Origin of the sequence: Lentibacillus sp. (assembly GCF_035301925.1) — a bacterium.
Classification (GTDB): domain Bacteria; phylum Bacillota; class Bacilli; order Bacillales; family Amphibacillaceae; genus Lentibacillus.
This window is the reverse complement of the sequence record NZ_DATGTI010000069.1, coordinates 1-57,671: the sequence shown is the minus strand read 5'-3', so window position 1 is coordinate 57,671 and position 57,671 is coordinate 1. Positions and strand designations below refer to the sequence as shown.

The 57,671-nt window shown below is 42.4% G+C and carries 62 protein-coding genes and 1 riboswitch (1 of these 63 running past the window's edge); of the genes, 11 read left to right on the top strand and 51 right to left on the bottom strand.

All coding sequences use genetic code 11. The annotated features are described in order from the left end of the window. Positions 1 to 138: the end of an asparaginase gene (locus tag VK080_RS06130; protein ID WP_324223886.1), read on the top strand. 834 nt of this gene lie to the left of the window's left edge; the window shows 138 of its 972 coding nt (coding positions 835-972); its start codon lies off the left edge, out of view; it ends in the stop codon at positions 136 to 138. A gap of 35 nt (positions 139 to 173) precedes the next feature. Here the strand turns inward: VK080_RS06130 and VK080_RS06125 are convergent, their stop codons facing one another. From VK080_RS06125 to VK080_RS06095, 7 genes are all read right to left on the bottom strand, one after another. After that, on the bottom strand, positions 174 to 1,154 hold the full coding sequence (locus tag VK080_RS06125) for a YpdA family putative bacillithiol disulfide reductase (RefSeq protein ID WP_324223885.1): 981 nt from the start codon (positions 1,152 to 1,154) through the stop codon (positions 174 to 176). A gap of 331 nt (positions 1,155 to 1,485) precedes the next feature. Beyond that, complete coding sequence (locus VK080_RS06120; protein ID WP_324223884.1) at positions 1,486 to 2,766, bottom strand: Glu/Leu/Phe/Val dehydrogenase; 1,281 nt, start codon at positions 2,764 to 2,766, stop codon at positions 1,486 to 1,488. Positions 2,767 to 2,928: 162 nt separating this feature from the next. Beyond that, the gene (locus tag VK080_RS06115; protein WP_324223883.1) at positions 2,929 to 3,510 is read right to left on the bottom strand and encodes a genetic competence negative regulator; all 582 of its coding nucleotides are present in this window, start codon (positions 3,508 to 3,510) and stop codon (positions 2,929 to 2,931) included. 240 nt (positions 3,511 to 3,750) lie between these two features. Beyond that, positions 3,751 to 4,068, bottom strand: a complete 318-nt coding sequence (locus VK080_RS06110; RefSeq protein ID WP_324223882.1) for a hypothetical protein — start codon at positions 4,066 to 4,068, stop codon at positions 3,751 to 3,753. Between the two features lie 12 nt (positions 4,069 to 4,080). After that, positions 4,081 to 4,647: a CPBP family intramembrane glutamic endopeptidase gene (locus VK080_RS06105; protein WP_324223881.1), complete on the bottom strand. Its 567-nt coding sequence runs from the start codon at positions 4,645 to 4,647 to the stop codon at positions 4,081 to 4,083. Continuing rightward, positions 4,634 to 6,181, bottom strand: coding sequence for an ATP-dependent DNA helicase RecQ (locus tag VK080_RS06100; RefSeq protein ID WP_324223880.1), 1,548 nt, complete (start codon positions 6,179 to 6,181; stop codon positions 4,634 to 4,636). Before VK080_RS06100 ends, VK080_RS06105 begins: the two co-directional genes overlap by 14 nt. After that, the gene (locus VK080_RS06095) at positions 6,165 to 7,238 is read right to left on the bottom strand and encodes a helix-turn-helix domain-containing protein (protein ID WP_324223879.1); all 1,074 of its coding nucleotides are present in this window, start codon (positions 7,236 to 7,238) and stop codon (positions 6,165 to 6,167) included. The genes VK080_RS06100 and VK080_RS06095 overlap by 17 nt, the downstream gene beginning before the upstream one ends. Positions 7,239 to 7,382: 144 nt before the next feature. On the opposite strand from VK080_RS06095, the gene VK080_RS06090 reads away from it, so the two are divergent. Then, positions 7,383 to 7,637, top strand: a complete 255-nt coding sequence (locus tag VK080_RS06090) for a ferredoxin (RefSeq protein WP_324223878.1) — start codon at positions 7,383 to 7,385, stop codon at positions 7,635 to 7,637. A 112-nt stretch (positions 7,638 to 7,749) separates the two neighbouring features. On the opposite strand, the gene VK080_RS06085 is transcribed toward VK080_RS06090, so the two are convergent. The 13 genes from VK080_RS06085 to VK080_RS06025 all read right to left on the bottom strand — a co-directional run bounded on the left by VK080_RS06085 (position 7,750) and on the right by VK080_RS06025 (position 19,860). Further along, positions 7,750 to 8,265: an ECF transporter S component gene (locus tag VK080_RS06085; protein ID WP_324223877.1), complete on the bottom strand. Its 516-nt coding sequence runs from the start codon at positions 8,263 to 8,265 to the stop codon at positions 7,750 to 7,752. Positions 8,266 to 8,268: 3 nt separating this feature from the next. Continuing rightward, on the bottom strand, positions 8,269 to 8,709 hold the full coding sequence (locus VK080_RS06080; RefSeq protein WP_324223876.1) for a DUF4430 domain-containing protein: 441 nt from the start codon (positions 8,707 to 8,709) through the stop codon (positions 8,269 to 8,271). A 189-nt stretch (positions 8,710 to 8,898) separates the two neighbouring features. Continuing rightward, a riboswitch (cobalamin riboswitch) is annotated at positions 8,899 to 9,080 on the bottom strand. 64 nt (positions 9,081 to 9,144) lie between these two features. Further along, positions 9,145 to 10,905: an ATP-binding protein gene (locus VK080_RS06075; protein ID WP_324223890.1), complete on the bottom strand. Its 1,761-nt coding sequence runs from the start codon at positions 10,903 to 10,905 to the stop codon at positions 9,145 to 9,147. After that, positions 10,905 to 11,621 carry a response regulator transcription factor gene (locus tag VK080_RS06070; protein WP_324223875.1) on the bottom strand — a complete coding sequence of 239 codons (717 nt, stop codon included), beginning with the start codon at positions 11,619 to 11,621 and terminating at the stop codon, positions 10,905 to 10,907. The genes VK080_RS06075 and VK080_RS06070 overlap by 1 nt, the downstream gene beginning before the upstream one ends. Before the next feature lie 60 nt (positions 11,622 to 11,681). Beyond that, a complete protein-coding gene (gene ccsB / locus VK080_RS06065; RefSeq protein WP_324223874.1) occupies positions 11,682 to 12,872 on the bottom strand; it encodes a c-type cytochrome biogenesis protein CcsB in 1,191 nt (396 codons plus the stop codon). A 30-nt stretch (positions 12,873 to 12,902) separates the two neighbouring features. Beyond that, entirely contained in the window at positions 12,903 to 14,537 is a 1,635-nt protein-coding gene (gene resB / locus VK080_RS06060; RefSeq protein ID WP_324223873.1) for a cytochrome c biogenesis protein ResB, read from the bottom strand. Positions 14,538 to 14,565: 28 nt separating this feature from the next. After that, positions 14,566 to 15,141, bottom strand: coding sequence for a thiol-disulfide oxidoreductase ResA (gene resA, locus VK080_RS06055; protein ID WP_324223872.1), 576 nt, complete (start codon positions 15,139 to 15,141; stop codon positions 14,566 to 14,568). Positions 15,142 to 15,217: 76 nt separating this feature from the next. Next, positions 15,218 to 15,949: a pseudouridine synthase gene (locus tag VK080_RS06050; RefSeq protein WP_324223871.1), complete on the bottom strand. Its 732-nt coding sequence runs from the start codon at positions 15,947 to 15,949 to the stop codon at positions 15,218 to 15,220. 69 nt (positions 15,950 to 16,018) lie between these two features. After that, the gene (locus VK080_RS06045) at positions 16,019 to 16,549 is read right to left on the bottom strand and encodes a spore maturation protein (protein ID WP_324223870.1); all 531 of its coding nucleotides are present in this window, start codon (positions 16,547 to 16,549) and stop codon (positions 16,019 to 16,021) included. A 1-nt stretch (position 16,550) separates the two neighbouring features. After that, positions 16,551 to 17,135: a nucleoside recognition domain-containing protein gene (locus tag VK080_RS06040; protein ID WP_324223889.1), complete on the bottom strand. Its 585-nt coding sequence runs from the start codon at positions 17,133 to 17,135 to the stop codon at positions 16,551 to 16,553. Continuing rightward, entirely contained in the window at positions 17,128 to 18,231 is a 1,104-nt protein-coding gene (locus tag VK080_RS06035) for a D-alanyl-D-alanine carboxypeptidase family protein (RefSeq protein WP_324223869.1), read from the bottom strand. Before VK080_RS06035 ends, VK080_RS06040 begins: the two co-directional genes overlap by 8 nt. A gap of 175 nt (positions 18,232 to 18,406) precedes the next feature. Then, positions 18,407 to 19,003 carry an SMC-Scp complex subunit ScpB gene (scpB, locus tag VK080_RS06030; protein ID WP_324223868.1) on the bottom strand — a complete coding sequence of 199 codons (597 nt, stop codon included), beginning with the start codon at positions 19,001 to 19,003 and terminating at the stop codon, positions 18,407 to 18,409. Positions 19,004 to 19,116: 113 nt separating this feature from the next. Continuing rightward, positions 19,117 to 19,860, bottom strand: a complete 744-nt coding sequence (locus tag VK080_RS06025; RefSeq protein WP_324223867.1) for a segregation/condensation protein A — start codon at positions 19,858 to 19,860, stop codon at positions 19,117 to 19,119. A gap of 312 nt (positions 19,861 to 20,172) precedes the next feature. Here VK080_RS06025 and VK080_RS06020 point away from each other — a divergent pair, with 312 nt between their 5' ends. Continuing rightward, entirely contained in the window at positions 20,173 to 20,256 is an 84-nt protein-coding gene (locus VK080_RS06020; protein WP_079529326.1) for a YjcZ family sporulation protein, read from the top strand. A gap of 78 nt (positions 20,257 to 20,334) precedes the next feature. Here VK080_RS06020 and VK080_RS06015 read toward each other — a convergent pair whose 3' ends face one another. From VK080_RS06015 to VK080_RS05985, 7 genes are all read right to left on the bottom strand, one after another. After that, complete coding sequence (locus VK080_RS06015; protein WP_324223866.1) at positions 20,335 to 20,709, bottom strand: GNAT family N-acetyltransferase; 375 nt, start codon at positions 20,707 to 20,709, stop codon at positions 20,335 to 20,337. A gap of 477 nt (positions 20,710 to 21,186) precedes the next feature. Next, positions 21,187 to 21,636: a site-2 protease family protein gene (locus tag VK080_RS06010; protein ID WP_324223865.1), complete on the bottom strand. Its 450-nt coding sequence runs from the start codon at positions 21,634 to 21,636 to the stop codon at positions 21,187 to 21,189. A 9-nt stretch (positions 21,637 to 21,645) separates the two neighbouring features. Next, positions 21,646 to 22,083: a peptidylprolyl isomerase gene (locus tag VK080_RS06005; protein ID WP_324223864.1), complete on the bottom strand. Its 438-nt coding sequence runs from the start codon at positions 22,081 to 22,083 to the stop codon at positions 21,646 to 21,648. 65 nt (positions 22,084 to 22,148) lie between these two features. Further along, positions 22,149 to 23,456: a diaminopimelate decarboxylase gene (lysA, locus tag VK080_RS06000; RefSeq protein ID WP_324223863.1), complete on the bottom strand. Its 1,308-nt coding sequence runs from the start codon at positions 23,454 to 23,456 to the stop codon at positions 22,149 to 22,151. 242 nt (positions 23,457 to 23,698) lie between these two features. Beyond that, positions 23,699 to 25,174, bottom strand: coding sequence for a spore germination protein (locus VK080_RS05995; RefSeq protein ID WP_324223862.1), 1,476 nt, complete (start codon positions 25,172 to 25,174; stop codon positions 23,699 to 23,701). A gap of 161 nt (positions 25,175 to 25,335) precedes the next feature. Next, positions 25,336 to 25,761: a stage V sporulation protein AB gene (locus tag VK080_RS05990; RefSeq protein ID WP_324223861.1), complete on the bottom strand. Its 426-nt coding sequence runs from the start codon at positions 25,759 to 25,761 to the stop codon at positions 25,336 to 25,338. Beyond that, positions 25,742 to 26,359 (bottom strand): stage V sporulation protein AA, encoded by a 618-nt coding sequence (locus VK080_RS05985; protein WP_324223860.1) that lies wholly within the window; start codon positions 26,357 to 26,359, stop codon positions 25,742 to 25,744. Before VK080_RS05985 ends, VK080_RS05990 begins: the two co-directional genes overlap by 20 nt. Positions 26,360 to 26,528: 169 nt before the next feature. On the opposite strand from VK080_RS05985, the gene spoIIP reads away from it, so the two are divergent. Continuing rightward, a complete protein-coding gene (gene spoIIP / locus VK080_RS05980; protein WP_324223859.1) occupies positions 26,529 to 27,662 on the top strand; it encodes a stage II sporulation protein P in 1,134 nt (377 codons plus the stop codon). A 45-nt stretch (positions 27,663 to 27,707) separates the two neighbouring features. On the opposite strand, the gene sigF is transcribed toward spoIIP, so the two are convergent. The 13 genes from sigF to VK080_RS05915 all read right to left on the bottom strand — a co-directional run bounded on the left by sigF (position 27,708) and on the right by VK080_RS05915 (position 38,486). After that, on the bottom strand, positions 27,708 to 28,463 hold the full coding sequence (gene sigF / locus VK080_RS05975) for an RNA polymerase sporulation sigma factor SigF (protein ID WP_324223858.1): 756 nt from the start codon (positions 28,461 to 28,463) through the stop codon (positions 27,708 to 27,710). An 8-nt stretch (positions 28,464 to 28,471) separates the two neighbouring features. Continuing rightward, on the bottom strand, positions 28,472 to 28,909 hold the full coding sequence (spoIIAB, locus tag VK080_RS05970) for an anti-sigma F factor (RefSeq protein ID WP_324223857.1): 438 nt from the start codon (positions 28,907 to 28,909) through the stop codon (positions 28,472 to 28,474). Then, positions 28,906 to 29,259 (bottom strand): anti-sigma F factor antagonist, encoded by a 354-nt coding sequence (gene spoIIAA, locus VK080_RS05965; RefSeq protein ID WP_324223856.1) that lies wholly within the window; start codon positions 29,257 to 29,259, stop codon positions 28,906 to 28,908. Before spoIIAA ends, spoIIAB begins: the two co-directional genes overlap by 4 nt. A gap of 101 nt (positions 29,260 to 29,360) precedes the next feature. Further along, positions 29,361 to 30,530 (bottom strand): D-alanyl-D-alanine carboxypeptidase family protein, encoded by a 1,170-nt coding sequence (locus VK080_RS05960; protein ID WP_324223855.1) that lies wholly within the window; start codon positions 30,528 to 30,530, stop codon positions 29,361 to 29,363. Between the two features lie 103 nt (positions 30,531 to 30,633). After that, positions 30,634 to 31,941, bottom strand: a complete 1,308-nt coding sequence (locus VK080_RS05955; protein ID WP_324223854.1) for a pyrimidine-nucleoside phosphorylase — start codon at positions 31,939 to 31,941, stop codon at positions 30,634 to 30,636. A gap of 17 nt (positions 31,942 to 31,958) precedes the next feature. Then, positions 31,959 to 32,780 (bottom strand): purine-nucleoside phosphorylase, encoded by an 822-nt coding sequence (locus VK080_RS05950; protein ID WP_324223853.1) that lies wholly within the window; start codon positions 32,778 to 32,780, stop codon positions 31,959 to 31,961. 12 nt (positions 32,781 to 32,792) lie between these two features. After that, a complete protein-coding gene (gene deoB, locus VK080_RS05945; protein ID WP_324223852.1) occupies positions 32,793 to 33,971 on the bottom strand; it encodes a phosphopentomutase in 1,179 nt (392 codons plus the stop codon). Positions 33,972 to 34,110: 139 nt separating this feature from the next. Beyond that, positions 34,111 to 35,004, bottom strand: coding sequence for a site-specific tyrosine recombinase XerD (xerD, locus tag VK080_RS05940; protein WP_324223851.1), 894 nt, complete (start codon positions 35,002 to 35,004; stop codon positions 34,111 to 34,113). 5 nt (positions 35,005 to 35,009) lie between these two features. Further along, complete coding sequence (locus tag VK080_RS05935; protein ID WP_324223850.1) at positions 35,010 to 35,219, bottom strand: YqzK family protein; 210 nt, start codon at positions 35,217 to 35,219, stop codon at positions 35,010 to 35,012. Between the two features lie 224 nt (positions 35,220 to 35,443). Further along, positions 35,444 to 35,902, bottom strand: coding sequence for a Fur family transcriptional regulator (locus VK080_RS05930; RefSeq protein ID WP_324223849.1), 459 nt, complete (start codon positions 35,900 to 35,902; stop codon positions 35,444 to 35,446). Between the two features lie 110 nt (positions 35,903 to 36,012). Next, positions 36,013 to 36,654: a stage II sporulation protein M gene (gene spoIIM, locus VK080_RS05925; protein WP_324223848.1), complete on the bottom strand. Its 642-nt coding sequence runs from the start codon at positions 36,652 to 36,654 to the stop codon at positions 36,013 to 36,015. 113 nt (positions 36,655 to 36,767) lie between these two features. Beyond that, a complete protein-coding gene (locus VK080_RS05920) occupies positions 36,768 to 37,937 on the bottom strand; it encodes an endonuclease Q family protein (protein WP_324223847.1) in 1,170 nt (389 codons plus the stop codon). Positions 37,938 to 37,940: 3 nt separating this feature from the next. After that, positions 37,941 to 38,486, bottom strand: a complete 546-nt coding sequence (locus VK080_RS05915) for an NUDIX hydrolase (protein ID WP_324223846.1) — start codon at positions 38,484 to 38,486, stop codon at positions 37,941 to 37,943. Positions 38,487 to 38,782: 296 nt separating this feature from the next. Here VK080_RS05915 and VK080_RS05910 point away from each other — a divergent pair, with 296 nt between their 5' ends. After that, a complete protein-coding gene (locus tag VK080_RS05910) occupies positions 38,783 to 39,697 on the top strand; it encodes an aldo/keto reductase (RefSeq protein WP_324223845.1) in 915 nt (304 codons plus the stop codon). Positions 39,698 to 39,923: 226 nt separating this feature from the next. Here VK080_RS05910 and VK080_RS05905 read toward each other — a convergent pair whose 3' ends face one another. After that, positions 39,924 to 40,373, bottom strand: coding sequence for a hypothetical protein (locus VK080_RS05905; RefSeq protein ID WP_324223844.1), 450 nt, complete (start codon positions 40,371 to 40,373; stop codon positions 39,924 to 39,926). Positions 40,374 to 40,718: 345 nt separating this feature from the next. Here VK080_RS05905 and VK080_RS05900 point away from each other — a divergent pair, with 345 nt between their 5' ends. Continuing rightward, positions 40,719 to 41,969: a DNA polymerase IV gene (locus tag VK080_RS05900; RefSeq protein WP_324223843.1), complete on the top strand. Its 1,251-nt coding sequence runs from the start codon at positions 40,719 to 40,721 to the stop codon at positions 41,967 to 41,969. 76 nt (positions 41,970 to 42,045) lie between these two features. On the opposite strand, the gene VK080_RS05895 is transcribed toward VK080_RS05900, so the two are convergent. Both VK080_RS05895 and VK080_RS05890 read right to left on the bottom strand, forming a co-directional pair. Next, positions 42,046 to 43,008, bottom strand: coding sequence for an MBL fold metallo-hydrolase (locus VK080_RS05895; protein WP_324223842.1), 963 nt, complete (start codon positions 43,006 to 43,008; stop codon positions 42,046 to 42,048). 59 nt (positions 43,009 to 43,067) lie between these two features. Next, positions 43,068 to 44,705: a M20/M25/M40 family metallo-hydrolase gene (locus VK080_RS05890; RefSeq protein ID WP_324223841.1), complete on the bottom strand. Its 1,638-nt coding sequence runs from the start codon at positions 44,703 to 44,705 to the stop codon at positions 43,068 to 43,070. A 222-nt stretch (positions 44,706 to 44,927) separates the two neighbouring features. Here VK080_RS05890 and VK080_RS05885 point away from each other — a divergent pair, with 222 nt between their 5' ends. Genes VK080_RS05885 through VK080_RS05870 form a run of 4 tightly spaced genes read left to right on the top strand, consistent with a single transcriptional unit; the run spans position 44,928 to position 49,012 of the window. Beyond that, complete coding sequence (locus VK080_RS05885) at positions 44,928 to 45,656, top strand: glycerophosphodiester phosphodiesterase (RefSeq protein ID WP_414672220.1); 729 nt, start codon at positions 44,928 to 44,930, stop codon at positions 45,654 to 45,656. Between the two features lie 27 nt (positions 45,657 to 45,683). After that, complete coding sequence (namA, locus tag VK080_RS05880; RefSeq protein WP_324223839.1) at positions 45,684 to 46,700, top strand: NADPH dehydrogenase NamA; 1,017 nt, start codon at positions 45,684 to 45,686, stop codon at positions 46,698 to 46,700. Beyond that, positions 46,700 to 47,623 carry a ribonuclease Z gene (gene rnz / locus VK080_RS05875; RefSeq protein ID WP_324223838.1) on the top strand — a complete coding sequence of 308 codons (924 nt, stop codon included), beginning with the start codon at positions 46,700 to 46,702 and terminating at the stop codon, positions 47,621 to 47,623. Before namA ends, rnz begins: the two co-directional genes overlap by 1 nt. Positions 47,624 to 47,635: 12 nt before the next feature. After that, on the top strand, positions 47,636 to 49,012 hold the full coding sequence (locus tag VK080_RS05870) for an aldehyde dehydrogenase (RefSeq protein ID WP_324223837.1): 1,377 nt from the start codon (positions 47,636 to 47,638) through the stop codon (positions 49,010 to 49,012). A 42-nt stretch (positions 49,013 to 49,054) separates the two neighbouring features. Here the strand turns inward: VK080_RS05870 and VK080_RS05865 are convergent, their stop codons facing one another. Both VK080_RS05865 and VK080_RS05860 read right to left on the bottom strand, forming a co-directional pair. Next, entirely contained in the window at positions 49,055 to 50,302 is a 1,248-nt protein-coding gene (locus VK080_RS05865) for a DNA polymerase IV (RefSeq protein ID WP_324223836.1), read from the bottom strand. 79 nt (positions 50,303 to 50,381) lie between these two features. Then, a complete protein-coding gene (locus VK080_RS05860; RefSeq protein WP_324223835.1) occupies positions 50,382 to 51,179 on the bottom strand; it encodes an RDD family protein in 798 nt (265 codons plus the stop codon). Between the two features lie 110 nt (positions 51,180 to 51,289). Between VK080_RS05860 and VK080_RS05855 the strand changes: the two genes are divergently transcribed. Further along, positions 51,290 to 52,270 carry a stage II sporulation protein M gene (locus VK080_RS05855; RefSeq protein WP_324223834.1) on the top strand — a complete coding sequence of 327 codons (981 nt, stop codon included), beginning with the start codon at positions 51,290 to 51,292 and terminating at the stop codon, positions 52,268 to 52,270. Here VK080_RS05855 and VK080_RS05850 read toward each other — a convergent pair. The 6 genes from VK080_RS05850 to VK080_RS05825 form a co-directional block, all read right to left on the bottom strand. Beyond that, positions 52,248 to 53,606: a DUF58 domain-containing protein gene (locus VK080_RS05850; RefSeq protein ID WP_324223833.1), complete on the bottom strand. Its 1,359-nt coding sequence runs from the start codon at positions 53,604 to 53,606 to the stop codon at positions 52,248 to 52,250. The genes VK080_RS05855 and VK080_RS05850 overlap by 23 nt on opposite strands. Next, positions 53,560 to 54,489, bottom strand: a complete 930-nt coding sequence (locus VK080_RS05845; RefSeq protein ID WP_324223832.1) for a MoxR family ATPase — start codon at positions 54,487 to 54,489, stop codon at positions 53,560 to 53,562. The genes VK080_RS05850 and VK080_RS05845 overlap by 47 nt, the downstream gene beginning before the upstream one ends. Then, complete coding sequence (locus VK080_RS05840) at positions 54,486 to 55,640, bottom strand: DUF4350 domain-containing protein (RefSeq protein ID WP_324223831.1); 1,155 nt, start codon at positions 55,638 to 55,640, stop codon at positions 54,486 to 54,488. Before VK080_RS05840 ends, VK080_RS05845 begins: the two co-directional genes overlap by 4 nt. Further along, complete coding sequence (locus VK080_RS05835; protein ID WP_324223830.1) at positions 55,630 to 56,283, bottom strand: DUF4129 domain-containing protein; 654 nt, start codon at positions 56,281 to 56,283, stop codon at positions 55,630 to 55,632. Before VK080_RS05835 ends, VK080_RS05840 begins: the two co-directional genes overlap by 11 nt. A gap of 30 nt (positions 56,284 to 56,313) precedes the next feature. Next, positions 56,314 to 57,228, bottom strand: a complete 915-nt coding sequence (locus tag VK080_RS05830; RefSeq protein WP_324223829.1) for a hypothetical protein — start codon at positions 57,226 to 57,228, stop codon at positions 56,314 to 56,316. 137 nt (positions 57,229 to 57,365) lie between these two features. Continuing rightward, the coding region (locus tag VK080_RS05825; protein WP_324223828.1) for a M20/M25/M40 family metallo-hydrolase at positions 57,366 to 57,671 on the bottom strand (306 nt) is incomplete at its 5' end.

Below are 57,671 nucleotides of genomic sequence, written 5' to 3'. Positions count from 1 at the left end.
GGTAAACAACTTAAAGAAATGGGAGTCATTTTTGCTGACGGCTTAACAGGGCCGAAAGCAAGACTTAAACTGTTGATTACACTGGAAACCACAACAGGTGCTGATCAATTAAAAGAAATGTTTGAGAAGATTTATTAGTCAGGCATAAAAGGGTAAGAGCCCGACTTGTGCTGTTACCCTTTTGACGTAATGGCTTTAGCGATTGTCCCACCATGGAACCGGCCATTCTCAATAAAAATTTCATTGTTATTATAACCTGCCGCGACAACGCCAGCTACATAAACCCCTGGGATATTTGTTTCCATTGTTTCCGGTTCAAAATATGGTCGGCCGTTTTTTTCATCAACGAATATTCCCGTATTCTTCAGGAGTTGGTGATCCGGTTTATAGCCGGTCATGGCAAATACAAAATCGTTGTCGATTTCTTTTGTTTCATTTCCAACCGTATAGATTACTTTATCTTGGGTAATTTCCGTTGTATGTGCATTAAATTCCATGTGAACAATTTCTTTGCGGATAAGTGAATCAAACTCCGGCAAAATCCATGGTTTAATACTCTTAGAATACTGATCCCCGCGATAGAGTACGGTAATATGGGCCCCCGCTTTATGAAGTTCAAGTGTTGTATCGACCGCAGAGTTTTTTCCGCCGATTACCACAACATTCTTATTGTAAAATGGGTGTGCTTCTTTGAAATAATGCATGACCTTTGGCAATTCTTCACCGGGAATATTCATCTTATTCGGCTGATCATAATAACCGGTTGCGATGATGACATTATCAGCTGAATATGTTTGTTTTTCTCCATCTTTTCTTTCGGTTTCAACGCCAATATTATTTCCGTCAGACGGCGTGATATTGCTAACTTTCTCAAACGCATTCACTCTTAAATTTTTCCGGATAGCAACTTCCCGGTAATAAGAAAGAGCTTGGTTGCGAACCGGCTTTTGCTTTTCAGTGATAAACGGCACGCCTCCAATTTCAAGTTTATCGCTTGAACTGAAAAACGTTTGATGAGTTGGAAAATGATAGATGGTATTGACCACATTTTCCTTTTCGATGATCAGCGGATCAATGCCATATTTCTGCAGTTCGATAGCACATGACATTCCGCAAGGTCCGCCCCCCACGATGATGGTATGTTCTTTTTGCATTCGTATTGCACTTCCTTACTTTTTAATTCCATAAAGTGAAACTTCATTCAGCGTGGCGCTTTTCCCCGCTGAAGAAGCGGAACAAAGGCTAAATTCGCAACGTCGTGTTGCAACGCCTTTGTGACCTGCGTCCTGCAGGCCCGAACAGAATTGGGCATTTACGGGCAGTTAGCTGCCGTTCTTTGGCAGATTACTGTCCGTTACATGCGGGACAAAAAAACTCTTATCCAACTATACATGATAAGAGTTTTTTCGTCATTTATTTCGCTTTTATGTCGTCCACAAATGCTTTACCTTACCGATTGTTTTTATCCGACTTCCGACCTCTGTTCTACACCCAGCCGCGGAACCTTGCTGCTTCGGCCATTTTCCGCACACCGGACATATATGCTGCCAGACGCATGTCAACACGTCTTGTTTCAGCAGTATTATAGATATTATTGAAGGCTCTAATCAAGATTTCATGAAGTTTCTTATCAATTTCTTCAGCTGTCCAATAGTAGCCTTGATTGTTCTGCACCCATTCGAAGTAAGAAACTGTTACTCCTCCAGAGGATGCAAGCACATCAGGAACGAGCAATATTCCGCGTTCGGTTAATATTCTGGTTGCCTCCAAAGTTGTCGGGCCGTTTGCCGCTTCAACAACAATGTCTGCTTTAATATTATGGGCATTCTCTTCAGTGATTTGATTTTGTACCGCAGCAGGTACAAGAATATCACAATCCAGTTCCAGCAGCTGTTTGTTGGATATTGTATTTTCAAATAAGTTGGTCACCGTTCCAAAGCTGTCTCTTCTGTCCAATAAATAATCAATATCAAGACCATCAGGTTCATGAAGTGCCCCATAAGCATCTGAAATACCCACGACTTTGGCACCTGCATCATATAGGAATTTCGCCAAAAAGCTTCCGGCATTTCCAAAGCCTTGAACAACGACTCTTGCGCCTTTAACATCAATCCCTTTTTTCTTGGCAGCTTCATTTATACATATTGTGACACCTTTAGCAGTTGCAGATTCTCTGCCATGTGAACCACCGAGAACGATTGGTTTGCCTGTAATAAACCCTGGATTGTTAAATTCATCAATACGGCTGTACTCATCCATCATCCATGCCATAATCTGTGAGTTTGTGAAGACATCAGGTGCAGGGATATCTTTGTTTGGACCAACGACTTGACTGATGGCTCGCACATATCCTCTGCTTAGGCCTTCTAATTCGCGGAATGACATTTCACGCGGATCGCAGATAATGCCGCCTTTTCCACCACCATATGGCAAATCGACAATACCAGCTTTTAAACTCATCCATATGGATAACGCTTTTACTTCTTTTTCCGTAACGTTAGGATGAAATCGGACCCCGCCTTTTGTTGGTCCGACAGCGTCGTTATGCTGGGCACGATAACCGGTGAAAATTTTTATTGAACCGTCATCCATTCTGACAGGGATTCTTACCGTCATCATTCGCATAGGGTCTTTCATTAATTCGAATACTTCATCAGGGTAACCCAATTTTTCCAATGCATTTTGGACAACAGTCCGTGTTGATGCTAATACATCTGTACTTTCATTCTTTTCTTTGGCAGAATCTGCTGCATTATCGGCTACCATGAATTTACCTCCTAGATCATCCAAAAATATTTTTATTATAGCTGTACTCAGAGATTAGTATACACCTTCCCACTAAATATGCAATATGATAAATCGATTTTCTTTCAGTAAAAAAACGGGATATGAAAGCGCTGTTATCCATTATTCGTAAAGCATGCCATTTTAACGGGAGAACGTATCAATGATTTGTCTGATAGCTGATGAGTCCATAATCACTTTTCCATATTCTTTCAATCGGTATGATGTGACAATGCTTGGGAAAGAGAATTCCGATAAGATTGCAATTATATTCTCTTTGTTATTCTGAGGCAGTTCAGCCTCCCGGAACAACATGTAATACCGTTCATCCATATGATATATTTGACCGCCTTTGATGCCTGATTTCACTAAATTGTATGCCACCCCAATAATATCCTCAAACCCTTCAAAGGAAAAAATCAGCTCTTTGCTCTCGTCCAATGTTACTTTCATCTCCACAAAATCGTCATCCCAGGCTGATTCATTTTGCTTTTGGGTTACAACCACGTGCATACCCTGTGCTTGCATCAAATGAACCTGAACCAGCAGCATCCCTTCAAGTTCAAATCCCAATTCCGTGCTTGCTTCATACATCATATCACTGAATAAATGACGTACATTTGCCGCATCATACCATAAATCTTCTTTAGTAAAACCGCGATCAATCAAGTCATCAAACGTCAGAAATATGGTGAATTGATTATTGGATACCCGCTCAATACGCATAAAGCATCCCCCTTCTTGCATACATTTACATTTTAAAACCTTCCCGCTATCGCAATCCAAAAAATCACCGTTTGCAGACAGCAACTAATCCTTTAGTATACTATATGCGTCTCTGGTATTTGTTGAACATGATAATTATTATTTGTTACTTTGCATTGCTTATAAGGTTTTTACACGCCATATCCAAACCATTATTATACAGACGCGCAACCCGTATTGAAAAGATGGGAGGAGATAGATCTAGATTTGATTGATTGTATCAATAAGTTCATCTCCCCATAAATAAAACGAAATACCAAGTATTAAAATTAAAACGAAAATAACAGCTATAAATCGTCCTGAGGCATGGCTGATTTTGAATTTTGTACGTTTGTTCCGGTTGCCATGCACGTCTTTTCTTGGCGGTAAATTTAAGATATCGACTTCGCGTTCAGTCTCTTTATCTGATTCATTCCTTTGTTTTTCTTCCTGATCATTTTGTTCTCTGCCGCCATCAACTTCATCCAGAAGTTTTTGCAGCTCTTCTCCCTGGTTATCACGATTCCCGGTTTCGTTCATATTTTCTGCACCTCATTTCTGAAAGCGGATGATTACCCCTAATACAAAGTCAACTGTAAAATGAGCCATCATCGTAACCAATAAATTTTCAGTAAGGATAAATATATAGCCAATGTAAAAACTGACAAATAATACAGAAATCAGCAATACAGGTTTTTTCAGATAACGGATATGTACAAGTGCAAATAATGTGCTTGCAGCCAAATAACCGAACACCGTCTGGATCACACCACGAAACAATAGTTCTTCGACAACGGCAACCATTAATGCAATACCAAAAATTGCTTTAATGGAACGATTTCGAAAGACTCTATCATTGATTCCCCCATCATCATAGTATTTTTTCGGAAAAATGTACATTAGCAATAAATCAATCGCGACTATGAGTAATCCCGCTGGTACACCTATATAGAGAATATCTTTTATTTCCAAACTGAAATAGCCGGTCCAGTCAGCCATACTGTCAAACAGAAATAAACTTAGAAATATACTTAACATTAATAATAACAGCTGCGAAAAAATGAGCTGCTGTGTCAGCTGTTTGTCAGTCAATTGTTTAACAATTTCACTTTGTTTCATTGCTATGGTCTCCAATAAAAAATAACGTTTTCAGCTTTGTTTCCCATGAAAAAGCGTCCTGTCCGGCTTGTGTCTGTTCCGGTTCCCAATCATTAAAGGAAAAACCGCAATTGCTGCAGCATGCATAAAGAGGTGGCTTATAATTGTCCTGAAACCCTTTGTAAAGGTGGTCGCGTAAACATTTTTCTTCATGTATCCAGCTGATGATGTCATCAAGCTTTCTTTCTTTTAATGTATATCTTGTTATGATGATTTGTTTGATGTCACGGATAATTGGACGCCAATCCTCCTGATGAAAAACAATCCGATTATCTTTAATCATACCATGCTTTTCCATTTGATAGTGCAAAAATCGCCACTGTATTTCATTTATTCCAAGCAATACCAATATTTCATCTGTCGGCGGCAGCTTCGGGTTATGTGAATATAAATGATACAGCACACTGAATATATGCCTTAAATCTTCCACGGGCGGCAGTTCATGGTGAATCATTGATCTGGGCAGTGCCTCGTCTCCAGGCGCATACATCAGCAAACTAATGCTTGATTTGCCATCACGTCCTGCCCTTCCGATTTCCTGAAGAAAAGATTCCATCTGCAAAGGAAAATGGTAATGCAAAACAAGACGGATATCCTGTTTATTGATTCCCATCCCAAAGGCACTTGTACAACAAATAATATCCAGTTGATCATTCATGAACTGCTGCTGGATTGCAATTCTGTCGAGCTGGTCCATCCCGCCATGATAAAAAGCAATGCGATGGGAAGGAAGATTTTCGGACAAAAATGCTGCAATGTCTTCCGTTTTTTGTTTACTGGAAAAATAAATCAATGTAGGCACTCGGTATCGTTTTAATAATTTAAGTAAGATATCCTGTTTTTGTCGGTCATCATCTACCTTTTTTACCGTAAACGTTATATTTTCCCTGTCCATTGGATAAATATGGCTGACAACATCAGATCTGTTCAATGATGTGATGATATCCCTCTGCACTTCCTGGGTGGCTGTTGCACTCAGCGCCATGACAGGCGGATCATTCAATTGCTTTAATACGTCACCCAGACGCAAATAGTCAGGTCTGAATTCGTGTCCCCACTGTGAAATGCAATGTGCCTCATCAATCACAAATAAATCGATGGCAATCCGCTTAAAACGCCGGATAATGTCGCTATGCTGCAAAATCTCCGGAGACAGATAGATCAGTTTGTATTGTTCCAGTTGCTGCAAGACATGTCTCTTTTCGCGAGGATTCATAAAACTGTTCAGGGCCACAGCTTTTTTAAATCCGATTGCTTTTAATTGTTTGACCTGGTCTTCCATCAATGAAATAAGCGGTGACACAACAAGTGTAACCCCTTTAAACAGGCTTGCAGGCAGCTGGTAACAGAGCGATTTTCCCGAACCGGTCGGGAGAATTGCCAGCACGTCATGACCAGCCATTACATCGTTAATGATTTCTTCCTGACCTGGACGGAATGAGGAAATGTGAAATTGGTCTCTTAACTGTTCCTTAAGTTTATATTCTATCAACATGATCACCTTGTTGCGATATTTTTTTCACAGCTAAAACGAGCCGGATCTGAAAATAGCTGATCGTTTCACTTACTTCCTGTTTGATGTCTTTTAATTTGTAAGATGATGTTTTTCTGGCAGCAGCCATAATCTCTGCCTGTTCGTCCGGCAAAACATATGTCTCCAGCGGGAAACAATCATCATAGAGTGCTATTTCAACCATATGATCATAGATTGTATTCAATTTTAAATGTCTTGCTTCGGCTATCTCTTCAGCAGAATATTGCTTCTCCAAAAGTTCTTTTGTTTTACTGGCCGAATTGGTGATTCTGGATTCGTGTGGCAGTTCTCGCAGAAAATTCGCTAATAGAGGGTATGTTGCCTCGTTCTGCCCGATGATGAAGAGCATGCGGTGAACCATGGCAGTTTTGGCCAATGGAACGTCAATCTGCTTCAATCTGTAATGATAAGCAATCTGAAAACTGCTCATGCCATAATGATGATACCCGGTCAGACTATCAACGAAAATGTTCGCTTCCATCCCCGAAAAACATTGCAGCAAATGATGAAGTTCTCCATAGAGTCTGTTCAGAAATACTGTCTGATGAGGCCGCAATTGATGGTATTGTTTTCTCACCCAACTCGTAATGATTGGCTTATCAATCACCGGAATAAAATGAAAATGATGTTTGATGCTGTTTGTCATCGTCTGTATCAGCAGCAATAGCCGTTCCCAAAAAACAGTTGCTTTCTGATAATAATCCATCCCATTGAAATATTGAACAGTAACATTTCCCCGATGTTTGTGAAGCCAATTTTGACCAAAGTCAGTCAGCACTGCTGTAAGATCATTGTTGAGCACTAACCGATTATCTTCAACAAGTTTATGTATTTGCTTATCGAAATGCTGTTTTTGCAGACCCGGATAAATGCCATAAAAATGCTTCAATTGATAGATATGAGCATCCTGGACCGTCTGGATCGAACGTCTTCCTTTAAGTAAATGATAGATGGCAGAGATGCTCCGCCCTTCCCTGAACCTTGAGCAGCATGATATGACGATATAATCAAACAACAATGTATTAACCCCTTTGCGATAAATTGCATATTTAGGTCATATTTCATTTCAATCATAACACGTTATATTCCAATTGAAATGTATAACACACTTTTTTACAATAGAATACGAGAGAAACAATTCTTTTAAGCAGGGAGAGATTGTATGGCAACATATACGATAGTTGATCAGGAAACGTGCATTGCCTGTGGAGCATGCGGTGCCACCGCGCCCGATATATATGGTTACAATGACGAAGCACTGGCTTATGTTGTTCTCGATGGCAATGAGGGAACCTCCGTGGTGCCTGAGGATTTCGAGGACGATGTGCTGGATGCTTATGAAGGATGTCCGACAGATTCCATTAAAGTCGCTGAAAAGCCTTTTTACGGTGATCCATTAACATATGAGGACGAATAACAGAAAATAATACCGTCAGATTTTTTCTTCAATTCCAGCATAATTGCGTTTGACAGATAAGTCAATAATTAAGCGCATTTCTCTATATTTAAACGAAAAATACCAACCCCATTCAGTTGGTATTTTGAATATGAAAACGGTTATTGGCATATGTTTTGAAGAAATGCCTGATAATCGGGTACAGCAACATAATAAAAACGGCATTGCCAATCGCATGATATGTGTCAAAAGGCAGGCCCATCAGATAATACGGCCAGAACTTGCCTCCGATTGAGTATGTAGTCAGCGATATGATAAATCCATACAAATAACCGCTGAATACGGAAAACATAACGATTACATATATCGGGAGGCGCCCCGGATATTTTCCAATACATCCGCTAATGAGGCCGATCAATGCCCAGGAAACAACCTGCCAAATCGTCCAAATACCCATTCCCAGCAGCATATTTGACAAAAAAGTGGTCAATAAAGCCAGTATGATGGCAGCGATTGGACCGAGGAGCAGTCCGCAAATAATGATCAATGATGTGACCGGCTGGACATTGGGAAGAAATGCGAACACACTTCTTCCCACAACCGCAAGTGAAGCGAGCAATGCCAGCAGCGTCAGTTTATACGTGTTCATCCATTATTCCCATGCCCGGTAATCAAATGTTACTACATCACCTGGGGACAGCTCATATTCGGCAGCACCTACATCGGCCATTTCTCCGTTCACCTCAAAAAGCCACGCCTTTTGCTCATTTTCTTCAGCGGGAACACGTTCGATGGATGTTATAAATTGTCCACCTTCTCCGGTCTCAACATAAAAATTATCCTGCAGGACGTCCATCAGAATGGCACCTTCTTCAATCTCAATTTCTTCTTCAGCAATATATTCAGTCCCATTATCCTTGCTTATCGTAATGCGGATTTCATCTTCACTGAGTTCGCCATCTGCGCTTTCATTTGTGGCCGTTTGTAAATTGCCGTTGTTTGATTCAGTCTGTTCTTCTTCCCCGGCACCACAGCCGGCGAGCAGTCCGATAACAACTAATAATGATGCAATACGTACAAACCATTTGTTCACTTCAAATTCCTCCTGTGAATTTCTTATTGAGGGAAAGAAGAGCGGGAAACCAAAAACCATAATGGAATGCCGGTAAAACTCATAATAAAAAAGCCAACCCCTTCAAAGGTCAGCTTTAAAAGACAATCGAAATAAACACATGAAACCATATCACGTTTTCGGTTGTCCCAATCGCTTTTCCCCGAAGCATTGAAACATAGGATATTGGCAGGTCTACTGACTTGTGGCTCATACCTACTTTAAGCCCTTCCCATATGGCATGCCATACAGTGGATGATGCTTATTTCGTTGGCCACTTACAGTTGCGAGGACAGTTTCAGCTTCCCACTGAATTCCCTTTTAAACAAAGGTACCAATACCTATCATTTCTATTAAAATGTCAGTAGTATATTATCATAAACTTTTTGTTTTTTCCAGCATTTCGTCACACCATTTCTAATCCTCATGTAACGGGATCTTAATTTCAAATGTTGTGCCTTCACCAGTCATGCTTTTAACATTAATTGTTCCTTCATGGGCTTCGACAATATTTTTGGCGATGGCAAGGCCAAGTCCGGTCCCTTTTTTCTTGCCGTTTCTTGTTCTTGATTTGTCAGCTTTATAAAACCGCTCAAACACAAAGGGCAAATCTTCTTCAGGTATGCCACTTCCATTATCCTCTATTGATATATGGAGATGCGTATCCGTATTTCCCGCAGTGACTTTTACATAACCATTTTCTTTCGTATGCCTGATTGCATTATCGATCAGGTTAGTGAAAACTTGTTCCATCCGATCCGCGTCAATCGATATGCCGGATATTGTAAGATCCTCTTCTGATATCAGCCGTACATTATTATCTCCAGCTATTCCCCTGAATTTTTTTAAAATGCGTTCCAGGAATTTGCCGGCATCAATATTTTCTTTGTTTAACGTTGTATGACCGGCTTCCATTCGGGCCAGATCCAGCAGCTCGTTGACAAGTCTTCCCATACGAAGTGACTCTTCACGGATAATTTGTGCCAGTTCATTTTTTTCCTCTTTTGATTCAGCCACATCATCAACAATCGCTTCGCTGTATCCCTGCAGCATTGATATAGGTGTGCGCAATTCATGGGAAACGTTGGCAATAAAATCTTGCCGCATTTGATCCAATCGTCTTTCCTCAGTCATATCACGGATAACTGCTACGGCCCCACGCACATAAGACTGATCATACAAAGGCGTCATGATCATAACCCATGTTCGGCCTTGCGTATCGATTTCCCGGATCACTTCATTTTCATCCTCGATAACGCTCTGTAAAATGTCACTTAACGGCTCAGGCGTTTTTCGATGATCATCACTTGGTTCAATACCTTTTTCATAATAGAGCTTTTCAATAAAATCTTCTGCTGGCGGATTGGTTACAAGCATATCCCCGTTTCGATTCAAGGTTATAACCCCATCAGCCATTGAACTGACGATACTTGAAAACTGCTCCTTTTCCTGTCTCAATGCATTGATATGAAATTTCAGCTGTCTTCCCATCCGGTTGAAGGCCATCGCCAGCTCACCAATCTCATCGCGCGTCAGGACTGGCACTTTTGTATTGAATTCACCTCTGGTCAAATCAAGTGCTGCTTCCCGCATTTTAATCAGGGGTGATGTAATACGTGTTGACAGGAAAAATGCAAAAAAGGTTGTTAAAATAATGGCAATGCCGGCAGCCAGAAAGATGATTTTAGTCGTTTCGGCTTTTGTCTGATTAACGATATCCAACGACTGGTAAATGAAAACAGCACCATCTGGCTTGACCGGTGTCCCGACGATCATGGCTTCAATATTGCTGTTCGGCAGCATTGTCTCTTTTTTGACGTCCTGGCCGTTGAAGACATCCATTAATTCTTCGTCATTCTGCAGCCACTCCGGTTTCATTTCATTTAAATCACTATCAGTGCTGTCAGATGTCCGTAATGCCCCATCACTATAAATAACGGTAATTCGGCTTGTCGGGCTTTTGACCAATTCCGCATTCTCAAAAGCCAACTCCTGATTATCATATTGCTCAATCATTTGTGATATTTTTGTTGCTGTCTGCATCATTTCATTTTCGGCTTCACTGACATGAAAAGTTTCAAAGAACTCCAGTAATAAAATCGTTAAAATGAATAATACAAAAGAAACTAGCAATAAAATAGTTATTGCTAGTTTGCCTACAACACTGCGCCAAAACATCATACATCATCTACCTCAAATTTATATCCAACACCCCAGACAGTCACGATCATATCCGCAGCCTGTTTGGATACATAATTTAACTTTTCCCGCAGTCGTTTCACATGTGTATCAACTGTACGCAAATCACCGAAGAATTCATATTCCCATACTTCCTTTAGCAATATTTCCCGACTGAATACCTTATCAGGTTCCTCAGCCAGAAAACACAACAGCTCATATTCTTTCGGTGTCAAACTGACTTCGATACCATCGGATGTTACGCGGTGCGCATCATAGTCAATTGTTAAATGAGGGAAAACAAGCAAATTTTTGGTTGGCTTCTCCGTTTCATTGTATTTGCTGGATGTAACCCTTCTTAAAACGGCTTTTACACGGAGGACAACTTCCCTTGGACTGAAAGGTTTGACAATGTAGTCATCAGCTCCAACCTCAAATCCCTGTACACGGTTGGACTCCTCACCCTTTGCTGTGAGCATGATAATAGGTGTTTCTTTCACCTTGCGCAATTCTTTTGTGACTTCAATACCATCCTTCTCCGGCATCATGATATCCAGCAAGATAACATTGTAGTCGGTATCCAGCGCCATCTCCAATGCTTCTTTGCCATTTGCCGCCTCCTCTACAACGAAATCTTCCTTTTCCAGATACATTTTCACGAGCCGGCGAATCCTGTCCTCGTCATCAACAACCAAAATTTTCGGATTTGTACTCATCTATACTCCCCCTCATTATCAATTATTAGGTTGATATTGGTCAGGTGAAACGTCTGAAGGCTACGCATAGGAATGAAGCCCTGCCAAGATCAGATTGACTGCAATCAAATTGAACAAAATAATCGCAAATCCACCTGCTGCAAGCCAGGCAGATTTTTCACCATGCCATCCTCTTGACAAGCGTAAGTGCAGGAATGCAGCATAAAAGAACCATGTTACCAATGCCCAGACTTCTTTGGGATCCCAGCCCCAGAACCGGTCCCAGGCAATTTGTGCCCAGATCGCCGCAAAAACAAGACCCCCTAGCGTAAATATCGGAAATCCAATGGCGACTGCACGGTATGATATTTCATCAAGCAGATCAGGCTTGGCCTTTTTCAGGAAGGGCTGAATAGCTGCCCCAATGCGTTTACGCAGAATTAACCGAGTTAAACCATATATCACCAGACCAGTCAGCACTGACCAGATCAGCGTATTAAATTTCCGCGCTGCATCCACACCTTGCATCCATCCTGGCGCATCAAACAGCGGTTCCATCCGGCCCCCCGTCAATAGTTCACCTTCATTCGGACCGGCAATCGGCGGTAAATGATAGTCGGTCGTAACCGTTTGTCCCTCAAACGAATACTCAAACTCCGCACTATATCCTGATAGATTGAAAGCAGTCGATATAACACTGAAACCAATAAAAACAAACAAGCCAAATATAATGAGTTCCAACCATGTTGTTCGCTTACTCCGAACCGTCTGATCAATTTGCCTGATCAGATAAATGAGTGCTGCAACAAAACTGACGGCTAAAATCGCCTGACCCAATGCAACAGTTGTTACATGGATGTATAACCAGTGACTTTGCAATGACGGAACCAATGGAGCAATTTCAGTCGGGAACATACTGGCATAAGCAATTAATATCATGGCAATGGGCAGGGCAAACAACCCCAGTATGTTTATCCTATAAATAAAGTACATGATAATAAACGCAAATACCAGACACATTCCGAAAAATGTTACAAACTCAAACATGTTACTGACAGGTGCATGTCCACTTGCTATCCACCTTGTAATAAAATAAACAATTTGTGCAAGGAATCCCACGATTGTCAATGTGATTCCAATTTTCCCGCTTATCCCTTTCCTGGCAGGCTTGTTTTTTTGTCTGATTGTAGCGCCAAAGAAAAAGGTAGCAATTAAGTAAATAACAAATGCAGTGTATAGCATTGTACTGCTTATTTCAATTAAAGAACCCATATATAATCCTCCTTTAGCTGGCCGGTTCAGCTATTCAATTTCCTGTTGATCGTCAACCATCTTCACGCTGGTATCCTCAATAATGTGTTCAATATCTTTCTTCAGACCAAACCAGTTTTTATTCGTATGCGCGGCCATCATGATACCTTCAGCCTTAGGATGCAGCCAAATTCTGCGGTGTTGCCAGTACATGCCCTGGATAACACCTAACAAGAAAATTGCGGCCCCGATTATGAAAAATGGCAGCGTATAATCTACCCTTACTGTCAGACCACTTGCAAAACGTGTTTCAAAGTCCTGAATACCCAGTTTATAATCATTTTCTCCGGTTGCATCAACATTTTTTCCAATACCGGCAAAACTCATTTCAGGTTCTTCATCACCAGGAGGATGGACTGTAAAAACGAAAGCCGGATTTCTTGGATAATTTGTTTTAGACCTGGGTTCGCCTTCGTTCAGCTCATAATCCGGGTAATATTGGCTGATAACAACCCGGAAACCATTATCCAAGCGATATTCATCTTTCGGATCAGTCAAGTCGATTGTAAATGATCCTAAAGCTTCCTCATCAGGATCGCCTGTTTCGTGAAGCTTAAACGTCATATTCTGAAACTCATTTTGCTGATAACCGGACTGATAAAGTGTATATTTATCAAACTTCAGCGGTTGATTCATCCGTATTTCATCTTCAGTTATCTTTTCTAGCTCAGGTTCAGCGCCTGCTACATCTTCACCGGTTTCTTTGTAAATGACAGCATTCGTCTGGAAATTTTTCTCAACCATTCCCTGCTGTTCAATCGCTTCCTGGAATCGCTCATCATTCTTGTCATAAGTTTCTAGAATAAAGTCCTTATTTTCAATGTAATATTCACCGTCCGTACCGGGGATAACGGTTTGTTCACCTTCCCTGACCCAAACATACTCATCAAGATACATGAACGGGGTCATACGCAATAATGCCGCCACCAGAATAATAATCAGACCAATATGGTTTACATACGGGCCCCACCGGGAAAAACGGCCTTTTTCCGCCATTATGTGACCATTTTCTTCATATATCTTGTACCGTTTTCGCTTGAGACCGGACACCAGTTTTGCTTTATCATCATCCTTTACATGATCTGTTTCACTGAATAGACGCTGCCGTTTCAGAAATTGTGTATGCCGTCTCGGTCTTTGTCGTTTCAATGCTTTGTACAACGGAACAAACCGGTCTAAACTGCAGATAACAAGTGAAATCCCGATTAGTGCAATTAACAGCAAGTACCACCATGAGCTGTACAAATTATGAAAACCAAGCTGGTAATAGATTTGCCCCAAAATACCGTACTGGTCTTCGTAATAAATGGCCGGATCACGTGATACGGCATTAGCCGGTATGTACTGTTCCTGCGGGAAAATGGTCCCGATTCCCGATGCAATCAAAGCCAGCACAATCAGCCAAACGCCGACTTTTACCGAGGAAAAGAAATTCCATATTTTATCAACAATCGATTTATTGTATGTCTGTGACCTGCGGGCACTTCCGTCATATCGCATATTAAGCAGTTTTCGTTTATCGTTGCCATCGATATGCTGGTTTTGTTCCACCGGTTTGCCGCATGCTTCACAAAGAACGGTTCCCTCCGGATTAACATGTCCACACTCACATTTTATTTTATTCATTCGTATCCCTCACAATTAACGCATTCCCTTACTGTTCAGGTTGTATCTGCTGCAGGTAGCCCTCAATTTTCCCCAGTGTCAATCCGCCTTCGACAACTTCGACTACTTTCCCTTCAGGGTTAATAAAGAATGTAGTTGGAAGCGGTTCTACATTATAAGCATTCATCACTTCTTTATCGGAATCATATGGGACGGGGAATGTCAAGTCATGTTTATTGATGAATTTATCGACAACAAATTTAGTCGTATCAAGATTAATCGCAACGATCTCTACCCCTTTTTCTTTATATTCAGGATAGAGTGATTCCATATAAGGCATCTCTTCTTCACATGGTTCACACCATGTACCCCAAAAATTCAACATGACACCTTTGCCCTTGAGATCACTCAATTGGACGGATTCACGTTCATTATTGTCATTTATTTGTTCAAGTTTGAAATCGGGTGCCTGAGTTCCGGCTTTAACTACTTGATCGTCTTTGGTCAAGTTGGTTACTAAAGCATATACAACGGCCACAAACAATACCGCCAATACAAATGTTCTGAAAATCAGCCGGTTCCTTTTTTTGTATTTTTTATTGCGTTTTGTTTGTTTCTTATTCATGCGTGCTCACTCCCTACACCATTATACATTAAAAAAATGATACTCGCTTTTGTAAATTTGACTATTCATCAACAATTTATTTACTCGCCAAAAGCCGCATCTTTTTAACTTCATGCGGAGTAAGCCGCCGATAATCACCTGGCTGCATTTTATTGAGTGTTAAAAGACCATATTTCTCCCGCTTCAATTTGGAAACAGGATAGCCCAATGTTTCCATCATCCGTCTTATATGCCGGTTTTTGCCTTCGTGCAGGGTCATTTCGATAATCATGGTGTTCTTTTGTCTGTCTGTTTCAAGAATTTTATATTTGACTATTTTCAACAAGTCATTATCCGAACGAATCCCGCTGCGCAGCCTATTTAACTCACGTTTATCCGGAATGCCCTTGATTTTGGCAACATAGACTTTATCAATACCATATCGCGGATGCATGAGCAGGTTGGCAAATTCCCCGTCGTTTGTCAGCAGCAGGATACCGGATGTATCGTAATCGAGCCTTCCGATCGGGTAAATACGTTCCGGGACTTCCCCCAAAAAATCGGTTACCACTTTACGACCCTTATCATCCCGGATGCTGGAAATAACACCTCTTGGTTTATAAAACATATAATAGACTGGTTCTTCTTTTTCCAAACGTACCCCGTTCACCTCAATCGTGTCGTTGGGAGAGACTTTTGTACCCAATTCAGTCACAGTTTTATTGTTAACCTTTACTTTCCCGTCAGCAATTAATTTTTCCGCTTTTCTCCGAGAGGTTACCCCGCTTTGGGCAATCACTTTCTGCAATCGTTCCAAACCGTTTGTCATGATATCACCATTTCTTTTTTTCTGAACATAATAATAGCGTTAACTATATGTTAACGCTACTTTAATCGTTTATCCAAATATTAACGTTACCACAATAATCGAGGCAATTATACCAACAAGATCTGCCAATAGTCCAACTTTAAGTGCATAGCCCATTTTCCGGATACCGACTGCACCGAAATAAATGGTCAATATGTACAATGTCGTATCTGTGCTTCCCTGCATTGTTGATGCCAGTCTGCCAATAAACGAATCAGGGCCATGTGTCCCGATTAATTCCGTTGTCATCCCTAAAGCCGCGGTTCCGGAAATCGGTCTTACCATTGCCAGTGGTATGATGTCCGGGGGTATACCGATAGCTGTAAGGAGGGGTGAAATGAACTGGATAAAGGCATCAAGTGCTCCCGAGCTTCGCAGTATCGAGATGGCGACAATCATCCCCACTAAAAAAGGAAGTATAGAAAATGCCATCTTGACACCGTCTTTTCCTCCCTCGACAAACATTTCATATGTCGGCACACGTTTCCACGTTGCCACTGACAGAACAATCAGGAGGAAACATGGTATTAACCACGTACTGATTAATGTTATGACGCCCAAATTATCTCCTCCCAATGCTTCTGTAGTAAAAGATACGATCAATAATCAGTGCACTGATTGACGAAATGAGTGTTGCGATTATGGTTGTACCTACAATTTCAGTTGGGGAAACGGAATCATATTGCATTCTGATGGAGATGACAGTTGTCGGAATAATTGTCAGACTGGATGTATTTAAAGCCAGAAATGTAATCATTGATCTGGAAGCTGTGTCTGTTCCACTCAGCTCTTTCATTTGTTCCATCGCTTTAATACCCATCGGTGTTGCAGCGTTCCCGAGACCAAAAATATTTGCCGTAATGTTGGACAGTATATAACCCATTGCCGGATGATCTTTTGGAATCTCCGGAAATATTTTTACGATAATCGGCCTGAATACATTGGATAGGAATTGTAATATCCCTGCTTCCTCAGCCACCTTCATGATGCCAAGCCAAAATACCAATATACTGATCAGCCCGATGGATAAAGTGACTGCCTCCTCAGCACTTTCGAACAGAGCTTTATTGACCTCATCCATTGTTCCGTTAAGCATGGCATAAACGATTCCGATACCTGCCATTAATGCCCAAATGATATTAACCATTTGGATCAAATCCGGTAATGCCTTGATAGATTGATACGACATCCTTGAGAAAACCTGTTTTATCCCGTTCCGAAAAAATAGGGGTCTGTGTAACCGGTACAGCATCAGCAAAATAAATCGTTTTTCCGATAACATCTTCCGCTGTTCCCGGATTATCATGTGCTATGAATGATTGTTTTTCAATTTGTCCTTGTTCATTTTTCCGAAGCGGTATTGTAATATCTTGATGCAAATATCCGGTAACTTGACTGCCGGAGTCCGCTATTCGATAAATATTTTCGCCTTTTTGATCAATCGTAGTCATATCATAGTTATCAAATCCCCATTCAAACATTCCGATATGATCGCGCCAATCATCGGGACCGTTCAAGGTAACGGCAATCAGCTCCATGTCGTCTTTTAATGCTGAACTTACCAGAGTTCTTCCTGCAATTCTGGTGAATCCGGTTTTTCCGCCGTTTATATGGTCATACATGCCAGTCAGTAATTTATGCTTATTTTTCCAGGCATACACCCGGTTTTCCGATTTATAACTTTTGGTTTTGGTGACTTGCCTGAATGTCTCGTTATCCATCGCATAACGCATTAGGACTGCCATATCATATGCTGTTGAGTAATGGTTGTCGGTATCGAGGCCATGCGGGTTTTCAAAAGAGGTGTTCGTCATCCCGAGCCACTGTGCTTTCTGATTCATTAAATGAACGAAACCTTCCATGCTGCCGCCGACATGTTCGCTTATGGCGACAGCTGCATCATTACCTGAACGAAGCATCAATCCATAAATAAGGTCCTTCAGCTTTATTTTTTCGCCTTCTTCCAAATAAATGGAAGATCCAATTGCATTAACGGCACGATTACTGACCGTTACCGTTTTATTCAACTCCCCCGATTCAATTGCAATAATAGCGGTCATGATTTTCGTAATACTGGCAATTGGCTGCTGTTCATGTGCTTTCCTTTCAAACAGCACTCTGCCGGACGATTGTTCGATCAGCACAGCATTATTTGCTGACACATCCGGATTGGCTTGTCCGGACGCAGGATAAAAAAAACAGCTTAACAAAAGAAAGACGAGTGTTGTGACGGCATAACGCATACACTTTCCTCCTGCAGGTAATTAATTTTTCTGTACAGTTTATGCGCGTTAGACATGCGGATATGCCAATAATCACCCGATAATGTCACGTTGCTTATAGTATACTTAATACTCCCTTAGCCTTTATACGCTATAATAAAAAATCCTTACTAATGAAAGTAAGGATCTCTAAGTACTATGTATGACTATTATCATCGATTTGCTCTGAAAATTTTTCAAAAAACAAATCTGCTTCCTGTTCAAGCTGATCGGTATTGATATCCTCGGGGAGTACCGGTAATTCTTCCAGGGATGTCAATCCAAAATAAGTGAGAAAATCTTTTGTTGTTGCAAATAATATTGGCCGTCCTGCCCCTTCCTTTCGTCCAACTTCCTCAATCAAGGACCTGGCAATCAGCGTCTGTACAGGGCGATCACTTTTAACACCCCGAATATCTTCAATTTCGGTTCTGGTGATTGGCTGCTTGTACGCAATGATTGCCAATGTTTCCAAAGCCGCCTGCGACATTCTTGTCGTCTGTGGCGTCTCAAGCAATTTTTTGAAATAAGAGCTGTGTTCAGGTTTGGTGGTCAGATGGAATACTTCATGTGATTGCATCAGGAGCATTCCACGATTTGTGTTGTCATAATCATACTTTAATTCTTCCAGTAAATGTCTGACCGTATGTTCCGGTATATCCAAAACCTTTGCGATTTGCGCCACCGTAATGCCTTCATCGCCACTGGCAAATAACAATCCCTCCGTAATAGCTTTCAATTCGTTAATTTCCACAATTAATCCCCCAAATAAAGTGAAACTTCATTAAGTGGGACGCTTTTTCCCACTTAATGTTAGTTGAACAGAATCGGACATTTATGGACAGTTAGCTGCCGTATTTTGGCGGGTTACTGTCCATTACATGTGCGGTAAAATACATACAGTTGATCAAAATGGTGTTCCTGCTCACACGTTACCTCATTGTTTTTCATCAGCTCCAGTATTGCCATAAATGTGACGACAATATGAGAGCGGGACGGGTATTCAAATAACCGGTCAAAAGCAAGTCCCTCAGTCGAATGTTTTACTAAATCAAGCACTTCAGTCATCCGTTCTTCAATCGAAACCCCGCTGTTTTCAATTTTCGTTTCCAGTGGTTCATGCCATTTCTTACGCTCAAACATCTTTCCTAAGGCATCAATCATATCATAGATTGATAAATCCCCTTTGCCGACAGGCTGCCTGATATCATGATGATCGAATACGACTGGCGGCCTTGTAAAAATCTGATTGGCTTCCCTTTCCTTGTCCTGTAGTTTTTGGGCTGCCTCTTTGTATTTCCGATATTCAATCAGGCGCTGCATCAATTCCTCACGGGGATCTTCCATGTATTCTTCATCTGTTTCTTCTATCTCCTGTTTTGGTAAAAGCATCTGACTTTTCAGGGCAAGCAATGTGGCAGCCATCACTAAATATTCGCTGGCAATATCCAGTTCAAGACGCTGCATGGTATGAATATAGTCCATATACTGTGCCGTTATCTGAGCCACAGGAATATCATATATATCAATCTCATATTGGTTAATCAAGTGCAGCAATAGATCAAGAGGACCTTCAAAACCATCCAGTTTCACTTGATATGGTTCGTTCACAACAGTTCTCCTTTCATTTGCGAAAAAGAGCAAATTAACCGCCGATTTGTGGAGATTACTGACCCATTACATGCGGAATAAAGCGAAACTTCATTCAGCGGGATGCTTTTTCCCCATGAGCCGAATCGGGCATTTAGGGACAGTTAACCGCCGATTTGCGACGGGTTACTGGCCATTACATGCGGTGAAATGTTGCATTTAATTGACATAAATGCCTATACAACTTGCCAGCTGTCATCATAAGCTATTAACGTAAGATAAATGTTATCAAAAAAACATTTATTCGTTAAGCAAAAAAGGAGGAATATCATTATGAGCTATGGTTATGGCGGAGGATTCGCGCTAATCGTTGTATTGTTCATCCTTCTGATTATTGTCGGTGCTGCATGGATGTAATCGTGCAAAAATGAGCAGCACCACTCTACAGTGTTTATTTGTAACAAAAGCCACCTCTGAAACAGAGATGGCTTTTGTTTAGTCACTTTCTTCATTTTTCTGCTCGTCTTCAATGGATTTATTCAGAAATTCCTGTGTTGATTCGTCAGCACAAACTGCATACTTATCACCAAACATATCTCGTACTTCCTTCACCATCTTTTTGCCAATCCCCGAATTACGATGTGAAGGATTGACCGAAACATGTTGGACAACGGCGTCGATATCATTTTCTATTCGCACGCCAATTGCACCAAGCACATCTTCTTCTTTCCATAGGAAAAGATGCCAATCCGGATTTGTTTCATACTCTTTGATCGTTTGCTGCAATTTCTTTACATCTTTTTCTTCGGGCATGAAAGACAATAATCCCATTGCAATTTTTTCATAATTTTTTTTATAACGAATAAACATAGATATCCCTCATTATGATAGTAACTTACCAATCAAAACGAGCTGAACACACCATCCTGAGTGGCTTCCTCGCTGATACCATATAACCGTCATTCAGCAGGTATTTTTCCCGCTGAAGCAGAGGAGCAAAGGCTAAATACTCGGGCGTCCTGCTGCAATTGCCTTGCAGCCTGAACAAAATTGGGCATTTAGGGACAGTCGGCTGCCGTTTTCTGGCAGGTTAGTGTCCTTTACATGCTGGTTAAACCATTTGTATATATAGTTATGCAGTATCAAGCATTATTTGTCAACACTGACTACATTATAAGATTCAAAAAATCCCTTATTGTACTGCAAAACAAATGCAGAGCAATACTTGAATCCCCAGATTATCCCAAGGGTCAGAAGCATAAAAACAACAGTCACTTGTTTTTATGCTGCAAATTCACACTCACCCTTTATTATCATTACCATATTTTCGCATAAGCATACATTTGCCTATTTTTGCATGATAATCCTTAAGATCGTATAGCCATCTGACTGTTTCCCTTTAAAACGGAATGGAATCGTATTAACAGCCGCAATCCATAAATTGAACAGTAAGAATAACAGCAAATAGCCATTTGGATACACAGCATACAGAGCATAGCAGAAACCTGTGGCCAAAAAACTGTTGAGCGGTCCAAGGACAGCTATTCTGATTCGTTCACGCGGCCGATACGGAATCTTCCTTTCACTGCAGGCCATTCCTCCAATAAAAAAGAATGCACGCACCGTAATATTTATTTTTTTCCACATTGAACGGTAAACAATTGTGCCGACACCTATTGATAACAACATTTTGTCAGCGCCCACCGATTTTGCGCCAATTATATGACCAAATTCATGGATTCCCGTTCCCGCAGGTGCAGCAACGAAAATCAGGAATAACAATAGATAAATATCCATACATGACGATTATTCTGTCGTAACTTTTACTTGTTTCATAACGTCACCATTTTTCATCGCTTTTGCATATTCGACACCTGAGGTAACACGGCCAAAGACCGTATGAACACCATCCAAATGCGGTTGGGGTTCATGTACGATAAAAAATTGACAGCTCCCTGTATCCTTTCCGGCGTGAGCCATTGACAGCGAACCTTCCAGATGTTTATGCGGATTTCCTTCCGTTTCACATTTGATTGTATAGCCGGCATTTCCGGTGCCATTACCATTCGGGCATCCCCCCTGGCTGACAAATCCGTCAATCACCCGGTGGAAGGTCAAACCGTCATAAAAGTTGCTGTTAGCCAGTTTTTCAAAATTGGCGACTGTATTTGGTGCTTCATTCGGATAAAGTTCAAACTCTATTTTATTCCCATTTTCCATTAAAATATAGCCTTTTTTCTGCATGATTTCTCATCCCCTTTTATATTCTCACCTTATTTTATCGGACGTTTTACTAGAAAACAACTGCATCATTCATAGGAAATATCATTTTTCACCACATCGTGATACGTTTCACGCTTTATAACCAGTTGGTCCCGGCCGTTTTCGACAAAGACAACGGCCGCTTTTGGAAAGCGATTGTAATGGTTGGCCATCGAATAACCATATGCACCGGTTGAAAACACAGCTAAAATATCATCGCTCTCAACAGCAGGCACTGGAAGATCCCATATAAGCATATCTCCTGATTCACAGCATTTTCCCGCTACAGAAACCGTATCTGTTACAGGTTTTGCCGCCTTGTTTGCCAGCACACCTTCATATTTCGCATGATAAAGAGCGGGACGTATATTATCAGTCATCCCCCCATCAACCGAAACATAATGGCGTACACCTGGAATTTCTTTTATCGATCCAACTGTGTATAAGGTCACCCCGGCATTGCCGGCTATAGCGCGCCCGGGTTCTATCCATATTTCAGGTAAAGGGATATTGAAGAAATCCGCCTGCTCCTTGACGACGGCTATCAGTTCCTTTACATACTCTGAGTAGGCAAGTGGCTCATCTTCCTTTGTATACCGGATGCCGAAACCTCCTCCAAGATTCAGAACTTCCGGGGAAAACTTATATTCAGCATGCCAATCAGCCAACTTCCGGAACAAAATTTTTGCTGCCAACAGAAAGCCGTCTGTTTCAAATAATTGTGAACCAATATGGCTGTGCAATCCTTTAAAATGAATATGTTCGCTTCTGTGCAATTGTAAGAACGCTTCATCCGCCTGTCCATCATCCAAGTTGAAACCAAACTTTGAATCCTCATTGCCGGTTGCGATATATTCATGTGTGTTTGGCTGAATCCCTGGCGTAATACGCATCAAAACATTCAATGTTTTATTTTTCTGCTGAAGGATTTTATTGATCAGTTCAATTTCATGAAAATTATCAACGACAATGCATCCGACATCATTATCTATAGCCATTTCCAGTTCATCAATGCTTTTATTATTGCCATGCAAATGGATTTTCTCCGGAGGGAAATTTGCCTCCAATGCTGTATAAAGTTCCCCCTGTGATACAACATCCAGGCTTAAGCCTTCCTGTTTGATAACCTGAATCATCGCAACTGATGAAAAAGCTTTACTTGCATAGGCCACCTGTGCCTGAACTCCAAGTTCTTTGAATGTTTCAACAAAAGCCCGGCAATTCTCCCGTATTAATGAAACATCATAAACATACAGTGGTGTACCATACTTATAAGCAAGGTTTACTGAATCAATTCCGCCGATTGCTAAATTTCCTGCCTCATTTATCTCGAATGGATGGTGGTCCAATATCATGTTAAGTTCCCCCGCTCGATTCAATCACTGTTTTAAAAATTAGAAAAACCCGATATTCACTTAAGTTTATACCGAAGCAGTTTTACGCTGGTCACTCGAAAATTGTTTCTTTTTGCAAAGTGTAAAGATACTTTATCATATAAAAGCCGAAAACGAAAGAGGCAGATACCGCTCACCATCGCGCGGTTTTTTTCTCCTTCCGGCTTTATCGTCTTAGAAGAGAATAAGTAAGCATAACCTCTTTATGTTTTCGGCTGTCTGTAATCATTTTTAGGGTGAACGAAACTGGGACGTTTTTTTGAGTATGGTATGGGAACCCGGAAAAGAATTTCGATTATACCGGGTGCATTGAATGGAATGAATGGCCACAAATACGGTGTCTGCAATGATTTTAACTGAACGAGATAGAGTATATAGAGTGTAAAGGCGACTGAAAAACCAATTAAACCAAATAGAGCTGTAGCGATAATCAATACAAACCTGGCAATTTTATTGGCGACACCAAGCTCATAACTTGGGGTGACATATACACCGATCGCACTGATTGAGACATATAAAATAATCTCCGGTCCGAACAATCCGACATCAATGGCTATCTGACCGATTAATACCGCAGCAATCAGCCCCATTGAGGTAGCCAATGGCGTCGGTGTATGAATGGCAGCCATCCGCAAAAATTCAATCCCCAGGTCTGCCAGTATGATTTGTATTGCAACTGGAATTGTCCCTTCTTCTTTAGGACCGATAAACGAAAGTTCTGCCGGCAATAATGATGGATCCAGTACAAACAAAAGCCATAAGGGCAGCAGAAAAATTGAGGCCATAATGGCAAGCATTCTTGACCAGCGCATAACAGACCCGACGAGCGGTGTCTGACGATATTCTTCGGCATGCTGTGTATGATCAAAATAGGTTGTCGGCAGAATCATAACGCTCGGTGACGTATCAACAATCAATACGACATGTCCTTCCATCAGATGAGTAGCAGCAACGTCTGGCCGCTCGGTATATCTGACCAAAGGATATGGCTTCCATTTTGGTCCCGCAATAAATTCTTCCAACGTTTTATCTGTCATCGTTATACCATCGATTTCAATCGCTTCCAATTTTTCTTTAACGATGTTAATAAGATCCCTGTCAGTGACATCATCAATATAGCATAAACAAATATCCGTTTTTGACCTTTCTCCGACTTTCATCATTTCATGACGGAGCCTGGCATCACGGATTCGCCTTCTCGTCAATGCTGTATTTTCAATAATATTCTCTGTATAGCCATCACGGGAACCTCTGACAACATGCTCCGTATCAGGTTCTTCCGGTGAACGTCCAGGGTAATTACGGACATCCACAATAAACGCGTATTTTATCCCATCAATAAAAATTACAACTAAACCAGATAATATCTGGTCTACAGCCTCATCCAGGGATTCTGTGCGTTCAACCTGCTGATAAATAATCCGGTTTTCAATGATTTCGGGTAATTTTTTCGCGTTAATTTCATCGTCGTTGATCTGTACAAGCTGACGCATGATTTGCTGGACAACAGATCCATCACAGAGGCCGGTAACAAAATAAAGCTGAACTTTTGATTTCAGAATGACTAATTCGCGAAAACCGAGATCGAACGAAGTATCCAGTCCAACGTGATCCTTCATGTATTGTTTGTTTTTATCTATCTTTGAGTAAATCGGCGTTGTATTTTGGCCTTGATTCATAATATTCAACTCTCCACATATTATTTAATATCGGTATAAACTTATTCGCATATAATGGTCAGTAACCCGCCAGATGACGGCGGCTAACTGACCATAAATGCCCGATTCGGCTCAACTAACATTCAATGGGGAAAAAGCGCCCCATTGAATGAAGTTTCGCTTTATCTCACTAATATCGTCCATTGAAAAAGGGATCCGGCAATCTTACCAAAAACAATGGCCATTAATAACCACAGCATTTTGTTTTCCATCCGAATACGTTTTGAAAGAATCGGAAATACGTTCAGCACTTCCGTTAAAGCAGCTGCCAGCATTCCATTAAAGATTCCGTGAAAGAGTCCCCATAGTATAAGTAAAATCAAAGGCTGATTCCAGTCTATATTTGCAAATGACATGTAGACTCCAAATAAGGATCCAAGAATAATACTTGCGGTGTAATTTCGTATGAATTTATCAGTCTTACTCAATTGTATGAGTCTGGGAATGATGCCCAATACTGTTAAAAACGCTACAAAACCGCCCCCGACAGCAATACCAGCAGCAAATCCAATTATGACTTCCAGCAGACTAATCAAAACGCTCGTCATCGTCTAGTGGGTTCTCATAATGGGTAAGATACTGATCCATGTCTTGCTGGTAATTAAAGATTTCAACTTCGAGAGGGCTCGGTTCTTCGTTGATTCGTTTCCGGAACCAATGGTTAAAAAATAAGAGCATCCCAATTCCGAGTCCAAAAGAGTATGGTATTTGAATCCATAAGGGATATTGGTTCTGTTCACCAGTCAGCAAATAATGAAGTTTTTGCTGCACCTCCTGCATACTGACATCGTAATGAAAATTTACAATGGTCATCGCAGCACCAATAAAAAGGAGCAGCCAAACAATCGCCGCCATGAATACGTTTGGCGATTTTTTATACTTTTGGATCCGGATCATGGTATGCGTTGGTCCGACGAGCTGAAATTCCAGATTATGATAGTGTGTATTCAGATGATCGATGACCAGGAAACTGTCCACGATTACCACATTCCGATCCTTTTTGGTCATGCGGTAAATTGGTGTTTTTTCCAATTCTTTCTTCAATGGCGATGTGGTTGAAATGTAAGCAATATCCTTCAGATTCACCTTTTTCAGATACGTCGTTTCAACTTTCTTTTTCATACGCAGATATACGATTTCTGACATCCGGTGCTCATCCTCTTTACGATGTTGTACAGAATAGTATTTGTTGAAATCACGGGAATTATCACAGAAAAAGCTGGTTTCTCAGAGGTAAATGTTTCAGATTTAAATTCTAATAAAAGCAGACCTGCATAGTATTTTAAAGAGAAATATAAAAGGCAGGCTGGTTTCAGTGAAAATCAAGCATCATATTTTGGCATATTTCATTTGTGTTTTCCTCATTTTTGTGCTCATTTCATTTATATCCGTATCCAAAAGCCAAAACGGTCTTTTTCATTTTGACACCATTAATGAGTTAACAGAGTCGGATTTGATATCAGAATCATTGTTGTTACTGATGAGCTCCGAAGTTCCCCGGCTCAAGGGGAATTTATATGAAAATGATATAAAAATGCCTGATTTCTCTTCATTGCTGTTTGAATTCACTTCAGGCATCACACCAAAACGTTTCACAAGTCTGATCGAACTTGAATTGCCCGGGAAAAAGTCCTTGTCCAATGGCGTGTATCTGGCTGGGAAAGAATCTGATTTAACGGCTGCGCCAATTGAGTCGCCTCCTCCTGATTTTGAAAAGTTACTTAAAGAGGAACAACCGGGGGAACAGTCTGAACAAGAAGAGGAATCAAGTCAAGACACGTCTGATGCGGATATATTCATTTATCACAGCCATGCCTGGGAAGCTTATTTGCCTTTACTGGATGATGCAGATAAAAAGCCCAGTGAAGCTTCAACAACGAATCATAATCAAAATGTTGTAAACGTAGGTGCGATGCTCACTGAACAACTGGAGAGAAGAGGGGTAAACGCGATTCATGACAAAACCAATGTCACAGCAAGTCTCCATGAAAAAGGCTGGGGATACAGCGATTCGTACAAATTTTCCCGGCAATCCATCGAAGAAGTCATGTCCAACAATGGTAACATAACCTATTTCATTGATATTCATCGTGATGCGCAGAGAAAAGACGAAACGACGATTACAATCGACGGTGAAGATTACGCCAGAATATATTTCATAGTAGGGCTTGAACATGAAGATTACGGTGAAAATCTTGCATTTGCCAAAGAATTGGATGGACTGGTTGAAAACAAATATCCCGGGCTCAGTAAAGGCATATATGAAAAAGATAAATCAGAAGGAAATGGTATCTATAACCAGGATATTTCGGCACAGTCAATCCTTATTGAATTTGGCGGTGTTGATAATACCCGGGAGGAACTCAAAAATACTTCTGAAGTCCTTGCAGAAGTCATTAGCGAACATCAAAAAGGTGATGCCATGAAAGTCAACAATACTGGAGATTAAAGTGACCAGAAGAGGCTGTTCCGATTTAATCAGAACAGCCTTTAGTCATGGATTCATATTCACTTTCATTTCCTTTAATATCTTTTTCTCGAGCCTTGATACCTGTACTTGAGAAATGCCAAGTCTATCGGCTACTTCGGATTGTGTCCGGTCTTTATAATACCGTAAATACAAAATCAACCGTTCCCGTTCATTCAGCCGTCTGATTGCTTCCTGCAACGTCAGTTTATCAAACCATTTGGTATCATCATCGGCAATCTGATCCAATAACGTAATCGGGTCACCGTCGTTTTCAAAGACCGTTTCATGAATGGAATGTGGTGATTTGGCAGCTTCCTCCGCGTGTACGACTTCTTCTGAAGTGATATGAAGAGCTTCGGCAATTTCAAGAACCGTTGGCGTCCTTCCCAGCCGTTTTGTCATTTCCTCACGTTTTTTACGTATTTTGTTGCCGGTTTCCTTTAAGGAACGACTCACCTTGACACTGCCATCATCCCGAATGAAACGCTGTATCTCACCGATGATCATCGGAACGGCATACGTAGAAAACTTGACATCATATGATAAGTCAAATTTATCAATTGCTTTAATCAGTCCAATACTGCCTATTTGAAACAAGTCATCTGGATCATATCCGCGATTGATAAACCGCTGTACAACCGACCATACCAGTCTGACGTTACTCTCAACAAGTATATCCCTTGCCTGTTTATCTCCCTGCTGGCTTTTTTGGATATATGCCTTCACCTGTTCGTCATTTAACGATTCCTGCAGGTTTCTATGGCTAACATTTACATCCATAGGCATCCCTATTCAGTAACCGTTTTTTTTGAAAGTTGTTTTGTCATATGAACGGTTGTACCATTTTCAGGTGAAGATATGATCTCCAGTACATCCATAAAATTCTCGATAATCGTAAAGCCCATCCCAGATCTTTCCAATTCAGGCTTTGATGTATAAAGTGGCTGTCTTGCCTCGTCTACATCACCGATGCCAACACCGTCATCCTTGATAGTCAGTTCAACTTCATCTTCATGCAGTACACAGGATATCGAAACATAGTGGCCCGGTTCATTATTGTACCCATGAATAATGGCATTCGTTACGGCTTCAGAAACGACGGTTTTAATTTCGGTCAGTTCGTCCATGGTCGGGTCCAGCTGTGCCACAAACGAAGCAACTGTCACCCTGGCAAACGATTCATTTTCGCTTACACTCGCAAACTTGACATACATTTCATTTTTCATGATGCCACCCCCAACGTTAATAACGCGTGTTCCTCGTTCTCCTCCAGCCTCACAATCTTAAACAAACCGGACATTTCAAACAACCTTCTGACCGGTGGCGAAACGGAACATACAACCATCTCCCCTCCCAGCTGCAGTACTTCTTTGTATCTGCCAAGAACAACACCAAGTCCTGAACTGTCCATGAATGTCACCGATTCAAGGTTCAGCACAACATGTTTAATGGCGTTTGTATACATCATTTCTTTCCATTCATTCCGTAATACTTCCGCTTCATGGTGATCAATTTCCCCGGACATTCTGACGACCAGGACATCCTCTTTGACGTCAAATGCAGTTGACAGACTCATTTCATTTCCTCCCCACATTTTCGTTCTGAGTACTGTTTCGTTATAACTTGGGCCAATTCCTGCTTCCCGACAAAAGAAGAAGTAATTCGTCGATGTTTCTGTTATTTCACCATATTTTGCATCGTGCGTTTCAGTAACGTCAGATACGATGCTTTGTTGACATCATGATCAACAATCAATGGTGTTTTTGAGAGTGTCTGACCGTTGTGTTTGACAATTAGTTCACCAACCTGATCGCCTTTATTGATTGGCAGTGTGATGTCAGAATTCAGGCTTACCGATGCTTTCACGTTTTTATCATCCTCGCCTTTCCGGTGGATGGTACTGATTGATTCAGATGCCACCACATCAACGGACGCGTCTTCCGCCTTCAGTAGGTCCAGTGTCGTAATGGTCTGCCCTTTCTTGTATAAATTTTTCGTTTCATAATGGTTGAATGCATAATCAAGCATACCGGAGATAGATGCATTCCGTTCCTTGGTGGTGTCGGCACCCATGACAACTGCAATCATACGCATACCATTTTTTTCTGCTGTAGCTGTTAAACAATATTTTGCCTCATTCGTATAACCAGTTTTCAACCCGTCAACTCCCGGATAAAACTTAACAAGTTTATTTGTATTCACGAGCCAGAATTCGTCTTCCTCACCTTTTCGTAAATAATCTTCATAAATCGATGTGTAATCGGTTATGGATTCATATTTTAATAATTCTTTGGCCATAATTGCCATATCATGGGCAGTGCTGTAATGGTCCTCAGCCGGCAATCCGGTGGAATTCTGAAACTGTGTATTTTCCAGTCCCAATGCTTCTGCTTTTTTATTCATCTGTTCTACAAATGCCTTTTCACTGCCGGCTATTCTTTCTGCCAAGGCAACACTTGCATCATTACCTGAGGCGATTGCCACACCTTTCAGAAGGTCATTGACACTCATTTCCTCACCGGCTTCAAGAAATACTTGCGAACCCCCCATAGATGCAGCACGCTCACTGACCCTGATTGTTTCGTCCTTATCAAGTTTTCCCTCATCAAGCGCTTCCATTATCAGTAGTAGAGTCATAACTTTTGTCATACTGGCAGGTGGCAGCTTCTCATGTGCGTTTTTATCGAACAGCATTTGACCGGTGTCACGTTCAATCAAAATAGCTGATTGAGTATCCGGAGCCAAATTCGGTTCTTGATCGTCCTCTTCACTCTCCTCACCGAAAACCGTGAATGGCATGAACAGAATGGAAAATATAATGCTCGTCAAAAACACAAACCTTTTCATTGTCCAACCTCCAACATTCAATATAATTTTAGGATTACCATCAGAACGTGTTCTTATACAATAAAACGCATACTGTAACCAGTATGCGTTTTAGCCATTAAAATTATTCATTTTGAACGTTCTCATAGATAAGCGGAGGTTTTGCAACAGCTTCATCCGTTATGTTAATGCTAGCATACAATTTTTCCTTCACATCGTCCACGGCTGTGGTGTTTGCATGAATGCTCAAAAGAGATTCACCTTTGTTGACAAAATCACCGACTTTTTTATTCAGTACGATTCCGACTGACAGGTCAATAGCGGAATCTTTTGTCGCCCTTCCTGCACCAAGCATCATGGCAGCTGTTCCAATATCATCGGCGACGATTTCGGAAATGGTTCCAGACTTTTTAGCGGGTAATTCAATCGTTTGCGATGCTTGCGGCAATAATCCCGGATCATCAGCAACGCGTGAATCGCCGCCCTGAGACTCAAGAAACAATTTAAATTGTTCGATTGCCTTGCCGTTGTTCAGATTTTCAGTCAGATGCTCCCTTGCACTATCAAGTGTGTCTGCCTTGTTGGCCAATACCATCATATGACTGCCCAGTTCAAGGCATAATTCTGTTAAATCTTCCGGTCCGCGCCCCTGCAATGTTTCAATTGCCTCTTTGACTTCCAGGGCGTTGCCGACAGCATTTCCCAGCGGCTGGCTCATGTCAGAAATGATTGCCGTCGTTTGTCTGCCAACACGGTTGCCAATCGATACCATCGCCCGGGCCAAGTCCCTGGCATCGTCGAGTTCCTTCATAAATGCACCGGCACCGGTTTTGACATCCAACACAATGGCATCTGTACCTGAAGCGATTTTCTTGCTCATAATCGAGCTGGCGATCAAGGGGATTGAATTTACCGTTGCCGTGACATCCCGCAGACCGTAAAGCTTTTTATCGGCAGGCGTCAGATTCCCGGTCTGGCCGACAACAGCTACCTTGTTTTGATTAACCAGATTGATAAATGCATCACTGGCAATTTCCGCATTGAATCCCGGGACTGCCTCCAGCTTATCAATTGTGCCGCCGGTATGCCCCAGTCCCCGTCCACTCATCTTAGCAACAGGAGCCCCGGCCGATGCAACCAGCGGGGCCAATATTAAGGTTGTCGTATCGCCAACCCCGCCGGTCGAATGTTTGTCCACCTTTATACCGGAAATGGCGGAAAGATCAATCTGGTCACCGGACTCTACCATCGCAGTTGTCAATTCTGCTCGTTCTTCCTCAGTCATATCACGGAAAAATATAGCCATCAGAAGTGCACTGACTTGGTAGTCAGGAATACTTCCGTTTGTATAGCCATCGACAAAAAAACGGATTTCTTCCTTTGACAGTTTATGGCCATCACGTTTTTTTTCAATGATATCATACATTCGCATAGTATCACCTTTATTGATTAATTTGGCAGTGTGCGGATGATTTCTTTAACAAATGTGAGAAAGTCTTCACGCACCTGTTTCGTTGTCTCAATCACTTCTTCATGTGTCAGCGGCTGGTCAAGAATACCTGCAGCCATATTGGAAATGCAGGAGATACCCAGCACCCGAAGGCCCGCATGTCCTGACACAATCACTTCAGGCACAGTCGACATCCCGACTGCGTCTCCGCCCAAGGTTCTGAGCATGTTAATTTCTGCTGGTGTTTCATATGTCGGACCTGTATTGGCCACATAGACACCTTCCTGAACCGTTATTCCTAATTTTGACGCACAGTCTTTTGCGTGTTGCAAATAAACTTCATCATATACCTGTGACATATCCGGAAAGCGTTCACCAAGGGCTGCATCATTCGGGCCAAGCAGCGGATTGTCACCCATATTATTGATATGATCTGTAATCAGCATTAAGTCACCAGGATTAAACGCCTTATTGATACCACCGGCTGCATTGGTGATAATGATTGAATCAATCCCCAATTCTTTCATCACCCGGACAGGGAACGTCACTTGCTGCATTGAATAGCCTTCATAATAATGAAAACGCCCCTGCATGGCGACAACCTGTTTCCCTTCCAGCATACCTGTGACAAGCTGGCCTTTGTGACCGGATACAGTTGATTCCGGGAAATGAGGTATGTCCTTGTAGGAAAATGTAATCGGATTTTTAATCTCTTCTGCCAAAACACCGAGTCCTGACCCTAAAATGAGCCCAATGACAGGTGCATTTGCCATTTTTCCACTGATATATGCAGCTGCTTCTTTAATGGCGGTCTGATTCATGGTATCCACCCCTTATTTGATATCATCCAAAAAGCTTGTTCCGTGTTCCGGCATTTTAATCTTGAAATTATCAGCGACCGTTGCCCCAATATCAGCAAACGTTTCTCTTAATGGGAGCTCTTTTCCTTTATCCATATTTGTATGATAGACAAGCAATGGCACATATTCACGTGTATGGTCAGTTCCATGGTGGATCGGATCGTTTCCATGGTCAGCTGTTATAACGAGCAAATCGTCTTCTTTCAGGCGATTCATTACTTCCGGCAATCTTGCATCAAACGCTTCAAGTGCTTTGCCATAGCCTTCAGGGTCACGTCTGTGGCCGTACTTGGCATCAAAATCAACCAAATTCAAAAAGTTTAACCCCGTAAAGTCTTTGGCCATCGAATCAACCAGTTTTGTCATGCCATCATCGTTATCAGCGGTACGGATTGCTTCGGTTACACCTTCACCATCGTAAATATCGGATATTTTACCAAGTGCTATCACATCATAATCGGCATCTTCGAGTTCATTCATGACGGTCCGGCCAAATGGCTTCAGTGCGTAGTCGTGCCGGTTGGCCGTCCGCTGAAATGCACCTGGCTCACCAACAAACGGGCGTGCGATGACACGACCGACCATATATTTTTCATCAAGGGTCAGCTCACGGGCGATTTCACATATATTGTACAGTTCTTCCAGTGGAACAATATCTTCATGAGCAGCAATCTGCAGGACAGAATCAGCAGATGTATAAACAATCAGTGCTCCTTGATCCATATGTTCTTTACCCAGTTCTTCAATGATGGCAGTACCTGATGCCGGTTTATTGCCGATGACCTTTCTGCCTGTTTTGGATTCTAAGTCAGCAATCAGCTCATCCGGAAAACCATCCGGAAATGTGCGGAATGGCTGCTGGATATTCAAGCCCATAATCTCCCAGTGGCCTGTCATTGTATCTTTGCCATTGGACGCTTCCTGCATTTTAGTGTAATGCGCCATTGGTGATGCAGCTTTTTCAATTCCTTTTATTTTTCTGATATTACTCAGCCCTAATTTTGCCATATTCGGCATGTTCAGGCCGTTCATCCGGGCTGCAATATGCCCCAATGTATCGGCACCTTCGTCATTAAATGCTTTGGCATCCGGGGCCTCTCCAATCCCAACGGAATCCATGACAATTAAAAATACGCGTTTAAAATGCATCATTAAATACCTCCTATAGCTGTTTTTCCCTGTTTTACTTAATCATATCCTGACTTATTATAGTTGTAAGATGTCTGACAACATTAATTACAAAATCAACATTCATTCATTTTACCCGATAACAACATTGTATAAGGTTAAATCAGGCTCGCGGATGAAATGATTGATAAATATCTTTTAATCTAGCTTTTGTGATATGTGTATAAATTTGTGTTGTAGAAATATCGGCATGACCGAGCATTTCCTGAACGGATCGCAAATCTGCTCCATTTTCCAGCAGATGTGTAGCGAATGAATGTCTAAGCGTATGTGGCGTAATGGTTTTCTTGATGCCGGCTTCCCGTGCAATCCCTTTTAATATTTTCCAAAAGCCTTGACGGGACAGTGGTCTGCCGTGCTGATTCACAAAAAGAGCATTTTGATCCTGCCCCCGTTTCACGAGCCTCCCTCTGGCACGCTGCAAATAATCATCGACCGCTTTTCCGGCCACATTGCCAAGCGGAACAATCCTTTCTTTCGATCCTTTTCCCATACAGCGAACAAATCCCATTGTCAAATGAAGATCGCTTACTTTCAGGGCTATTAATTCTGACACCCTTAGTCCTGTAGCATACATCAATTCAAGCATTGCTTTGTTGCGGATCTTTAAAGGGGTATTGCCGTCAATGGTCAATAAAGCTTCGACATCCCGTGATGATAAGGTAGCGGGCAATTTTCGTTCTTTTTTCGGTGTTTCAATATGTATGCTGGCATCATGATCGACAAGCTGTTCCCGAATCAGGAATTGATGGAATGACCTGATGGAGGAAATGTTCCGGGCGAGCGTTGCAGGTGATTTGCCATCTTCCTTAAGCTTGTAAAGATACCCTGTAATATCAGCTCGTCCTATTGCGTTCCATACTGATTTCCGGCTCACCTTGTCCAGATAATGTATATAATTTTTCAAATCTCTCTGATATGATTTTAATGTATTATCCGTTACGCCCCGTTCCACAATCAAATAGTGGACAAATTCGTCAAAAGCGGGCTTAAGCATAATCATTACTCCCCTAAACGAAAAAATAAGTTGAGCCGATCAATGACGCTTCCATCATCAGTCTCAAAAACTTTTACAGACGGCCCTTCCGGCGGGTCGTACCGGTGAAATTGCTCGTATTCTGCATGCATATACCGTAAACCAGCGTAAAACAGGCATGTACACCCTATAAAAAGAATAAACACTTTTAAGGCATCCCGCAACAACTGTACCATTCATTTTCACCTCTTTCGCATATCTGCCGGAAACTTCTTAACACTCATTACTAGTCAAGATATGCCCAGAAAGGCCGATAATATACATGGTACTATTAGTGCCCTTAACGCTATCATTCTATCACCAAAATACCTTATTTCCTTATAAATGTAAATTATGACCACAAAATTAAAACCTTTTTTCCCGATTAAGAAAAAAGGCATCCCACGACTCATATATTCTATTATTTAGCTGACTGAACTGCCGTTTCCTGGCATTGTTTACAAATTCCATGGAAAGTCAATCGATGGTCTTCCACCTGAAAGCTGAAATCCTTCTCGACTATTTTTTCAACGTCCCCCAGGAGATCATCCACTATTTCTTCTACAGAACCACATTCGATACAAACAAGGTGATGATGAAAATGTTCAGCTCCCTCTTTGCGCAAATCATAGCGTGAAACACCGTCACCAAAATTAATTTTATCAACAATTTTCAGTTCTGACAGTAATTCCAATGTGCGATAGACAGTAGCGAGACCAATTTCGGGTGCTTTCTCTTTTACCAGCAAGTATACATCTTCAGCACTCAGATGATCTTCTTCACGTTCCAGCAGTACCCTTAGTGTGGCTTCCCGTTGTGGAGTAAGCTTATAGCTCTGAGCATGGAGTTGTTTTTTTATCCGTTCGATTCGATGTTCCATGGCAAGTCTCCTCCCTATTATCCCCAACTTCATTATATGCGGACAAATGAATGATGTCAAAATGAAATAATTATAATTTGTTATTTATAATAATTATTATATAACATTTATTACTCATGATAAAGGGATTTTATAAACATTTCCATTGCGCCATTTGCCACATATGCTTCCAATGCTGCTGCAGCAAGGGAAAATACCATTAATGAAGCGAAAACCGCTGCATATTTTCCAAATGGCTGAAGTACCGGCTGGGAAATACGCCATGAAAAAAGCTTTCTTAATAATATCATTGAGAAAATCATGGATAAGCTGCCAGCTATGATATAAATGGGAATGACCAGCAGATTCTGCGGTGCAATCGACAGTGAGGCCAAGAAAAGTCCATTGGCCCCGAGCTGATTGACCATGAAGCCGACAGAAAAACCAACAACGAGCCCCTTTAAAAACAGTAAAATCCATGCAACCGGGAGACCGATCACTGAAAGCCCCAAAATAAACAAGATAAAAAGATATTTCACATGATATAAAAAGCTGCTCTTCAAGATTTCATTGCTGCTCACTTGATCTTCTTTTGAAATGTCGCCAAAGAAGCGTTCAAGGTAAAAGAATAAATCCTGCTTTTGAACGAAATTCATGCTGTTAACAATGATTGCACCAAAAATAACGCCGGTCAGGAAAAGAATCATCATGAAAATATAAATTGTAGCGTGCTCTCTTACATGATCAATTAATAGTGTACGTTTATTATACATCGGAATCCTCCATCACTTGAGTGTCGTTTCAAACAGCTTGTATTTGAATGGCCTCTGATAGAAACTATGAAGAATTCCTTGTAAAAATACCAATATATTTTTGACAATTGAGTTCAGGTCATTGTGACAGCACCATATTTCCCGCCGCCACCGGCTTTGATTGATAACTTACCCTCTCTCATATGAATAATGGAAGTTGCTAGTTTTTCAGGTACAACTTTTTTCAATTCATCAAATGACACGTAATGGATCACATTCATTTCCGTCTGAAAATGTTCCAGCAGTTTCTTGAATGTTTTGGGTCCTAGCTTCGGTAAATATTCCAGTGGAACCTGGTATAAATAAGGCGGCCGGTCTCGTTTTTCCGTATTAGCGCTTGTCAGCTCCTGAATCCGGTCAAACACGCCTTTGACAATTTTGGTTGATCCGCAGTTATGGCATTTGCCGGCTTCAGAAGACAGCGGCTCAAGGCACTGACTGCAAACAGTTGTGTAATATTTGCCAAGATGAGGATTCATGCCAAAGTTTCGTGTTATCTGCCGGCCATTGACATTGTGCAGTGCCCAGTTGAATTCTTTAAACGAAGGCTCTTCCATGATCAATTGCTGATATTCTCTGGCGATCTTCGGAAGCGAATGTGCGTCGGAATTCGATAAAAATGTAAAATCATGCAATTCCTCTATTTGGTCCGCCATTGCCGTATCTGAGCTGAGCCCCAGTTCTATGGCGTCGATCAGATCCGGATCAAATACTTCCCTTAACGATTGGTGCACGCCTTTGCCATACATGCTTTTAAACGGTGTGAACACATGCGCAGGAATAAACAGACCGGATAGTTCTTTCACTTTATACTGCAGCTTTTTTGCCGTTCCGTAATACCGCTGGGAGCTCAATGTGATATTTTTCATTTTAGTCGTCAGCCATTCCGAAAACTTTTCCATTTTTTCCAGCGTCGGGAGAAAGCAAAGGACATGAATGGGACCACGGCAATTTTCATCATACACTTCAATTTCCGCTCCAAGTATTAGCGTGGCATTTTCAAAGCGGATACCACCGTCCGCCAGCTCATAGGCATAGCCTGTTTTCATAAGTTCTTTGATTTCCTGCTGGACGGCAGGTGCATGGCTGTCAATCACGCCGACCATATGAATGCCTTTATGGCGGCTTGCTTCTTTCAGGACATTAGTCAGTGTTAATGTTTTGGCACCGGTGATTTTAACCGGGTGGTTGTACATATCCCGGCCAATATGAATGTGCATATCTGCAAAAAATGATTTTAGCATTGCCTACATCCTTTCAAGTGACTCTAAATACATGATGGCATAGTTTGTTTTCGCATCATGGATCCGTTGTTCCTTCATGCATTGTTTCGCTTCTTCAAGCGTCAGCTCAAGCAATTCGATAAACTCATCATCATCACCTGCAGCAGGATTCTCAATCGGTTCCACATCTTCTGCCATATACAAGTACATGATTTCATCGGCAAATCCCGGTGATGTGTAAAATGACGTGACGAATGTCGGCGAACTTGCCGCATACCCTGTCTCCTCCTCCAGTTCGCGCAGGACGGTCATTTCGGGTTCCTCCCCGTCTTCCAGTTTCCCGGCCGGAATTTCCACCAGTGATTTTTCCAGTGGTTTGCGATACTGCTCAACAAACACGATTTTGTTGTCTTTTGTGATCGGAATGATCCCGACTGCTCCGGCATGTTTAATCAGTTCCCGTTTGGAAGTATTTCCGTCCGGCAGCCTCACATCATCCACTTGGAGTTTTACGACCTTTCCATCATATATAGTTTCCGTATGAATGGTTTTTTCTTCAAATTTTTTCATCGGTCATCATCCTTTTTGCCCGGTTATTATTTGTCCCGCATCTAATGGACAGTAACCCGCCGGAATACGGCGGCTAACTGTCCCTAAATGCCCGATTCTGTTCGGGCTGTATGATGCAGGCCACAAAGGCGTTGGCGATTGTTGCTGCGAACTTAGCATTCGCTCCTTTTCTTCAGTGGGAAAAAACGTTCCACTAATGGCGTTTCACTTTATTCTATCATATCTTAAATAGTTGTATTGACTGCTGCTTTTTTCTTACAATAAAAATAGATGAATCATATTGGAGGCTGATACTGATGAAAAAGAACCAGCTTGGGCAATCGGATTTATACATTTCCGAACTGACACTCGGCTGTATGTCACTGGGAACGGACAGCCAAAAGGCAAAGGCGATTATTGAGCGTGCACTGGATGCCGGCATCAATCATTTGGATACGGCAGACCTGTACGATTTTGGCGAAAATGAAACGGTTGTCGGTGAAGCGATTAAAGGTAAACGGGATCAAGTCATTTTGACGTCAAAAGTCGGCAACCATTTTAATAAAGACAAGCAGGACTGGTTCTGGGATCCGTCCAAAGAACATATCGAACAAGGTATTAAAGACAGCCTGCACCGTTTGGGTACTGACTATATTGATTTTTACATGCTGCACGGCGGCACAATCGATGATCCGATCGATGAGTCGATTGAAGCATTTGAAAACCTGAAAAAAGAGGGTGTCATCCGAGCTTACGGCATCTCCTCCATACGTCCGAATGTCATCCGTGAATATGTGAAACGTTCCAACATTGATGCAGTCATGATGCAATATAACATGCTTGACCGCCGGCCTGAAGAAGAAATCCTCGACCTGCTGCACGAAAACAATATCAGTGTTCTGGCGCGGGGGCCGCTGGCAAAAGGCATGCTCAGTGACCGTGCAGATGAACAGATCGAGAAAAAAGGCAAAGATGGTTTTCTTGATTATTCGTATGCTGAACTGAAAACCATCCACCGTGAACTTAAAAAAATAGTTGGCGGTGATTCTCTGAACTGCTTAGCGTTAAACTATATTTTGAAACATCCTGCCGTTGCGAGTGCTGTATTTGGTGCAAGTTCCGTCAGTCAGATTGGTGACAATATCAATATTGACCGTTCGGCATTGACCGATGAAACATACGGGAAAATACAGAAGATGACAAAAACAATAAAATATACGAACCACCGATAGTACCCGCCTTAATCAATAAGCAAGTGGCATAAAAAGTAAATTTTTTGTGCCGCTTTTTAAGAACGTGTGGAATCATAAACCAGGATTATGGAGTTGATCTCCTTCTATAGGAAAGGTAATTTTTCAGGAAATATAAGTCTTAGAAGATAAAGTACTGAGGCGATTTCCCGGAGTATACAGTTACAAGAAGAGCTATCTGTCCTTGTCTCTCTTTCAGCTACGTTTGTTAATATCCTTTTTGTACAAGTTTGAACAAAACCGTATGTTCATCCAGTTGGGACTGAACATGTCTGAAATTGCTTCTGGATTCTGTAATAAAATGATCCAGATTTTCTTTCATCTGTTCTTGTCTTTCCATTAATTGAGCTTGATTGACCGCGAGTACTTCCTGGTTTTTCATTAGTTGACTTTGATTAACCGCAAGTGCTTCCTGGTTTTGTTCTACTCCACTAAGTCGCTGTCCAAATGCATTCAGGCTTTCCCTGAATCGGCCCTGCCGCTCTCCAAATGCATTCAGACTTCCCTCGAATCGGTCCTGCCTCTCTCCAAATGCATTCAGATTTCTCTCGAATCGGTCCTGCCTCTCTCCAAATGCATTCAGGCTTTCCTCAAAACGGGTTTGTCCCTGTTTTAGTTCTCCTAAACTTTCAAGGATTAAATTCAGTTTTTCTTCCATGGTGTCCTACCTCTTTTCTTTAATTTAGTATAACATATATTACCCGAAAAGCTATTGCCAAAACGAACAATCTGCTTTGAAACACACTGCCATTATGCTGCTTTTAAACGTCGCATCCCGAACAAATAATATACCCCTTCCCTGTCCGGCAGTCCCCTTCTTACTCCTATAATCGAAAGTTTTTTAGGAGCATGAAAAATTAATTTTTTTATGCCCCTTTTTGCTGTCCCAATACGATTATAGGAGTGAAAGGTGCTTTTCAATCTATGACATGAATTTCCATTGATAATATTCAATCATAGGCGTATAATAATAGAACAAATGTTCCAAAATGAGGTGAATGCCTTGGATTATGCCAATTATCCGCGACACGATGTCCTGTGCATTGATATGCGCTCCTTTTATGCGAGTGTTGAGGCGGTCAAGCGGGGACTTGATCCAATGACCGTCCAGCTGGCAGTCGTTGGGGATGTCAATCGGTCGGGAAGCATTGTTCTTGCTGCCTCTCCTGCCCTGAAGAAAAAGCATGGCATCAGCAATGTGAGCCGTTTTTTTGAACTGCCTGGTGACCCTGACATTGTGATTGCACCGGCACATATGGCTGATTATTTGGAAGTATCGATGGAAATCACCAAATTGATTAACCAATATGTCCCGAAAGAAGCGATCCATCAGTATTCGGTTGATGAAGTCTGGGTAACGGTCAACGGACTGGAAAAATTATTCGGCAGCCGGTGGCAGGTTGCGAAAGCCATCAAGCGGGACATTCTGGAAAACTTCGGCATCACCTGCTCCATCGGAATCGGCGATAATAAATTTTTGGCTAAAGTGGTCATGGATCTGCACGCCAAAAAACATGGTATTGCGGAATGCACTTATGAAGATGTAGAGGAAAAATTATGGCCATTCCCGGTGCAGGACGTTTGGGGAATCGGCCGGCGGATGCAGCGCAATTTAAACCGGATGGGAATTGTAACACTCGGACAGCTGGCAAAATTCCCGCTGAAGCAATTAACCAAACGATTCGGCATCATGGGCGAACAGCTCTATTGGCATGCGTGGGGGATCGACCTCAGTCCAGTTTTCGGCAACTTCACCAAAACAGAACAAAAGGGATTTGGTCACGGCATCTCGTTATTGCGTGACTACTCCGGGGATGAGGTTGCGATTTGTATTCTTGATTTGTGTGAAGAAGCATGCCGGCGGGCGAGAAGTGCCAATAAGGCCGGCAAAACCATCCATCTTGGCATTGTCTATGCCAAAGAAACAGGTGGCGGTTTCAGCCGGTCACGATCCGTTTCACTGCCGACCAATATCACCATGGATGTGTATCATGTTTGCATGCAGCTGTTTCATGAATTTTATGATGGCATAAGTAATATACGGCATGTCTATGTAACGCTTGATAACCTGTATGAAGATGGTGAAACACAATTGGATCTTTTTGATGACAAGCCGAAGAAAAAAGATATTGGCTACGTCATGGATGCCATTCGTGCTAAATACGGATCCACTGCCATCCTCAGGGCCACCAGTTATACTGACGCCGGGATCACTATCGAACGGAGCAGCAAAATTGGCGGGCATCAGGCATAATAGAAGTCGGAGGCCGGAATTCGGATGCCAGAATAGGAAAGAAATCGGCAAAAAGCGCCGATTTCCAGTTTAATGGCTACTTTGCAGCCTCATAGACATAAAAACCGTCCTGCAATGTTTTGGTGACAAGCCCTTCATCTTCAAGGTAATCAAGCTGTCCGATTGTTTCGGACATGGTCAGGTTCAATTGGTTTCCATATTGTTTTGGAAAAAGCTGCTTGCAAAGCTCAAACGGCGTCTGTGCCTTTTCCAGTAAAAATTCATACACTTTTCCCGCCCGCTGTTCCTGTTTCTGCAGACGTACGAGAATTAAATCATTCACATTCGAAAATATTTCACCATGTCCGGGATAAACGGTTTGAATACCCAGCGGCTGGCATTTGATTAAATTAGCCCGGTATTGCAGCATTGGTTTTGGACGGACATCATTCCCAATTGGCGGCTCCAGTAACGGATTCGGTGAGATATGATGAAGCAGATGATCACCGCCGATAAACGCCCCGTCACTTTCACGGAAAAATGACAGATGGCTCTGTGCATGGCCTTTTGTTTCAATGACCTGCCAGTCACCATGCCCGGGCAGCGTGTCATCTTCATCCAGCGTGTCCGTCACCTGCCCTGTCCCTGCAAATTGCAAAGTCCCGCGCAATTCACTGGCGCTTGGTATTAACTTTTCCGGCACGCCGCAATCAGCAAAAAACTGCTTAAAAAACTGTTCATATTGAGCGAAAAAAGCTTCATCACGGGTTAAATAAAATTTAGCATTCCGGTGTGCTGCAATCACTTCTGCACGGGGAAACGCCTCAATTAAGCCAATATGATCCGGGTGATGATGGGTTAAAATGATTTGTTCAATATCATTAGGTGTATAGCCCAATTCATTTAATTGTGTTTTCAGTGCTTCCCATCCTTCATTCGTTTTAACACCGGCATCGATAATTGACAACGTATCGCCTTTAAGCAGATACACGTGCACATCCCCAACCGCAAATGGTGTCGGTATGGTCAGCTGACTGATTGTTTTGTCCAATACTTTCATGATTTAAAGCCTCCAAAAATGAATCGCGATTCAGTAAGCCTCTCCATTATATACCTTTTTTATGAAAAAGTCACATCCCGCTGCTCAAGCAAACGGTGAATCGCCTCAGTGAGTATGGAGGGCAGATAGTCAAAGCTATAAGTCAGTTCCAAACGTTCTGTCCACTGGTGCGGATCTTTTCCTAAAGGCCCAATGTTCAAGACGGGCATCGTTAACTGCTCCATTACATCCTCCGGAAACGAAAACCCGTTATGCTGTAATGGCATGTTGGTCGTTAGCTGCTGCAAATTACTTTTGGCGGAAACATGACCGACAAAACTTAAGTCAGAAAGTCCCGTGAAAAATTCGGCAACCGTCAAATCTAGCTGATAATGGGTTTGTGTGAAGCTCTTAACCTTCTCCATCACATTTTTAATGTACGGATCATCAAACGATGAAACGGCCGGATAAAACGGCGGGCTGTAAAACAATACAATCATCGGAGCCAAATCCTTGCACATGGCTGCCAATTCCTGAACAAGGATGGTCGAGAAATCACGATCCCCCTGGTCACGCTGGCTGACGAGCAGGTTTTGCCGGCGCATCACTTCCTCCTCCCCATGGCGTTTCACAGCCTCTGTATATAAATCCTCATACATCATGACATTGACATGGAAATCCGGCATGGTAAAATCTTGAGCAACACTGGCAAAATGGTCGGATTTTTGCTGTACATAACGTTCGATATTCCGGCCTGCCGCCTTTGCCCCTGCCAGCAGCTTGTCATTGATTTCGTTGAAAGACTGCTTCAAATACAGCACATTGTACATGGAAACGGCTGCATTCGGGGTCTGAACCGAATATGCTTCCTTCAAATCACGCTGCATGAGACTGACCGGCGGCGGTGTCACTTCATCATCCACCTTTTCAATAAATGCTTCATTTAGTTCAAGCTGCTGTGACAAAAAACTCGTCATTAAATTCGGATTAACACCGGCGAACGGCTCCCCAACATGTGATTCCTTGCCATAGCAGTAAAAACCGGGCAAAACTTTTCCGATCGAGCCGGTATAGACATAGTAATGATCGTCGCCGGGATATTTGCTGAACATTGGCTCTCCATTCAAACAGGCGTTATACGTCAGGTTTTCTTCCTTTATTAACTGCTCCAGAACAGGCAGCGCCGTCATCATCCCCTGTGAATTGACTTCTTCATCAGGTACTGACAACAATAGAATGTTTCCAGCAAATTCACCATCCATCGCTTTTTCCATTATAGATAGATGTAGGGTGAGCCCTGCTTTCATATCCATTGTGCCGCGGCCGAACAGCCAATCACCTGAAGATATATCAGCTTGCACTGCTTCCGGCAGCTGTTCTTTTATGCATGCCATTTCCTTTGTCAATTCCTCAGGATAAAAGGCAAGATTTTTTAGTGAGCCGTAATCCTCCACACCAACCACATCGAAATGGCTCAGCAGAATAACTGTTTCCGGCGAATCATTCCCTTTCACCAATGCGGTGAGAAGTCTGCGTCCATCTTCGAGCGGATGCACTTTCAAATGATCTGGATTTTCCATAAAATACGTTTTTTGTACCAGTAAATGATGCAAATACTCCACAAGGGCGATTTCAGCATTGCTTCCGGTTATACTTTGATGATTGACAAGTGATGTCAGCAATTCAGTTAATTGTTCTTTCGTCTGCCAATTTTTCATAGGATCCTCCTTTTTGCATGATGCATCTATTTTAAAACATACATTTTTTACAGTATAAAAGATTCTGATTTATCGCGCCAGACGTTTGCCGGATTCGGCACTGTTTAACGTAAAATATTCTGCAAAGTTTGCTGAAGGCTCTGCTTCGCCTGATAAGACAGTACTTTCAAATTCATTGACTTCTCCCGATAAATCAAACACAATCAAACCGAGGTGAGTCTATTGCAGGCGAAAATTTTTGCACATCGGGGCACCAGTAAGCATGCACCGGAAAATACGATGGCTGCCTTCTCCCTTGCTTACCAGCAGGGCGCAGATGGCATTGAAACGGATGTCCATCTGACGAAAGACCATGTTCCGGTTTTAATGCATGATGAACGAATCAATCGGACGACGAATGGTACCGGGTACATAAAAAATCACACATTCAACCAATTAAAAGACCTTGACGCCGGTTCCTGGTTCTCTCCCGAATTTATTGGATCCCGGATTATATCATTGGATGAATTTCTTGAATGGATTCAGGATAAGCCATTATATTTAAATATTGAACTGAAAAATAATAAAATAGATTATAACCATTTGGAACATATCGTTTATGACAGAATAGCACATTATCACCTATTACATCGTACGACACTGTCAACGTTTAACCCAAAGAGTGTCAAAAGGCTTAAACATATGAACCGGAATATCGGCGTCGCCTTATTAATATCAAAGCGTTACAAAAATCTTGTATCGGCTGCTAAAGATTTGGGTGCTAATGCAATACACATTAAATACCGGCTGCTTAATCAGTTGCTTGTTGATCGGAGTCATCAGGAAAATATGGCAATCCGTGTGTATACCGTCAATAAACCTAAATCTATGATGCGTTCCTTTTCCATGGGATGTGATGGGATATTCACTGATGTCCCGAAAACGGCTATTCAGTATCGTGACCCAATTTAACAAGTGAAAAAAATTGGAGGAATCAAGATGACCAAATTATTTACACCAATCGAATTTAATAACGTTCAGCTAAAAAACCGAATCGTCATGTCACCGATGTGCATGTATTCCTGTATGGAACAAGACGGAAAGATTACACCATTTCATATGACACATTATGTTTCGCGGGCGATTGGTCAGGCGGGTCTCGTTATGACCGAAGCAACAGCTGTTGTGCCCGAGGGCCGGATTTCCCATGAGGATTTAGGTATCTGGGAGGACGGCCATATCGACGGATTAAAGCGATTAAATGAACAGATTCACAGCTATGGCGCAAAAACCGGGATTCAGCTTGCACACGCCGGAAGAAAAGCGCGGCTTAATTCAGATATCTATGCACCTTCAGCACTTCCCTTCAATGAATCATCGAAAACACCGACCGAAATGACAACAGCGGACATCGACAATACGATTGACGCGTTTAAAGACGGGGCAAAACGTGCCAGGGAAGCTGGCTTTGACATCATTGAGATTCACGGTGCACACGGCTATTTAATCAATCAATTTCTGTCACCGCTTACGAATAAACGTGTTGATGAATATGGCGGGAGTGCTGAAAATCGCTATCGCTTTTTGTCACAGGTCATTGAAGTTGTCCAAACCGAATGGGACGGACCGCTCTTTGTCCGTATATCAACCGATGAATATGCTGATGGCGGCAACACACTCGACGATATCCTTTATTTTGCCGGACAAATGAAACAGCAAGGCATTGACCTGATTGACTGTAGTTCCGGCGGGGTTGTCCCTGCATCCATCAAACCATATCCGGGCTATCAGGTGAAACGATGTGAAACAATCAAACAGGAAACATCGATTGCCACCGGTGCAGTTGGACTCATTACGACAGGAATTCAGGCAGAAGAAATCCTGCAAAATGACCGTGCCGACCTTGTGCTGATCGGCCGGTCTCTATTACGCAACCCGTATTGGCCGAAAGCCGCGGCAGACGAACTGGATGAGACACTTCCTGCACCAAAACAGTATGAACGGGGCTGGAAATAATGGAACTCAATTTTCTCGGGACTGGTTCCGGTGTCCCTTCCAAAGAGCGGAATGTATCCGCAATCGCTTTGAAATTATTACAGGAACAGAACAGTATCTGGCTATTTGACTGCGGGGAAGCGACTCAGCACCAAATTTTGCACACGAACATCAAGCCGCGGAAAATCACGAAAATTTTCATAACGCATATGCATGGGGATCACATTTTCGGACTGCCCGGCTTGTTAAGCAGCCGATCGTTTCAAGGGGGTGAGGAGCTTTTAACCATCTACGGACCGGAAGGGATTAAGGACTATATTGACACAAGCCTGGCCGTCAGCGGGACCACCCTCACCTATCCGCTGTCCATTATCGAATTTACAGAAGGCAAGTTATTTGAGGATGCACAATTTACCGTTTCATGCAAAAAACTTGATCATGGAATCGCCAGCTATGGGTTTCGGATTACGGAAAAAGATAAGCCTGGAAAACTTCTCGCCGATAAACTAAAAGCTGCCGGTATCGAGCCTGGTCCGATTTACCAGCAAATCAAAGAAAATGACGTTGTCCGGACAAACGATGGTCAGATCATTCACCGTAAGCAATTTATTGGTTCTGATAAAAAAGGCCGCGTCATAACAATCATGGGTGATACACGTGCATCACATCACAATCGGACATTTGTTGAAGGTTCCGATGTACTGGTCCATGAAGCAACATTCGGCCATGAAAAAGCGGATCTTGCCAAAGCCTATTTTCATTCAACAACGAAACAAGCAGCAACGCTCGCTGACGAAAGCAATGTCGAAAAACTTGTATTAACACACATTTCATCACGCTATCAGCAAAGTGACGATCAGAAACTGCTCACAGAAGCACGCGAGATTTTTCCAAAAACAGAGCTGGCACATGACTTTCATCAGGTAACCATTCATTCCAAATAGGAGGTTTGTTATATGGGGAAGATAGAAATGGAAGTACTTGTTAATCGGCAGCGCGAATTTTTCCTCACCGGCGAAACATTGGACTATAAGTTTCGAAAGCGGCAGCTGTCCAAGATGAAAAACATGCTGGAAAAATATGAGGAAGACCTTTACCACGCCTTGAAAAATGACTTGAACAAATCGGAATATGAAGCATTCACAACTGAGTTAGGGTTTCTGCACACCGAAATTAATTTTGCCCTGAAACACCTGAAAGACTGGATGCAACCAAAAAAAGTGGAAACACCGGTTACCCATAAAGGGAGTAAAAGTTTCATACGGAAGGAGCCTTATGGCGTTACCCTGATTATAGCGCCATGGAATTATCCATTGCATTTGGCCATCGCACCGGCAATTGGCGCTATTGCTGCCGGGAATACCGTTGTATTGAAACCATCTGAATTTACACAATCCACTTCTGCTATACTCGCTGACATGATCCGAAATACATTTGATGAATCGTATTTTACCGTTGTGGAAGGTGCTAAAGACATCAGCCAGCAATTGTTGGAACAGCGATGGGACTACATCTTTTTCACCGGCAGTACTAAAGTGGGCAGGATTATCATGGAAAAAGCAAGCCAATACTTAACACCGGTCACACTGGAATTGGGGGGCAAAAGCCCGGCCATCGTTGATCAAGATGCAAAAATTGATCTGGCAGCCAAGCGGATTGTGTGGGGAAAATTTACAAATGCCGGACAAACATGTGTGGCACCGGATTATGTATACGTGCACGAAAAGGTTAAACCAAAACTGATCAAAGCCATGAAGAAACATATCAAAGCATTTTACGGCAAAAATCCGCTGCAAAATAAAGACTATGTCCGGATTGTCGGCAAAGAACATTTCGACCGGTTAAATGCCTTTATGACAGACGGTGATACCGTTCATGGCGGACATGTGAACAGAGAAACGTTAGCCATTGAACCGACCATACTGGATGCGACCACCTGGAATGACGCGATTATGCAGGAAGAAATTTTCGGACCACTTCTCCCTGTCATGACATTCAGCTCACTTCATGATGTCATGTCAGCCATGAAACATACTGAAAAGCCGCTCGCACTTTATTATTTTGGCGAAAATGAGAAAAAACAACAGCAAGTCATGACTAACGTATCCTTTGGCGGCGGATGCATCAATGATACGCTCTATCACCTGGCCACGCCGCACTTGCCATTCGGAGGTGTCGGCAACAGTGGGATGGGCGCCTATCACGGCAAATATAGCTTTGATACATTCTCCCATCGTAAAAGTATCTTAAAACAAACCACCAAATTTGATATCCCGTTCAGGTATCCCGGCGGAAAACTGGCCAAATCCGTTGTCGAACGGCTGATGAAATAATATCAGCGCTCCTGTCTCATTAAAGTTGGTGGGCAGGAGCGCTTATCGCTTAAAATCATCCAGAAAGTCTTTTTGAAAGCTTGTCCGGGGCTGTTCCTCACGATCGTCATTCCGCAATTGTTTAAAAAGATTTTTCCCGTACTTCTGTGACAATTCATCCATCGCTTTATACAATTTTTCTTTTCCGGCTTCTTCTTCGTAAGTGAATAAATCCAGCTGCTTGGCAATGTTCTTTTTTTCGTCAACATCCTGGACGGTTATGCCGAGTAGTCGGATCGGTTCAAAATTCCAATGGTTTTGAAACAATTCATTGGCAAAATAAAAGATATCTGCTTTATTTTCAATAAAATGATTAAGCTTTTTGCTTCTGGTTATTGTCTTACGGTCATGGTATCTGATCATAATTTGTACACTCTGCCCTGCCGCCTGTTTCCGCTTCATCCGTCGTTCCACATTTTCGGCAAGCTCATGCATCAGTTTGCGGATTTCTGCTTCGTCCGTCGTATCTTCCGCAAGTGTTTGAGAACTGCCGATGCTTTTGAATTCATGTACTGCATCCGGATCAACCGGTCGCATATCAATCCCATTCGCTCGCGTTTGCAGCCGTTCCCCGTTGATGCCAAAAATCTGTTTCAGCTGATAAGCGTCACTATTGGCCAAATCACCAACCGTGTTAATATCGATGCCACGCAGCTTTTCCGCTGTTTTGTTCCCGACACCATACATCTCTTCAATCGGCAACGGCCAAAGTTTTTCTTTGATATCCCGTTTCCGTAAAATTGTGATGCCCATCGGCTTTTTCATGTCTGATGCCATTTTTGCCAAAAATTTATTTGGCGCAATACCGATGCTGCAAGGAAGATCCAATTCGCGGCTGATCCGCTGCTGCAGGTTTTGGGCAATCTCAATCGGGCTGCCGTGCTGTTCAGTGCCGGTTACATCCATATACCCCTCATCAATCGAAACGGGTTCAACATATGGGGTTATCTCTGCAAGCATTTGAAACATTTCTTTGGACGCAGCCCGGTACCGGTCAAAATTGGGACGTAATACGATCAATTCCGGGCATAGCCTCCGCGCCTGCCATAATTGCATCGTTGTTTTAACGCCTTTGGCTCTTGCCTCATAGCTGCTTGTGACGACAATCCCTTTCCGCTCTTCCGGATTGCCGGCAATCGCCAGCGGTTTACCTTTCAGCTCAGGGTTATAGGCCATTTCAACGGAAGCGTAAAATGAATTCATGTCCACATGAAAAATGACTCTGCCTTTTTTTGGATACCATTGTGACATCGCGAGTCATCCCTTTAAACAAATTTATTCTATTATATCATATCTGTTAAATGATTCCGCCAAGTCATTAGGTTTCAGTTCACAACTCAAACGCCCATTCATCTTTAAGAATCAGATACAAAACGAGCAATGTATCTTCAATTTCCTGATCGGTCATATCATTCGGTTCCAATCCGATTTTCGGTAATAACGCTGTCGAAAGGTTTCGCGATAATTGTATGCGCTCGGCTTGTTCCAATTGCATCACTCTATCACTGTATGTTTTGAGCAATTTCCATTCCTTCATCCCGAATGAACGAAGCGCCCAGTCATCAACAGATAAACTTTCTTTGGAAAGACCTCTCGCCTCGATTGCCTTATCAACCGAACCGGATTTTCTTATGTTCTTTCGTTGCCGTTCATGCACAACGATGGTACCGGCTACAATATCTCCCAGTCTTTTATGTCTGGAATGAAAGAAAACCATGACAATCCCTACAAAATAAGCGGTCGGAAGCATATCAATGATACGCAGCAGATTACGGATCAAACTGGAAAGTAATGTGATGCTATGCCCGTTGTCCTGAATAACCCTGATGCCAAGTAACTTTTTGCCAAGTGTTTGACCACCGAAAAAATATTCACATACAAAAAAATAACCCCAATAAACGATAAATATGAGAAGGATCGTAATGGCCAATGGGAGTGCTGAACCGGTTAAAAAGGCTGTAAAATCAGCCTGAATGACAAAGACCAAAAGAAGAATTGTCACAATGTTAAACGACGTCAGCAAAAGCTGATCAATAATCATGGCTCCCGCTCTGCTTCCCAGGCCTGCCAATTTAAAATTCAGGGAAACAAATTCCGGTGTTTTAACAGCGACTTGTTCTTGATTCATCAACACTTTCTCCTTTTTGACGGGGTCAGACCCCCTGATGGTTTCAATTACTGTCAGGACAATTTATAATAGATTAAGAAATATATAACGTTGTGAAGGAAGGTGCGGCCGTGAACATCAGACACTTCATCAAACAAAACCGTGATGACTGGAAACAGCTTGAGCAATCCATATCGAAGCTTGGTAAACATAAACGTAACCTGACTGGAAAGGAGATTGACCAATTCAGCCGGCTTTACCAAAAAGCGGCACAACATCTGTCCTACAGTCAAACTTATTTCCCGAATGAAGATGTAACAGGTTATTTGAATGAACTCGTTGCCAAAGCGCACAATCTATTATACAAAGATCAGGTGTCCAGTTTCCGGCAAATCCGCACATTTTTCAGTACAACCTTTATTGGACTGCTGCTTGAACAATGGAAGGCGGTCATAGTGGCCATGGTCCTGTTTACAGCCGGTGGACTCGCAGCATTTCTTTCTGTACTTGACGACCCGCTTCACCTTTATTCACTGCTGCCGGAACAAGTGGCACAATCGGTCAACCCCGAACAACTTGGGGCCAATCATGATGCCATTGATGCTTCACTCATGTCCGCTTCGATCATGACGAATAATATACAAGTCGCCTTCCTTGCATTTGCGGGAGGCATCACATTCGGGCTGCTGACGGTCTATATTATGGTATCGAACGGTATTATGGTAGGCGCATTAGCCGGTTTATACTGGCACCACGGCAGTTCCTATGCGTTTTGGGCTTATATTGTGCCACATGGTGTCATTGAACTGATGGCGATTTTCATAGCAGGCGGTGCCGGTTTGCTGATGGGTTACAAACTGTTTGCGCCCGGAGCCTATTCACGCGGCTTTCAATTAAAAAGACAGGCGAAACGTTCTGTCCAGTTATTGCTGGGAACCATTCCATTGTTTATCATAGCCGGTATCATTGAAGGATTCATAACCCCTGCTTCCCTTTCACTGGAAGCAAAATATGCAGTTGCCGTATTAACACTCATCGCTTTTGTTTCCTATCTAGCAAGCGGAAAAGTGCTGCTGCGGAAAAATAACGCTAAAGCAGCCCTTCATTCATAACGCGGATATACTGTGAGACGGCTGCTGATATCAGGTGCTCTTCTTTGGCTTCCACCATGGAGAGCCCCTGTTTCTCCCAGTTTGCTTTTTCATATTTGTTAATATGTATTTGCTGCTGAGCAATGCTCTTAATCATGGTTGTTTTGGCACTATCCGGTTCCTGTCCCGCTGTTTTCAGAAGCGCTTCGTCTTCAATCCCGATCATCATAAACAAATGCCGTTGCCGCAGCCGCTTTAAATGCTGCAGTGCCGTTTCCGCATGCAGAAATGCCTGAACATCACTGAATAGCAGAATCAGACTCCTTTTCTTCAGAGCGGCTGACACATAATTGATCGCGACAGAATAATTGGCTTCATTTGCTTCGACATTGATATTATAGATAGCTTCTAATATCTTCCGTAATTGATTCATTCCTGTGGCAGGTGGCACAAATCGCTTGATATCTTTGGAAAATGCCAGCACTGCTACATAATCACCGTTCTTCAGTGCCGCAGCAGCTGTTGTCAGGGCAGCTTCCAAAGCCTTTTCGAGCCTGTTCCCCTTTTTTAGCTCCGCTCCCATCATCCGGCCGCAATCGATTAAGATCGTGACATATTTTCCGTGCTCCGGTTCGTACTCATTAGTCATGATTTCCTGCTGTTTGGCTGTCTGGCGCCAGTTGATTTTTCGCGGATCATCACCAACAGCATAATGACGGATTTGGGCGAACTCGCCTGTTTCAGCACGCTGTCTGCGGATTTTTGTACCTTCATAAAGTAAAAAACGCTGCGGACTTTCCAGGTATTGCTTGACTTCCGTTAAATCAGGCATCACTTTTACCGATTGCTTCAAGCTGCGCGTCATTTGTTTTTGCCATAGTCCAAGCGTGCTTCTGAAGCGAATATAAAGTCTGCCAAAATCATATGCCCCCCTTATCGGAGCGATAACCTGATAGGACAACACAGCAGTTTCCCGCGCTTTAACCGTCCCCTGCAATGGAAAAAAGGTCCGGAATGATTGTGGCACCCCATCAATTAGTTGTACGGCGCAGGATTTGTCCGAAGCATTAACAGCTTCAACTTGAACAGAATACGTCATGCCTCGCTCCAATTCACCAGGCATCTCACGTTTAAAGGTCAGATCTTTTCGCCTCGGTGATAAACCCAAATCCAACAGACTGATCAATAAAAGAAAGCCATTCATAACAAAGATCCACGACCACGACACGGATGAAAAAGCGGCCAGGGCAATGACACCAAAGGAAAAAATGAGAAACAAAACAAGCAGCCGTTTTGCCGGGAAAATGCCTCTATCGCGGAACAGCAATCGATCCCACAAGTTCTTCAATGACCTCATCCAGGCCCACTCCCTCCAATTCCATATGCGGTGCTAATTGCAGACGATGCCTTAATGCTGGCTTGGTAACCATTTTAACATCATCAGGCGTGACATAATCCCGATTTGTTAAATAGGCCCAGCTTCTGGCTGCTTTGGCAATGGCAATCGCCGCCCGCGTACTAGCCCCGAAGCGGACAGCCTCCATCTCTCTTGTCCGTCTTACAATCTGCATAATGTAATCTAAAATATCATCATTTAATGTTATCGCTGCCACTTCCTGACGAATGGCTATAAAGGTGTCCATATCCATTGCCGCCTCTATCGCTGCTTGAGCATTTCCGTCTGCCATCACCTGTTTTAATACATTCGTTTCTTCTTCAGATGAAGGGAAATCGATGTTCAGCTTCAATAAAAATCGGTCTTGCTGGGCTTCGGGTAATGGATAGGTCCCTTCGAATTCGATCGGATTCTGGGTAGCCACTACAAAAAAGACTTCCGATAATGGATAAGTCACCCCCTGAATCGTCACTTGTTTTTCTTCCATCGCCTCCAATAAAGCAGCCTGTGTTTTCGCCGGTGTCCGGTTAATCTCATCTGCCAAAAGGATATTTGAAAAAATCGGGCCTTTTATCGTTTGAAAGTTACTTTCCTGCATATTGAAAATCATACTTCCTGTCATATCACTCGGAAGCAAGTCCGGCGTGAATTGAATCCGGTTAAATGTTCCACTCAGCAATTCCGCCAGTGTCCGCACCATCTTGGTTTTTCCTGTTCCGGGTACACCTTCGATTAATACATGACCATCTGCCAAAACAGCAGATAACAAGAGTTTCAGATTCATAGACTGTCCGAAAATCCGCTCTTCATAATTTTCCATTAGCCGTAAAAGTTCGTTTCTCATTCTTTCTCCACCTCTTTTCGAAGCCTATCTATCTTCTTCGACCATGCCACGAATGATTTTTTGCTCATATTCTCCTGATTCAATACATGGGTCAGTTCATTGAGGAATGTGTCCAATTTCTGGTCAGATGTCATTTTTCGTTCAAGCTGTTCTGCTATATCCGGCCAGTCTTTGTAATATGGAATTCCCCAACGTTCCTGCAGCAACCGTTTCAAGTAATCAGTCTGAACCCGCAATGCATCAGCATATCTGTTACCTCTTTGATACCATGCCGCCAGGGCCCTGATACGCTCATCACTGAAACGGACTGATTCTTCCCTTGGTACCATGACAGGCCCAAAGCGTTTCCCCTCATGCCACAGCCAAAAGCCAGCAAACAAAATTGCCTGCAGTCCCAGTACAAGCAGCCAGTCCGGATAAAGAGACGTTATGTCCGGTGCATTTTCAGATCCATGCACGTATTCGTCAAAATAAATGGTTCCCCTTCCAGTATGTCCCTTCTGTATGAGCGAAAGAACCAATTCCAAATGATCTTTCTTTAAAATATGCTTGTTCGTCAGCCACTCCGGTGCCACCGCCGTTATCAGCTTTCCTTTTTTATAAGTCCTTTCCACCGCTATGGCACCGGCATTGTCATGCAATAAGACGTTATCTTGGGGCTTTGGATTGATGCGAAATGTCGAATGAATGTCTGCTTCATACGCATTGCCATTCGCTTTCATTACATGACCAGAATCAGCCGCTGCCGGGGCCGTTTCCACATCAAACATCCCGTCCGGGTTTGTTTTCAAAAGCAAAATCGTGTTGCCGGATGCCATAAAAGACACATATTCTTCCATTCCCCTCGTGTCAGGGGTAAAAGACGGTCCGACCATAATTAGCAGCTGATTATCGTCCTCTGCAGTCAACAATTCAGGTGAATGGTTCCATCGCTCAACAGGACTGTTTTGATCACCCAAATATGTATAAAATGCTTTCACACCTGTAGGCGAAGGGGACTCCGAAACAAAGTCGGGAAACGTTTCAGGATTATCCGATGCGACTATGAAACTGATACCAATAAATAACAGAAGCACAACAACCAGCCAAATCAGTGTTCTTCTGCCCGTTATGGATGTCTGCAAGCTTGCTGTCCCCCCCTCAATCGTCACCGAAAACTTCCCGGGTTTCATCATGAAGCCATTTCATCGCCTCATTATGATAATAGGTATAGTCATCTTTCATCAGGACCTGTTCACCATAAACAACCTGATCAAAAACCGATGCGAGCTGATAAAATGATTCGGCAAGTTCCTTATTGACGTGTTCGAGCTCCGCATAATATTCCCAGTTTGTTTTCCAACTCCGCATCCTTACCCATTCCTGCTCATCAAAATAAAGCATAAGTGCCAGGAACATATGCCGTACAGCATCTGTGTAATTTTTGGATTCTTCCTGGTGCTGTGCTGCCTCAAGATGATCTGTAAACGTCCATTTTGTTTCATTCAACGACTTAAGTGGCTTATAGGTGGTAAAACCGCGGTTTCTGCGTCCATGACGGACACGCTGGAATACGACAATCCCGATGAGAATGAGGACAGCTGCAATGATGACAACCAGTACGAGGTCGGCAAAACCGCTTGACGGGTCCAATCCGGAAAATAACCTGGCTAATTGCTCGCCAATCCAGTTTGTCAGACGGTCCCACCAAACTTCGAGAAAATTTCGGTTATCCTCGTAGTAGATTTGATATTCGTTTTGATCTAAAATTGTCTGCAGTTGATCCCTTGCTTTATCCACAGCCGCGATCATCATCACCACCCAGCTTGGGAGAACACATCTCCACTACTTTTCAATGTCTGCATTTTGATAGTCATCAATCATTTCCTTTAAGTCGTCTCCGCCCTGCCGGATTTTTAAGTCGAAATAAATAATGGCATAACCGACCATAAATATCATTGTGGTCAATAACGTAACCAGGTTCACAATAATTGAATAGAGAACACTGTTACCCAATAATGCGATAAAAATAGATTCAATGGCAAGACTGACAGCCAGAAATATAAGGAAAAATACGATATATATCCCGAATACTTTCCAGCTGTTATGGCGGGTTAAATGCCAGCTTCTTGCCAGGCCCGGTATATTATTTTCGAACACTGCCGTACCGAGATAAAAACTCCAGCGCGTCAGGAAATATGCTGCCGTCAAACCGACACCGAGCATCAGAATAACCATGCCGATTATTCCAGAGAGCGGATCCGCAACAATACTCATAATGCCGATAATCGTAATGACAATCGTTGGGATAAAAATCATTGCAAACAAGATGATTTCAAAAATAATACTCCCGCCCAATATGAGCCAAAATTTTGAAAAAGCCTGTTTAATCACGCTGCCGACATTAAATTCATCCTGATTTTTTAAACGTTGAACAGCCAATAGGATGGCTGCTTGAGCAATCGGTATGAAAATAAATGATAAAAGTCCCACGCCGATATTTGCCAAGTCTTCGGCCAGGGTGGTATTGGCAGTTGCCTCAAAACTATTCAGCGTTTGATTCAACCAATTATCACCACTGGCAGCTTCTCTGAAAAAACTGGTCCCGGTCAATAATAAAATCATTGATTGCAGTAAATAAAGGGGACCGATGATAACGAGTACAATCAGAAAAAATTTCGAAAAGTACTGTTTACATAACGAAAAGGCAGCATCAAGGATTTCCCCGAATCCTTTTGGCCTGTTTAATCCATCATTCATGTAGGGTTTTCCTCCCCTCTTAAGTTATGATTCTATTAGTTATTTTAACATGTTTTACACCAGTACCGGGACGTATTTCAAAAACAAACGTGCCCGGGATGTGCCTCCCAAGCACGTGTATTCAGATCAGCCGGCAGCTATGACCGGTCTGCTGCTTCCTGAACAATGGCCGTCACAAGTTCGGTAATTTTCACTAGTTCATCAACCGGGATCCGCTCATTCGTTGTATGGATTTCTTCATAACCGACAGCCAGATTAACGGTTGGAATGCCTAAACCTGAAATGACGTTTGCATCACTGCCGCCGCCACTTTTTTGCAAATTGCTTTCACGACCGATTGATTTGGCTGCAGCTCGTGCAACTTCCACAACCTCATCATCCGCTTCCTGATGGAAACCCGGATACATGATTTGAACATCTACTTCTGCACTGCCGCCATATTC

Excerpts from the sequence above, each read along its gene's own strand:
- VK080_RS06125 (WP_324223885.1), bottom strand. The coding sequence starts at position 1,154 with ATGCAAAAAGAACATACCATCATCGTGGGGGGCGGACCTTGCGGAATG.
- VK080_RS06120 (WP_324223884.1), bottom strand. The coding sequence starts at position 2,766 with ATGGTAGCCGATAATGCAGCAGATTCTGCCAAAGAAAAGAATGAAAGT.
- VK080_RS06115 (WP_324223883.1), bottom strand. The coding sequence starts at position 3,510 with ATGCGTATTGAGCGGGTATCCAATAATCAATTCACCATATTTCTGACG.
- VK080_RS06110 (WP_324223882.1), bottom strand. The coding sequence starts at position 4,068 with ATGAACGAAACCGGGAATCGTGATAACCAGGGAGAAGAGCTGCAAAAA.
- VK080_RS06105 (WP_324223881.1), bottom strand. The coding sequence starts at position 4,647 with ATGAAACAAAGTGAAATTGTTAAACAATTGACTGACAAACAGCTGACA.
- VK080_RS06100 (WP_324223880.1), bottom strand. The coding sequence starts at position 6,181 with ATGTTGATAGAATATAAACTTAAGGAACAGTTAAGAGACCAATTTCAC.
- VK080_RS06090 (WP_324223878.1), top strand. The coding sequence starts at position 7,383 with ATGGCAACATATACGATAGTTGATCAGGAAACGTGCATTGCCTGTGGA.
- VK080_RS06085 (WP_324223877.1), bottom strand. The coding sequence starts at position 8,265 with ATGAACACGTATAAACTGACGCTGCTGGCATTGCTCGCTTCACTTGCG.
- VK080_RS06075 (WP_324223890.1), bottom strand. The coding sequence starts at position 10,905 with ATGTTTTGGCGCAGTGTTGTAGGCAAACTAGCAATAACTATTTTATTG.
- VK080_RS06070 (WP_324223875.1), bottom strand. The coding sequence starts at position 11,621 with ATGAGTACAAATCCGAAAATTTTGGTTGTTGATGACGAGGACAGGATT.
- ccsB (WP_324223874.1), bottom strand. The coding sequence starts at position 12,872 with ATGGGTTCTTTAATTGAAATAAGCAGTACAATGCTATACACTGCATTT.
- resB (WP_324223873.1), bottom strand. The coding sequence starts at position 14,537 with ATGAATAAAATAAAATGTGAGTGTGGACATGTTAATCCGGAGGGAACC.
- resA (WP_324223872.1), bottom strand. The coding sequence starts at position 15,141 with ATGAATAAGAAACAAACAAAACGCAATAAAAAATACAAAAAAAGGAAC.
- VK080_RS06050 (WP_324223871.1), bottom strand. The coding sequence starts at position 15,949 with ATGACAAACGGTTTGGAACGATTGCAGAAAGTGATTGCCCAAAGCGGG.
- VK080_RS06040 (WP_324223889.1), bottom strand. The coding sequence starts at position 17,135 with ATGGTTAATATCATTTGGGCATTAATGGCAGGTATCGGAATCGTTTAT.
- VK080_RS06035 (WP_324223869.1), bottom strand. The coding sequence starts at position 18,231 with ATGCGTTATGCCGTCACAACACTCGTCTTTCTTTTGTTAAGCTGTTTT.
- VK080_RS06020 (WP_079529326.1), top strand. The coding sequence starts at position 20,173 with ATGAGCTATGGTTATGGCGGAGGATTCGCGCTAATCGTTGTATTGTTC.
- VK080_RS06015 (WP_324223866.1), bottom strand. The coding sequence starts at position 20,709 with ATGTTTATTCGTTATAAAAAAAATTATGAAAAAATTGCAATGGGATTA.
- VK080_RS06010 (WP_324223865.1), bottom strand. The coding sequence starts at position 21,636 with ATGGATATTTATCTATTGTTATTCCTGATTTTCGTTGCTGCACCTGCG.
- VK080_RS06005 (WP_324223864.1), bottom strand. The coding sequence starts at position 22,083 with ATGCAGAAAAAAGGCTATATTTTAATGGAAAATGGGAATAAAATAGAG.
- lysA (WP_324223863.1), bottom strand. The coding sequence starts at position 23,456 with ATGATATTGGACCACCATCCATTCGAGATAAATGAGGCAGGAAATTTA.
- VK080_RS05995 (WP_324223862.1), bottom strand. The coding sequence starts at position 25,174 with ATGAATCAAGGCCAAAATACAACGCCGATTTACTCAAAGATAGATAAA.
- VK080_RS05990 (WP_324223861.1), bottom strand. The coding sequence starts at position 25,761 with ATGACGAGCGTTTTGATTAGTCTGCTGGAAGTCATAATTGGATTTGCT.
- VK080_RS05985 (WP_324223860.1), bottom strand. The coding sequence starts at position 26,359 with ATGTCAGAAATCGTATATCTGCGTATGAAAAAGAAAGTTGAAACGACG.
- sigF (WP_324223858.1), bottom strand. The coding sequence starts at position 28,463 with ATGGATGTAAATGTTAGCCATAGAAACCTGCAGGAATCGTTAAATGAC.
- spoIIAB (WP_324223857.1), bottom strand. The coding sequence starts at position 28,909 with ATGAAAAATGAAATGTATGTCAAGTTTGCGAGTGTAAGCGAAAATGAA.
- spoIIAA (WP_324223856.1), bottom strand. The coding sequence starts at position 29,259 with ATGAGTCTGTCAACTGCATTTGACGTCAAAGAGGATGTCCTGGTCGTC.
- VK080_RS05960 (WP_324223855.1), bottom strand. The coding sequence starts at position 30,530 with ATGAAAAGGTTTGTGTTTTTGACGAGCATTATATTTTCCATTCTGTTC.
- VK080_RS05955 (WP_324223854.1), bottom strand. The coding sequence starts at position 31,941 with ATGCGAATGTATGATATCATTGAAAAAAAACGTGATGGCCATAAACTG.
- VK080_RS05950 (WP_324223853.1), bottom strand. The coding sequence starts at position 32,780 with ATGAATCAGACCGCCATTAAAGAAGCAGCTGCATATATCAGTGGAAAA.
- deoB (WP_324223852.1), bottom strand. The coding sequence starts at position 33,971 with ATGATGCATTTTAAACGCGTATTTTTAATTGTCATGGATTCCGTTGGG.
- xerD (WP_324223851.1), bottom strand. The coding sequence starts at position 35,004 with ATGCTTAAGCCCGCTTTTGACGAATTTGTCCACTATTTGATTGTGGAA.
- VK080_RS05935 (WP_324223850.1), bottom strand. The coding sequence starts at position 35,219 with ATGGTACAGTTGTTGCGGGATGCCTTAAAAGTGTTTATTCTTTTTATA.
- VK080_RS05930 (WP_324223849.1), bottom strand. The coding sequence starts at position 35,902 with ATGGAACATCGAATCGAACGGATAAAAAAACAACTCCATGCTCAGAGC.
- spoIIM (WP_324223848.1), bottom strand. The coding sequence starts at position 36,654 with ATGTATAATAAACGTACACTATTAATTGATCATGTAAGAGAGCACGCT.
- VK080_RS05920 (WP_324223847.1), bottom strand. The coding sequence starts at position 37,937 with ATGCTAAAATCATTTTTTGCAGATATGCACATTCATATTGGCCGGGAT.
- VK080_RS05915 (WP_324223846.1), bottom strand. The coding sequence starts at position 38,486 with ATGAAAAAATTTGAAGAAAAAACCATTCATACGGAAACTATATATGAT.
- VK080_RS05910 (WP_324223845.1), top strand. The coding sequence starts at position 38,783 with ATGAAAAAGAACCAGCTTGGGCAATCGGATTTATACATTTCCGAACTG.
- VK080_RS05905 (WP_324223844.1), bottom strand. The coding sequence starts at position 40,373 with ATGGAAGAAAAACTGAATTTAATCCTTGAAAGTTTAGGAGAACTAAAA.
- VK080_RS05895 (WP_324223842.1), bottom strand. The coding sequence starts at position 43,008 with ATGAAAGTATTGGACAAAACAATCAGTCAGCTGACCATACCGACACCA.
- VK080_RS05890 (WP_324223841.1), bottom strand. The coding sequence starts at position 44,705 with ATGAAAAATTGGCAGACGAAAGAACAATTAACTGAATTGCTGACATCA.
- namA (WP_324223839.1), top strand. The coding sequence starts at position 45,684 with ATGACCAAATTATTTACACCAATCGAATTTAATAACGTTCAGCTAAAA.
- rnz (WP_324223838.1), top strand. The coding sequence starts at position 46,700 with ATGGAACTCAATTTTCTCGGGACTGGTTCCGGTGTCCCTTCCAAAGAG.
- VK080_RS05870 (WP_324223837.1), top strand. The coding sequence starts at position 47,636 with ATGGGGAAGATAGAAATGGAAGTACTTGTTAATCGGCAGCGCGAATTT.
- VK080_RS05865 (WP_324223836.1), bottom strand. The coding sequence starts at position 50,302 with ATGTCACAATGGTATCCAAAAAAAGGCAGAGTCATTTTTCATGTGGAC.
- VK080_RS05860 (WP_324223835.1), bottom strand. The coding sequence starts at position 51,179 with ATGAATCAAGAACAAGTCGCTGTTAAAACACCGGAATTTGTTTCCCTG.
- VK080_RS05850 (WP_324223833.1), bottom strand. The coding sequence starts at position 53,606 with ATGAGGTCATTGAAGAACTTGTGGGATCGATTGCTGTTCCGCGATAGA.
- VK080_RS05845 (WP_324223832.1), bottom strand. The coding sequence starts at position 54,489 with ATGAGAAACGAACTTTTACGGCTAATGGAAAATTATGAAGAGCGGATT.
- VK080_RS05835 (WP_324223830.1), bottom strand. The coding sequence starts at position 56,283 with ATGATGATCGCGGCTGTGGATAAAGCAAGGGATCAACTGCAGACAATT.
- VK080_RS05830 (WP_324223829.1), bottom strand. The coding sequence starts at position 57,228 with ATGAATGATGGATTAAACAGGCCAAAAGGATTCGGGGAAATCCTTGAT.